General features: G+C 68.6%; 48 protein-coding genes (2 of these 48 only partly in view). 19 read left to right on the top strand and 29 right to left on the bottom strand.

From position 1 onward, the window contains the following. Together AC1DYN_RS01670 and AC1DYN_RS01675 are read right to left on the bottom strand one after the other, a co-directional pair. On the bottom strand, positions 1 to 115 hold the start of the coding sequence (locus AC1DYN_RS01670) for an NmrA/HSCARG family protein (RefSeq protein WP_477957351.1). It extends 755 nt beyond the left edge of the window; 115 of the gene's 870 nt are visible here — the first part of the coding sequence; the start codon lies at positions 113 to 115; its stop codon lies beyond the left edge, outside the window. Positions 116 to 147: 32 nt separating this feature from the next. Next, positions 148 to 1086, bottom strand: coding sequence for an NADP-dependent oxidoreductase (locus tag AC1DYN_RS01675; RefSeq protein WP_477957352.1), 939 nt, complete (start codon positions 1084 to 1086; stop codon positions 148 to 150). A 103-nt stretch (positions 1087 to 1189) separates the two neighbouring features. On the opposite strand from AC1DYN_RS01675, the gene AC1DYN_RS01680 reads away from it, so the two are divergent. The 4 genes from AC1DYN_RS01680 (at position 1190) to AC1DYN_RS01695 (ending at position 5294) form a co-directional block, all read left to right on the top strand. Then, positions 1190 to 2065, top strand: a complete 876-nt coding sequence (locus AC1DYN_RS01680) for a LysR family transcriptional regulator (RefSeq protein ID WP_477957353.1) — start codon at positions 1190 to 1192, stop codon at positions 2063 to 2065. A gap of 449 nt (positions 2066 to 2514) precedes the next feature. Further along, on the top strand, positions 2515 to 3663 hold the full coding sequence (locus tag AC1DYN_RS01685) for a serine hydrolase domain-containing protein (protein ID WP_477957354.1): 1149 nt from the start codon (positions 2515 to 2517) through the stop codon (positions 3661 to 3663). A 550-nt stretch (positions 3664 to 4213) separates the two neighbouring features. Beyond that, entirely contained in the window at positions 4214 to 4813 is a 600-nt protein-coding gene (locus tag AC1DYN_RS01690; RefSeq protein WP_477957355.1) for a dihydrofolate reductase family protein, read from the top strand. Between the two features lie 55 nt (positions 4814 to 4868). Continuing rightward, positions 4869 to 5294 carry a DUF4124 domain-containing protein gene (locus AC1DYN_RS01695; RefSeq protein ID WP_477957356.1) on the top strand — a complete coding sequence of 142 codons (426 nt, stop codon included), beginning with the start codon at positions 4869 to 4871 and terminating at the stop codon, positions 5292 to 5294. Between the two features lie 77 nt (positions 5295 to 5371). Here AC1DYN_RS01695 and AC1DYN_RS01700 read toward each other — a convergent pair whose 3' ends face one another. The 3 genes from AC1DYN_RS01700 to AC1DYN_RS01710 are packed head-to-tail and all read right to left on the bottom strand — an operon-like array spanning position 5372 to position 7584. After that, positions 5372 to 6601: an MFS transporter gene (locus tag AC1DYN_RS01700; protein WP_477957357.1), complete on the bottom strand. Its 1230-nt coding sequence runs from the start codon at positions 6599 to 6601 to the stop codon at positions 5372 to 5374. Then, positions 6598 to 6981, bottom strand: a complete 384-nt coding sequence (locus tag AC1DYN_RS01705; protein WP_477957358.1) for a hypothetical protein — start codon at positions 6979 to 6981, stop codon at positions 6598 to 6600. Before AC1DYN_RS01705 ends, AC1DYN_RS01700 begins: the two co-directional genes overlap by 4 nt. Positions 6982 to 6993: 12 nt before the next feature. Next, the gene (locus tag AC1DYN_RS01710) at positions 6994 to 7584 is read right to left on the bottom strand and encodes an RNA polymerase sigma factor (RefSeq protein WP_477957359.1); all 591 of its coding nucleotides are present in this window, start codon (positions 7582 to 7584) and stop codon (positions 6994 to 6996) included. Positions 7585 to 7816: 232 nt separating this feature from the next. Between AC1DYN_RS01710 and AC1DYN_RS01715 the strand changes: the two genes are divergently transcribed. Further along, entirely contained in the window at positions 7817 to 8116 is a 300-nt protein-coding gene (locus AC1DYN_RS01715) for a hypothetical protein (protein WP_477957360.1), read from the top strand. Between the two features lie 328 nt (positions 8117 to 8444). After that, a complete protein-coding gene (locus tag AC1DYN_RS01720; RefSeq protein WP_477957361.1) occupies positions 8445 to 8585 on the top strand; it encodes a hypothetical protein in 141 nt (46 codons plus the stop codon). Here AC1DYN_RS01720 and AC1DYN_RS01725 read toward each other — a convergent pair. The 6 genes from AC1DYN_RS01725 to AC1DYN_RS01750 form a co-directional block, all read right to left on the bottom strand. Continuing rightward, a complete protein-coding gene (locus AC1DYN_RS01725; protein ID WP_477957362.1) occupies positions 8582 to 9445 on the bottom strand; it encodes a PEP-CTERM sorting domain-containing protein in 864 nt (287 codons plus the stop codon). The two genes, AC1DYN_RS01720 and AC1DYN_RS01725, sit on opposite strands and share 4 nt — an antisense overlap. A gap of 266 nt (positions 9446 to 9711) precedes the next feature. Next, positions 9712 to 10053 carry a DUF4148 domain-containing protein gene (locus tag AC1DYN_RS01730; protein WP_477957363.1) on the bottom strand — a complete coding sequence of 114 codons (342 nt, stop codon included), beginning with the start codon at positions 10051 to 10053 and terminating at the stop codon, positions 9712 to 9714. A gap of 96 nt (positions 10054 to 10149) precedes the next feature. Then, a complete protein-coding gene (locus tag AC1DYN_RS01735) occupies positions 10150 to 11514 on the bottom strand; it encodes a heavy metal sensor histidine kinase (RefSeq protein ID WP_477957364.1) in 1365 nt (454 codons plus the stop codon). A 3-nt stretch (positions 11515 to 11517) separates the two neighbouring features. Continuing rightward, a complete protein-coding gene (locus AC1DYN_RS01740) occupies positions 11518 to 12201 on the bottom strand; it encodes a heavy metal response regulator transcription factor (protein ID WP_477957365.1) in 684 nt (227 codons plus the stop codon). Positions 12202 to 12284: 83 nt separating this feature from the next. After that, a complete protein-coding gene (locus AC1DYN_RS01745) occupies positions 12285 to 13469 on the bottom strand; it encodes a DUF5666 domain-containing protein (protein ID WP_477957366.1) in 1185 nt (394 codons plus the stop codon). After that, entirely contained in the window at positions 13466 to 14329 is an 864-nt protein-coding gene (locus AC1DYN_RS01750; protein ID WP_477957367.1) for a DUF6502 family protein, read from the bottom strand. Before AC1DYN_RS01750 ends, AC1DYN_RS01745 begins: the two co-directional genes overlap by 4 nt. Before the next feature lie 138 nt (positions 14330 to 14467). Between AC1DYN_RS01750 and AC1DYN_RS01755 the strand changes: the two genes are divergently transcribed. Then, on the top strand, positions 14468 to 15760 hold the full coding sequence (locus AC1DYN_RS01755; protein ID WP_477957368.1) for a DUF4397 domain-containing protein: 1293 nt from the start codon (positions 14468 to 14470) through the stop codon (positions 15758 to 15760). On the opposite strand, the gene AC1DYN_RS01760 is transcribed toward AC1DYN_RS01755, so the two are convergent. Then, the gene (locus AC1DYN_RS01760; RefSeq protein ID WP_477957369.1) at positions 15708 to 16547 is read right to left on the bottom strand and encodes a hypothetical protein; all 840 of its coding nucleotides are present in this window, start codon (positions 16545 to 16547) and stop codon (positions 15708 to 15710) included. The two genes, AC1DYN_RS01755 and AC1DYN_RS01760, sit on opposite strands and share 53 nt — an antisense overlap. Next, the gene (locus AC1DYN_RS01765) at positions 16544 to 17353 is read right to left on the bottom strand and encodes a hypothetical protein (protein WP_477957370.1); all 810 of its coding nucleotides are present in this window, start codon (positions 17351 to 17353) and stop codon (positions 16544 to 16546) included. Before AC1DYN_RS01765 ends, AC1DYN_RS01760 begins: the two co-directional genes overlap by 4 nt. Positions 17354 to 17654: 301 nt before the next feature. Here AC1DYN_RS01765 and AC1DYN_RS01770 point away from each other — a divergent pair, with 301 nt between their 5' ends. Together AC1DYN_RS01770 and mdoH are read left to right on the top strand one after the other, a co-directional pair. Further along, a complete protein-coding gene (locus AC1DYN_RS01770) occupies positions 17655 to 19244 on the top strand; it encodes a glucan biosynthesis protein G (RefSeq protein WP_477957371.1) in 1590 nt (529 codons plus the stop codon). A gap of 59 nt (positions 19245 to 19303) precedes the next feature. Further along, positions 19304 to 21463 carry a glucans biosynthesis glucosyltransferase MdoH gene (gene mdoH / locus AC1DYN_RS01775; protein WP_477957372.1) on the top strand — a complete coding sequence of 720 codons (2160 nt, stop codon included), beginning with the start codon at positions 19304 to 19306 and terminating at the stop codon, positions 21461 to 21463. A 27-nt stretch (positions 21464 to 21490) separates the two neighbouring features. On the opposite strand, the gene AC1DYN_RS01780 is transcribed toward mdoH, so the two are convergent. Beyond that, positions 21491 to 22516 carry a GlxA family transcriptional regulator gene (locus AC1DYN_RS01780; RefSeq protein WP_477957373.1) on the bottom strand — a complete coding sequence of 342 codons (1026 nt, stop codon included), beginning with the start codon at positions 22514 to 22516 and terminating at the stop codon, positions 21491 to 21493. Continuing rightward, positions 22513 to 22821 (bottom strand): DUF1272 domain-containing protein, encoded by a 309-nt coding sequence (locus tag AC1DYN_RS01785; RefSeq protein WP_477957374.1) that lies wholly within the window; start codon positions 22819 to 22821, stop codon positions 22513 to 22515. Before AC1DYN_RS01785 ends, AC1DYN_RS01780 begins: the two co-directional genes overlap by 4 nt. A 150-nt stretch (positions 22822 to 22971) precedes the next feature. On the opposite strand from AC1DYN_RS01785, the gene AC1DYN_RS01790 reads away from it, so the two are divergent. Further along, on the top strand, positions 22972 to 24993 hold the full coding sequence (locus AC1DYN_RS01790; RefSeq protein WP_477957375.1) for a hypothetical protein: 2022 nt from the start codon (positions 22972 to 22974) through the stop codon (positions 24991 to 24993). Positions 24994 to 25011: 18 nt separating this feature from the next. Here the strand turns inward: AC1DYN_RS01790 and AC1DYN_RS01795 are convergent, their stop codons facing one another. From AC1DYN_RS01795 to AC1DYN_RS01810, 4 genes are all read right to left on the bottom strand, one after another. Next, positions 25012 to 26103, bottom strand: coding sequence for a M14 family metallopeptidase (locus AC1DYN_RS01795; protein WP_477957376.1), 1092 nt, complete (start codon positions 26101 to 26103; stop codon positions 25012 to 25014). A 6-nt stretch (positions 26104 to 26109) separates the two neighbouring features. Then, complete coding sequence (locus tag AC1DYN_RS01800; RefSeq protein ID WP_477957377.1) at positions 26110 to 27312, bottom strand: M20 aminoacylase family protein; 1203 nt, start codon at positions 27310 to 27312, stop codon at positions 26110 to 26112. 80 nt (positions 27313 to 27392) lie between these two features. Beyond that, positions 27393 to 28490 carry an ABC transporter substrate-binding protein gene (locus tag AC1DYN_RS01805; protein WP_477957415.1) on the bottom strand — a complete coding sequence of 366 codons (1098 nt, stop codon included), beginning with the start codon at positions 28488 to 28490 and terminating at the stop codon, positions 27393 to 27395. A gap of 125 nt (positions 28491 to 28615) precedes the next feature. Next, entirely contained in the window at positions 28616 to 29743 is a 1128-nt protein-coding gene (locus AC1DYN_RS01810; protein ID WP_477957378.1) for an ABC transporter substrate-binding protein, read from the bottom strand. Positions 29744 to 29953: 210 nt separating this feature from the next. Between AC1DYN_RS01810 and AC1DYN_RS01815 the strand changes: the two genes are divergently transcribed. The 4 genes from AC1DYN_RS01815 (at position 29954) to AC1DYN_RS01830 (ending at position 34745) form a co-directional block, all read left to right on the top strand. Continuing rightward, complete coding sequence (locus AC1DYN_RS01815) at positions 29954 to 31921, top strand: molybdopterin-containing oxidoreductase family protein (protein ID WP_477957379.1); 1968 nt, start codon at positions 29954 to 29956, stop codon at positions 31919 to 31921. Positions 31922 to 32117: 196 nt separating this feature from the next. After that, on the top strand, positions 32118 to 33272 hold the full coding sequence (locus AC1DYN_RS01820; protein ID WP_477957380.1) for an ABC transporter substrate-binding protein: 1155 nt from the start codon (positions 32118 to 32120) through the stop codon (positions 33270 to 33272). A gap of 28 nt (positions 33273 to 33300) precedes the next feature. After that, the gene (locus AC1DYN_RS01825) at positions 33301 to 34392 is read left to right on the top strand and encodes an aminopeptidase (RefSeq protein WP_477957381.1); all 1092 of its coding nucleotides are present in this window, start codon (positions 33301 to 33303) and stop codon (positions 34390 to 34392) included. Between the two features lie 17 nt (positions 34393 to 34409). Next, positions 34410 to 34745 (top strand): polyhydroxyalkanoic acid system family protein, encoded by a 336-nt coding sequence (locus tag AC1DYN_RS01830; protein ID WP_477957382.1) that lies wholly within the window; start codon positions 34410 to 34412, stop codon positions 34743 to 34745. Between the two features lie 169 nt (positions 34746 to 34914). Here AC1DYN_RS01830 and AC1DYN_RS01835 read toward each other — a convergent pair whose 3' ends face one another. Then, a complete protein-coding gene (locus tag AC1DYN_RS01835) occupies positions 34915 to 35172 on the bottom strand; it encodes an acyl-CoA-binding protein (RefSeq protein ID WP_477957383.1) in 258 nt (85 codons plus the stop codon). Positions 35173 to 35271: 99 nt separating this feature from the next. Here AC1DYN_RS01835 and AC1DYN_RS01840 point away from each other — a divergent pair, with 99 nt between their 5' ends. The 3 genes from AC1DYN_RS01840 (at position 35272) to AC1DYN_RS01850 (ending at position 38641) form a co-directional block, all read left to right on the top strand. Continuing rightward, positions 35272 to 36711: a wax ester/triacylglycerol synthase family O-acyltransferase gene (locus tag AC1DYN_RS01840; RefSeq protein WP_477957384.1), complete on the top strand. Its 1440-nt coding sequence runs from the start codon at positions 35272 to 35274 to the stop codon at positions 36709 to 36711. An 83-nt stretch (positions 36712 to 36794) separates the two neighbouring features. Then, positions 36795 to 37850, top strand: a complete 1056-nt coding sequence (locus tag AC1DYN_RS01845) for an SAM-dependent methyltransferase (protein WP_477957385.1) — start codon at positions 36795 to 36797, stop codon at positions 37848 to 37850. Continuing rightward, positions 37850 to 38641 carry a DUF1295 domain-containing protein gene (locus AC1DYN_RS01850; protein ID WP_477957386.1) on the top strand — a complete coding sequence of 264 codons (792 nt, stop codon included), beginning with the start codon at positions 37850 to 37852 and terminating at the stop codon, positions 38639 to 38641. The genes AC1DYN_RS01845 and AC1DYN_RS01850 overlap by 1 nt, the downstream gene beginning before the upstream one ends. Here the strand turns inward: AC1DYN_RS01850 and AC1DYN_RS01855 are convergent. From AC1DYN_RS01855 to AC1DYN_RS01865, 3 genes are all read right to left on the bottom strand, one after another. Beyond that, positions 38631 to 39752, bottom strand: a complete 1122-nt coding sequence (locus AC1DYN_RS01855) for an ABC transporter substrate-binding protein (RefSeq protein ID WP_477957387.1) — start codon at positions 39750 to 39752, stop codon at positions 38631 to 38633. The two genes, AC1DYN_RS01850 and AC1DYN_RS01855, sit on opposite strands and share 11 nt — an antisense overlap. 140 nt (positions 39753 to 39892) lie before the next feature. Continuing rightward, positions 39893 to 40996 (bottom strand): ABC transporter substrate-binding protein, encoded by a 1104-nt coding sequence (locus AC1DYN_RS01860; RefSeq protein ID WP_477957388.1) that lies wholly within the window; start codon positions 40994 to 40996, stop codon positions 39893 to 39895. A gap of 116 nt (positions 40997 to 41112) precedes the next feature. Then, complete coding sequence (locus AC1DYN_RS01865) at positions 41113 to 43035, bottom strand: ATP-binding protein (protein ID WP_477957389.1); 1923 nt, start codon at positions 43033 to 43035, stop codon at positions 41113 to 41115. A gap of 155 nt (positions 43036 to 43190) precedes the next feature. Here AC1DYN_RS01865 and uvrA point away from each other — a divergent pair, with 155 nt between their 5' ends. Further along, on the top strand, positions 43191 to 48905 hold the full coding sequence (uvrA, locus tag AC1DYN_RS01870; protein ID WP_477957390.1) for an excinuclease ABC subunit UvrA: 5715 nt from the start codon (positions 43191 to 43193) through the stop codon (positions 48903 to 48905). 27 nt (positions 48906 to 48932) lie between these two features. On the opposite strand, the gene AC1DYN_RS01875 is transcribed toward uvrA, so the two are convergent. The 6 genes from AC1DYN_RS01875 to AC1DYN_RS01900 form a co-directional block, all read right to left on the bottom strand. Next, positions 48933 to 50636 (bottom strand): GGDEF domain-containing protein, encoded by a 1704-nt coding sequence (locus tag AC1DYN_RS01875; RefSeq protein WP_477957391.1) that lies wholly within the window; start codon positions 50634 to 50636, stop codon positions 48933 to 48935. A gap of 57 nt (positions 50637 to 50693) precedes the next feature. Then, positions 50694 to 51368: a protein-methionine-sulfoxide reductase heme-binding subunit MsrQ gene (gene msrQ / locus AC1DYN_RS01880; RefSeq protein ID WP_477957392.1), complete on the bottom strand. Its 675-nt coding sequence runs from the start codon at positions 51366 to 51368 to the stop codon at positions 50694 to 50696. A gap of 11 nt (positions 51369 to 51379) precedes the next feature. Further along, positions 51380 to 52372 (bottom strand): protein-methionine-sulfoxide reductase catalytic subunit MsrP, encoded by a 993-nt coding sequence (msrP, locus tag AC1DYN_RS01885; protein WP_477957393.1) that lies wholly within the window; start codon positions 52370 to 52372, stop codon positions 51380 to 51382. A gap of 80 nt (positions 52373 to 52452) precedes the next feature. Further along, positions 52453 to 52812 carry a hypothetical protein gene (locus AC1DYN_RS01890; protein ID WP_477957394.1) on the bottom strand — a complete coding sequence of 120 codons (360 nt, stop codon included), beginning with the start codon at positions 52810 to 52812 and terminating at the stop codon, positions 52453 to 52455. A gap of 101 nt (positions 52813 to 52913) precedes the next feature. After that, positions 52914 to 54119, bottom strand: coding sequence for a hypothetical protein (locus AC1DYN_RS01895; protein ID WP_477957395.1), 1206 nt, complete (start codon positions 54117 to 54119; stop codon positions 52914 to 52916). Positions 54120 to 54143: 24 nt separating this feature from the next. Further along, on the bottom strand, positions 54144 to 55148 hold the full coding sequence (locus tag AC1DYN_RS01900; protein ID WP_477957396.1) for a porin: 1005 nt from the start codon (positions 55146 to 55148) through the stop codon (positions 54144 to 54146). A gap of 332 nt (positions 55149 to 55480) precedes the next feature. Between AC1DYN_RS01900 and AC1DYN_RS01905 the strand changes: the two genes are divergently transcribed. Further along, positions 55481 to 55951: the 5' portion of a FadR/GntR family transcriptional regulator gene (locus tag AC1DYN_RS01905; RefSeq protein WP_477957397.1), read on the top strand. It continues 279 nt past the right edge of the window; 471 of the gene's 750 nt are visible here — the first part of the coding sequence; its start codon is at positions 55481 to 55483; its stop codon lies off the right edge, out of view.

Genomic DNA, 55951 nt, shown 5'->3' on the forward strand with positions numbered 1-55951 from the left:
CGCTGCGCTTGCCCTGCTGGCGAACGAGGGCCTTGACGCTGGCGCCGGCGTCGGCCAGGCGTTGAACGATGAGGGAACCGATGGTGCCGGTGGCACCGGTGACGAGGATGCTCATGTGAATCTCCAGGGAGTGATGAATCAGCGGGATCAGCGGGAGAAGTCCGCGACGACCTTGCCGGTGCGCGAGGCGGTGCGATTGCGTTCGATGGCCGCAGGGAGGTCGTTGAAGCCGACCACCTCGCTGACCGGCGACTGCAACTTGCCGGCGGCGACATCGGCCGCCAGCGTTTCCAGAAGCGCGGCGTCCGGCTTGTTCATGAACCACAGGCCGCGGCGGCCCGCCGGCGTGCGCGCCAGGATGTCGGGGGACGAGGTGCCGACGATGGCGCCGTTCTCCGCCAGGACCTGCCATGAGCGATCGAGGACGTCACCTCCGACGTAGTCGAGCACCAGGTCGATGTCCCGGGCGATGTCCTCGAAGCGCTGGGTCTGGTGGTCGATGACGTGGTCCGCCCCGAGACCGCGCACGTACTCGACGTGGGCGGTGGCGGCGGTCGCGAAGACCTCGGCCCCCGCCCGTTTCGCGTACTGCACGGCGTGGCCGCCGAGCCCTCCTGCCGCGCCGTGGATCAGGATCCGCTTGCCGGGGTGGATCGGACCCGCGTGATGCAGGCTCTGCCAGGCCGCCACGGCTGCCACGGGAATGGCGGCCGCCTGGACGTCGTCGAGGCCTTCAGGCGTGCGCGCCAGGTTGCCTTCGTCGACCGCCACGACATCGGCGTACGCGCCGAGCCTGCCCAGCGCTCCCATGACGCGATCGCCGACACGGAAGCGGGAGGCGCCGGGGCCGACGGCCTCGACAACGCCCGCCAGTTCGATGCCCAGCACGGCCGGCAGTTGAAGCGGGAAGGCGTCCCGGACGTAACCCTCGCGAACCTTCCAGTCGATGCCATTCACGCCGGCGGCCCGTACCCGGACCAGGACCTCGCCGCGTCCGGCTTGCGGCCTGGCGATCTCGGCCACCTCGGCGGCGCTGGCGCCTCCATAGGCCCGGATCAGAACAGCGCGTTGTTGAGTGGTGCTCATTTGAAGTTCCTCGTATCAAGTTGCGATGACGAGAAGATAGGCTGTTGCACTGATAAAACGAAGACGCCAAAATGTAGATACACCGTTTCAAATATGGAACATCATGGATCTGAACGCAGTGGCCGACTTCGCGCTCGTCGCGACGAACGGGGGGTTGGGCAAGGCGAGTCGCGCCAGCGGCAAATCGAAGGCGACCTTGTCCCGGCGCATCTCGGAGCTGGAGGAGCAACTCGGCGTGCGGCTCATCGAGCGCAGCGCCCGTGGGCTGAAGCTCACCGAAGCCGGCGAGCTGTTGATGGCTCGAACCGAAGGGCCGATCCACGAGGTGGCCGAAGCCATGACCGCGGCCCGGGAGGGGGTGGCCGTGCCGCGCGGACGCCTGCGTGTCGCCTCGCCCGTGCTGTTCTCGCAACTGGCGATGGGGCGGATCAGCGCGGAGTTCTGCGCGGCCTACCCGGAGGTCACATGCGAGGTGGTGGCCGAGGACCGCCTGGTCGACCTGGTCGAGGAGCAGTTCGATGTCGCCATTCGCATCAACCCGAGCCCGGACAGCAGCCTGGTGGGGCGCTGCTTCGCGAAGGACCGGCTGGTCGTCGTGGCCGCGCCCTCGGTGCCGATGCCCGGCCCGGGTGCGGTCCGAGCCGTTCCCGGCATCGTGTCCTCAAGCTACCAACCGACCCATTGGAAGCTCGACGACGGACGGCTGGTCCTGGACCCCATCCCGAAGCTGAGGCTGTCCTCGTTCCTGATGGTCCGCGACGCGGCCGTCGCCGGCGCCGGCGCAGCCCTCATCCCGCAGTCCATCGCATGGAACCAGCTGACTCGCGGGGAGCTGGTTCAGTGGGGGGCGGTCTCGGGCGTGGAGGTCGCGCTGTGGGTCCTGCACACATCGAGGCGCCTGCCTGCGCCGAAGGTCCGGGCGTTCGTGGAGTTCATGTGCAACCGATACCCAGAGGAATCGCTGGTGCTGATGGGATAGAAGCTCGCGCGGAACTTGGCTGCACTTGTTCGGCGGCAGATTCAGAAAGGAAAGCCGATGTCCTGGCATGAACGCCCAAGCGGTTGAGTTGGTCACTGCCGGTATCGAGCGTGCGCTGGGACTCCCGAGGTCTGCCTAGTTTCCCGCGAGTGCACGCTGGTGTTCAACATGGCTCTATTCTTGACTCGACGAGGGCTTGGAGCTGGAGGACAACGGCACTCTCCACGAGCCACCCACATATCGAGTTCTCCTCGGAAGTTGAACCTCGTCGAAGTGACGAGTGCTCGAGTGAGAGACCGTAATCGGCCAGACCCGGCCTCTCGTGATAGGCGGCTTTCGAGCAGCTTGCCTCCATCAATACGGCGGCCTCGCGCTGAATGAGCGGGCCGCTTGCAAACTGGGGCATGCGCGAGCCACCTCGGCCCCGTGCCCGCAGACAAATTCCAGAAATGAATGCCAAGTACGATTTTCCGTACCACCCCATCGCATTGGCTGCCATGCTTCATCGTCCGCGGTCTCCGGCCATCGCTCATTGGTTCTGTCTGCTGGTCCTGGCCACGGCGTTCGCGGGCTGTGCGTCGACACCGCCCGCCACCGATGACACGATGCCTGCATCGACTCGGTGGCGCGACGAGCGCGCGCAAACTGTGGCCTGCCGCGCAACGCTCGATGCGCTGCGCGACGATCTGGGCCGCTCGCCGACGACCTCGGTGATGGCTGTGCGTGGCCGCGACGTCGTTTTCCGTTTCGGGCCGGTAGACCACGCGACGGCAATCAACTCGGGTCGCAAGAGCCTGCTCGCGATGCTCTACGGCACGCCTGTCGAACAAGGCACGATTCGTCTCGATGACACGCTCACGACCCTCGGCGTCGACGACCTTGGCGGCTTGCTGCCGATCGAGCGCGAGGCGCGCGTTCGCGACCTGCTCGCCGCGCGCTCCGGCGTCTACCATGCCGCCGCAAACCCCGGCGATGACAGCGCTGCGGCGCCACCTCGTGGCTCGCAACGACCGGGCAGCTACTTCTTGTACAACAACTGGGACTTCAACGCCGCGGGAGACATCTACGAGCAACTCACCCACCGCGACATCTATCGGGCCTTCGCCGAGGACATTGCCGCCCCGCTCGGGCTGGAGGATTTCCGCGTCGAGCGGGAGCACCGCAGCGGTGACGCCACCCGGTCAATCCACCTCGCGTACCACTTCCACCTGTCGGCGCGGGACATGGCGCGCATCGGCGAACTGATGCTGGCCCACGGTGCCTGGAATGGCCGGCAACTCGTCCCGGCCGACTGGACGAAGACAATCACCACGCCAGTGACACGCGCCGCCGAGATGCACCCTCCCCACGTCGCTCGCAAAGGCATCGACTACGGCTACTTGTGGTGGATTCCAGAGGAGCCGCAGGACTCGCCACTGGCCGGCTCGTACTTTGCCTGGGGTTACTTCGGCCAGTTCATCCTTGTCATTCCGAAGCGCGACATGGTGGTCGTCCACAAGTACGAGACGCGTGCGGCGCCGGGAGACAGGATCCCCCGGCTCGACGCACCTCAGTTCCTTGCACTGGCGCGACGCATTCTGGACGCGCCCTGCCCCTGATGATCCGACCGGGCGAAGGGCGCTTGTTGGTTGGCTGCTCGCCCAGCAAGGTTGATGGCTTCATGACATGGACACGAAAGACAATTCCGCCAACCCTCGCGATGCTCAACCCTTCGCTCGAGCGAAACTCCGCCGGCATGGCCCCGCGAGCCGTTGTGGTTCATCATCCGTCTCGCGGGCCACACCGGTGGCAGCCGCTCAGCTCAGACGTCAGGCCTCGCAAGAACCATCTGACGCCTACTTGGCGCAACTGCTCTCGAGCGGTGCATTCGTTGCCATCGCCGCATTCGACAGGTCGAATTTGATCGGTGGCATCGCCGCCTACGTTCCTCCAAAAGGTGGCTGCCGCGCGAGGGATCTACGTCATCTTTGTCCATGCAGGCTATGGTGATGAGCCTGCTATCGCGCTCTACACAAAGCTTGGAGTCCGAGAAGATGTGCTTCACTTTGACATTCAGCCGCCCGGCGGCGACGCCTAACCTTTCCATCGGGAGGGCGCTCTCCGGCCGACGGCCGCAAAGCACCTCTCATGTCAAACGGTAGGCGGCCGGTGGAAACAGTCAATTCACAGGAGGTCGAAGTGCCTGCATCAGTGCTCTACATGTCGATGTCACTCGACGGGTATATCGCAGGTCCGAACGACGAAGTGGGCAACCCCGGCGGCGACGAGTTCATGCGGTTGCACGAGTGGTACGGGGACTTCTCCCGGCCGTCGGGGCCGACCGGGGAGCTGTGGGACGAATGGAACGCTCCCGGCGCAATACTGGCGGGTCGACGTACCGTGGAGCAGGTCGATCACTGGGGCGGTGACAATCACGGAGTGCGGATCTTCGTGCCCAGCCACCGGCCGCCCGGTCCGACCGTCGCGAACTATCCGTTGGTGACGTACGTGACCGATGGGATCGAGAGCGCGATGGCGCAGGCGAAGTCCGCCGCCGGGAAACGCGACGTGCTGATGCTGGGCGCATACACGGCGCAACGGGCGCTCGAGGCCGGTGTGCTGGACGAATTGCAAGTTCACCAGATCCCGGTACTGTTCGGTGGTGGCCGTCGGCTGTTCGAGGTGTTGCCGTCGCGCATCGAGCTGGAGATCGTTCGGGTGATCGACACGCCGGAGGCCACACACATCCGCTACCGCGTCCGTCGCTGAGCCGGAGCGTTAGCCGCTGCAATTGCATTCAATGCCGATTGAGAAGATCTACGCCATGAAAACGCTGTTCGGTTTACTGCTGTTGACTACGATTTGGTTTCCTTGCCATGCAATGGATGTCTACAGATGGACTGACGCAAAAGGGCAAGTCCACTACGGCGACGCCGTCCCGGAGGGAATGGCAAGTTCGGCTAAAAGTGTCTCGGTGAAAGGTGGCCCCGTCTCGGAGGCCGACAGGAAGGCTGCGACAGTGCGCCTTGCCAAGTACAGAGAAGATCTGGCGCGGGCCAGCCCCGAAGCTGCAGCCGCGCCAGCCGCGACAACGCCAAGGCCAAGGAAAACGCCTTGCGAAGAGGCTTGGGACGCCTACAACGAAAGCTATGCATGCTTTGATCCATACCGTATGGGCCATGGAACCATCCGGCTGGAGGCTTTCCAAAGCTGCAAGGAGGTCAACCGGCCGCCCGACGCGTGCAGATAGCAGCGCCCAACCATTCCCCTGTTGAGCGCGGTGCCTTCGCCCACATCCGCGGCCCGATTTGATGTGCGTTCGCTTGTTCAGACGCTCCGCTGCAAGCGCCACAACAGGATGAACGACATCACCGATGCCGCCACCACGACGTGCCCGATCCAGCCGAAATGCTGCAGCCGGCCGTCGGCTCCCAGCGTGACGATGTGGCCTGCGATCACCGACGCGACGCCTCCGGACAACTGCTGCACCGATGCGCTGATCGCGTTGAACGCACCGCGCTGCGCCGGCGACGGCACGCCGGCCACGATGGCCTGGAACGGGATCATCCGCGAGAAGATCCCGACGAACAGCACCGCGTTCACCGCAATCAACACGGGTAGGGGCACCGGGCCGAGGTGCGTGTAGACCTGCACCATCGTCATCGACAGCAGCGTTCCCACCGTGAACACGCGGAACTTGCCGAACTTGTCGGCGGCCCGGCCGATCAGCGGCCCGAACACGATGGTGCACAGCCCCGTCACCAGGTAGATCGTCGGCAGGCTGTGCAGGTCGACGCCGAGGTTGTTGACGGTGAAGGCACTGCTGAATGGCATCAGCATGAAGCCGCCCGTGGTCAGCAGCGCGGTCGTCGCGAACGCCAGCAGGTGGCGCGGCACGGCCACCGTGTGCAGCAAGTGGCTGAAGGCACCGCGCTCCTGCGGCAGCTTCAGATGCGCATCCACCGGCTGCAGCCGCTCGGCCACCACCAGTCCGCCCACCAGCCCGAGCGCGGCCATCGCGAAGAAAGGCATGTGCCAATCCCAGTGGCTCGACAGATACAGCCCGGCCGGCAGGCCCAGCACCTGGCTCGCCGCGAACGCGGTCTGAATCAACCCCATCACGCGGCCGCGCATCGAGGCCGGGAACAGGTCGGTGGCAATCGCGAACACGATCGAGCCGATCACGCCGCCGAACAGGCCGGTGACGATGCGCGCCGCGAGCAGGCTTTCGAAAGTGGGTGACAGCCCGCACCACAGCGTGCCCAGCACGAAACCGGCATAGAAGAACAGCAGCAGCTTCTTGCGGTCGAAGCGGTCAGCAAAGCCGGCCGTCAGCAGCCCGGCCGCACCTGCGCTGAACGCATAGGCCGAGACGACGAGCCCGAACTGCTTCGGGCTGATCGACAGCGCCGGCATGATCAGTGCGCCGAGCGGCGCCATCAGCATGAAATCGAGGATGACCGCGAATTGCAGGAACGCGAGCAACCCCAGCACCACCTTCTGGTAAGGCGAGAACGCCTGGGACGTTGCGGGCGTCGCGACAGAAGGGGTGCTCATTCAGGGGCTCCGGGCCGGACGTCGGCGTGCGGGGGGGGTGGATGGAGGTCGGATCGATTGTCCGGGCGGATGCCGCGGCGGAACTGCTCTCGCTCCTCGGGCGTCATGGCGTGCCAGTCGGGGCCGAAGCGGTGACCCCAACGATGGCCGAAGCGCGGCCCGAACCGGTGAGCATGCCAGCCACCATGCCCGCGGAAGCCGCCGAACAGGATCCGGCACAGCAGCAGCAGGCCCAGCGCGTGCGGGTAGTCGATGGCCTGGGCGCCGGTCAACAGGCCGGGGATCACCGCATTCCACAGGCCCATCACCACGCCGCCCAGCGCGGCGATCGCGAGCAGGCCCAGCCCGAGGCGGCCGAAGAACGCTGCCTTGAATCTCATCATCTTTCTCCTTCAGTTTTCCAGTTCGTCATAGATCGGTTGCAGCTGCGAACGCAGGTAGAGCACTGCGTAGCGTTTGCGGGCCAGCAGGGTGTTGACCGAAACGCCCGTCTCTGCGGCCATCGTCTTGAAGCTGCGCCCGTCGAGTTCATGCGCGATGAACACCTCGCGCTGGTTCGCGGGCAGCTCGTCGAGCGCCCGCTGCAGCGTGCCCAGCAGCATCGATCGCGCATAGGCCGCCTCCGGTCCGCCGTCGGGCGACGGCAAAGCCAGGGCCAGGCGCGTGTCCTCGTCGTCCGGGTCGCCGCTGTCGTCCAGCGGCTCTTCGCGCTTCTTGCGAAAGCGGTCGACGATGCGGTTGCGCGCCACCTGGAACAGCCATGCGCTCACCTGCTCGATCGCGGACGGCAGCCGGTACGCCTCGACGAACGCTTCGAGCACGTCTCGCAGGATGTCTTCCGCATCGGTGGGGTCGGGCACGCGGCGCCGGATGAAATCACCAAGCCGGCTGGACTCGCGGCGGACGGTGGCGGCGATCTCCTGCTCGGGGTCGTGATCGGGGTGGGGTGCGGTCACGAGAGCACGGGGCGTTGGCGGATCCATACCAGGGAAGACGTTCCAGGCGCCGGAATATTGTGTTGTGCCGCCCCTGTGGGAGTCGCAAGCCACCGCATTCGGATCGGCGCCGAGGACCGAGATTGATTTCTCGTCTGGATGTCGTGCTCACGCGATTCTGTCTACGATGCTGGGGAGGCAGCTCCGATGTCATGCAGCAGTGGCCGTCTCCCACAACACGTTGGACGCCATAGACCGACTTGAAGCAAACAGGGCCCTCATGAACGCACTGCGTAGCAGAACCTTCGTCGTGCTCGTCGCGGCCGCACCACTGCTCTTCATCTTCGCTGCCATGAACCTTGATTGGTCAATGTTCGTGGCTGTACCGGTCATGATTTGCACCAGCTTCTGCATCTCGGCGTACCTGGTCTTCGTCGGCAGGCGAGTCGGCATCCGATGGCTGGTCCTGTGGACGGTCGTGTTCGTCATCTTGATTCCGTACGCGAACATCGTCTTTGTCCTCGCGCACCTGAAGCGACTGACAAGCTTGCATGTGTCGAGTTCCATCGAAGGCCGCTGAAGCAGGTGAGTGACCATCGAAAGGCGCCTAGACGGCCGGAGGCGCTCCTCTTTTTGCCGCTCGTTTCGCCACCGCCTGCAGCTTCCCGTGTCGCTCATCCACGCGATCCGCGGCCAGATCCTCCTGCGTCATGCCCAGTTCCAGGCGCCGCTCCTTCAGAACGGCGCCCAGGGCTTGGACGAGGAGGTCATTTCGGCTGGGGCGCATCGCCCCGCGACTTTGTCGATTCTGTTGTCTGAAGACACGTGTCAGTTGATAACATTCGCAAGCAGCCGCCGGTTGGCAGTCTGGCGATCGGCCTGGATCAACTGTGAGCACACGGGCACCCATGACCGAACTCCAGATCAACTTCATCACCCTCCACCCCGCCACCCACCCCTCCCACCGTGCCATCACCCACGTCGGCATGTGCTTCGTCCCGGACGGCCCGCCGATGCGGTGTCTGCCGGTCGCCGCCGTCACCTGCTAGTTCACCCGTCGCCGCACCCGCCAACCCAGCCCCAGCAACCCCAGCGCCATCATCCCCACCGTGGCCGGCTCCGGCACCGGCGCGGCCGTGGTCGCAAACATGCCGAAGCTGCCGAAGATCGCCTGGTCGGTGTGGTTGTGCATCGTCAGCGACAGGTGGCCGAACGAGTCGGTGCTGTACTCGAAGTCGCCCGCGCTGGCGGGGAAGGGCGGCAGCGTCGGGTGCTGCGGGTCGCTCGGGTCGTAGTTCAGGATCTGGCCGATCAGCGTGACGCCGTTGAACCAGTCCGCCTCGTGCTTCAGCGAGGCCTCGTGCCCGATGTCGTAGGACAGGTTGGGCCGGTCTTCGTATGTCGACGTCGGCGTGGGCGGCGGCCCCATCACGTCCAGCGTGGCCAGGCCCGACAGCGTGATCGACGAGTTCGCATTCAGCGTGAACGCACGCTGCCACTGGATGGACGCGGCGGCAAAGTCGGTCAGGTCACCGCGCCGCCAGCCGGCATGCAGGTCGTTCTGGCCCAGGTGCACCTGCGTCGACAGCGTGGGTCGCCCGTCCAGCGGAGGCAGGGTGTGGTCGTAGTGGCCGAAGGCCTGGCCCGCCGAGGCCGAAGGGTCCAGCTTCGATGAATCCGCAAACGCTTCGCGCTGCGCCGGAAAATCGTAGACGCCTCGGTACACCGTCTCGTTGGTGAAGAAGACGCTGGGCGTCAGCCAGTGGCCGGCCGAGCCGTCGTCCAGCCCGGTGATCGGGTTCAGCGTGAAGTCGGTGAAGCCGTTGAAGCCACCGGCGTCGGCGGATGCGGCGCCGTGCAGGCTGCAGAGGCTGGCTGCCAGGTTCAGCAGTGCGAGCGTCTTTCTCATGGCCATCTCCCTGCGCGGCAAGTTGGGCGGCGCAGGGAGATTGGATGCAGGGCTCAGGGCATTGGCAAGGGGTGGCCCTGTCGGGATCCCCGGGAAAACTTGCCGATCGTTGGCCTGCGAGGGGCTTCGACAAGCTCAGCCCGAACGGTGTCGTGCAAGCGCCGGCGTGAACAGTCCCATCACGAGATGGCCGCCATCAACAGGCGGGCCACGACAAAGGATGCACGGTTGTCGAAGGCGGTCATCACGATCTCCCGCTCACGCGATCAGTTCGTGGTCGACTGGCCGGCACGTGCCTGCGCCGTCATCGAGCGGTTCTGCAGCCGCGCCAGTTCGGTGCGGTATTCCGAGCCGGCACGCCATTGCTGGTATTGCGCAATGCGCGCCGCGGTGTTCGGGTTGGTCGGGTCGAAGCTGTCCAGCGCGGCCAGTTCTTCCAGGCCGGCACGGCGCCACAGGGCCAGGTCGGCTTGCACTTCGGCACGGGTCAGCGTCGACGGCGCGCTGTAGCTGGGGATCGCCGAGGTGTCGGTGTCGGCAAACGCGGCTTGCGTCGCCAGCGTGGCGAAACCAAGAACGGCGGAACCGAGGATCAGGGAGGCTTTCATGGAGAGGTCCTTCAAAGTGGTTGACAGTGAAGGCATCGTAGAAAACGCCCCGGTGCAGGACGCTGTCGTGCAGATGACGTTTTTGTCAGCCGCCGCTCATGTGGCCGTCAGTGTGAAACCGAAGGTGTTGCGCCCCGCCTCCGAACGCGCGAACACCGAGCCGCGGTGCATCAGCGCGATCGCCTTCACGATGGCCAGCCCCAGCCCGTGGTTGCCGCCCTCGTTGCGCCGCGCCGAGTCGACGCGGTAGAAGCGGTCGAACACGTGCGCCAGGTGCTTGCCCTCGATCGGTCTGCCGGGGTTGCTCACCGCCACCTGGATCCGCTCGCCATCGCGCGACACCTGCACCAGGATCTCGTCGCCCTGCGTCGAATGCTGGATCGCGTTTTGCAGCAGGTTGCCCAGCGCACGCCGCAGCAGCGCCGTCTCGACGCAGCCGCGCTCGTCACCATCCACCCGGATGCGCACGCCGCGGTCGTCCATCAGCATCTCCAGGTACTCGGCCACCTTGTGCACCTCGGCGGCGATCGACGTGTCGGCATGCCGCGATGCCGCCGCGCCCTGGTCGGCCCGTGCCAGGAAGAGCATGTCGTTGACGATCTGCTTCAGCCGCTCCATCTCTTCCAGGTTGGAGCGCAACACGTCTTCCAGCTCGGCCGCGCCGCGCTGGCGCGTCAGCGTCACCTGGGTCTGCCCGATCAGGTTGGTCAGCGGCGTGCGCAGCTCGTGCGCCACGTCGGCGTTGAAGGCCTCCAGCTGCTGGTAGGCCGTCTCCAGCCGCGCCAGCGCGCCGTTGAACGAGGCGGTCAGGTTGTCCAGCTCGGCGGGCATCGGCGTCAGCGCCAGCCGCTGGTCCTGGTGGCTCGGGTCCAGCGCCCGGGCCTGGCGGCTCAGGCGTTCCAGCGGGCGCAAGCCCACCCGCGCGATGCCGTAGCCCAGCAACGCCACCACCAGCACGGCCACCGCGCCCAGGCCGAGCAGGGCATCGCCGAAGGTGTCCAAGGTCTCCACGAAGCGCAGCGGGTCCTTCACCAGCACCAACGTCACCGCCGGCCGGTCGCCGTCCGCGGGCAGGTGCTTGGTCCAGGTCATCAGAGCGCACGGGTGGCCCCGTTCCACCAGCTGGCCGAATCCCTGGGTCTGGGCCAGCCCCTCGATCTCGAGGCTGGACGGGCCGTAGCGGAAGGCCGGCGAGTCGCTGACGATCCACAGCCGCACGTCGCTGCGCTCCATCTCGGCCGCGTTGAACTTGGGGGTCAGCCAAAGCCGCCACTGGGCTTCGTTCTGCACGCGCAGCACCATCGACTCGGCCCAGCCGGCCCGCAGCCGCATCTCGTTGCGCACCTGCTGCATGAAACCGTCCTGCAGCGTGCGGTACAGCGCATAGCCGCCGATCAGGAACACCAGCGCCGCACAGGCCGCGAACATCGCGGTCAGGCGCACGGACAAGTGCCGGGTCATGTCTCAGGCTTCCAGTTCGTCGCGCGGTTCCAGCACGTAGCCCATGCCGCGCATCGTGTGCAGCAGCTTGCGCGGGTAGGGGCCGTCCAGCTTGGCGCGCAGCCGCTTGATGGCCACCTCGACCACGTTGGTGTTGCTGTCGAAATGGATGTCCCACACCAGCTCGGCGATCTCGGTGCGCGACAGCACCTGGCCCGGCCGGCGTGCCAGCGTGGTGAGCAGCGAGAACTCCTTGGCGGTCAGGTCGATGCGGTCGCCGCTGCGCTGCACCTTGCGGCCCAGCAGGTCGAGCACCATGTCGCCGATGGTGATGGTGGTGGGCTCCTGCTGCCGGCTGCGGCGCGACAGCGCATGCAGCCGCGCGCTGAGCTCGAGGAAGGAAAAGGGCTTGACCAGGTAGTCGTCGGCGCCGTCCTGCAGGCCGCGCACGCGGTCTTCGATGCCGTCGCGGGCGGTCAGCATGATGATGGCCACCTGCTTCACGCGGCGCACGTCGCGCAGGATCTCGAAACCGTCGACGCCGGGCAGCATCGCGTCGAGCACGATCACGTCGTGGCGGCCCTCCAGCGCGGCGTGGCGGCCGTCGATGCCGTTGTGCTCCACGTCGACCACGTGGCCTTGCTCGGTCAGGCCGCGGCGCAGGTAGTCCGCGGTCTTGGGTTCGTCTTCGATGATCAGGACGCGCATTCCCCAGAGTTTAGTGACCGGGGCCGGGGCAGGGGGCTGACCGGGAGATGACAGATTTGTCATTTCCCGGGCGGGCAGCCGGGCTACTGCTGGAATTGCACCCGGGTCGCGACGATCCGCGTGCCGTCGACCGAGGGCACGCCGCTCACCACCACCACCCGCGCGTTTGCCAGATCCGTCACGCTACCGGCCTCGAACACCGTGCCGTCGTCATACACCACCGGCGTGTTGCGGATCCGGAAGGCCTTGCCTGCGGCGTCGAGATCGGTCACCGCGCCGATCAGCGCAAAGCTCTGGATCGCCGGCACGCTGTCGTCGTGCACCGCCACCACGCTCGCCACCAGCGTGCCGCCCAGCGTGCTGCCCTGCACGCCGACGCGCGCGCCCAGCACCACCTTGGACTCGTCGCCGTCGAAGTGCGCCGTCGCGGCATCCACCGCGATGCCGTTCACCTTGAAGCTGCGCGAGCTCAGGATCTCGGTCACCGTGCCCTCCACCCGCGCCACCGCGTGGTCGGCCAGCATCAGGTCGGCCGAGCGCACCGAGGTCGCCGACAGCACGCCCCCCGTCCCGTCGAGCAGCCGCACGCTCAGGAAATCGCCGATGTCCACCGGCGGCACCGCGTTGCCGGCGACGCCGCCCACGCCCACCACCTCGCTGCCGAAGGTCAGGCTCGGCGCCGACGGGTCGCGCGCCGCCACCACTCCGCGGATCTTGAAGAAGCCGGCATCCGGCAACTGCTCCACCCGCGTCGCCGCGTACTGCCGCGTCAGCGGGTCGTACTGCGAATACACCTGCACCACCATGCCCTCCACCAGCCCGCCGAAGCCGCCGGTCAGGCTCCCGTCGAACAGCGTGCGCGCGCCGACGATCACCGTCTGCCCCAGCACCACGAAGCTGCCGGTCGTCGGGTCGACCGACGACACCGGACCGATCAGGTCGCTGACGACGCGGATCACCTGCGCGGTCGACGTGGCCTGCGTGCCGCTGGTTGCGATGCTGTCGCCTTCCACCACCACCGTCATGCCCAGCTTCAGCTGGTCGCGCGTCAGCAGCACGCCCTGCTCGTCGCGGATCTCGGCGCTGTCGTCGTTGAAGCGCACGTCGTTGACGAAGATCGAACCCAGCCCGGTGATCGGACCGGACGCGATGATGCCGGTGCCGCCACTGTCCACGCCGCCGCCGCAGCCGGCCAGTTGGGCGACCAGCAACGCGGCGGCCAGGAGCGCCACATGGATGCGGCGGATGGTCGGGGGGCGGGTGTTCACGATGGGTCTTGCTCGTCTGAAGAGGGGGGCGCCGCCGCAACGGGTGCGTCGGCGTTGAAGGTGTACAGCCCGATCCGCACGCGCCGCAGCCGTGCCCCGGGGTCGCGCTCGTCGGCTTCGATCATGGCTTCGAGCCGCGGCACCAAGGCGGCCATCAGCGCCCGCCATTGCTCGGTCACCAGCCCGCGCAGCTGGGCCACCGACTGCTGCGACAGCCCGTCGGCAAACACCGCCTGCTCGAAATGCGGCGGCGTGTCGCCCGCCGCACCCGCGGCCAGGTTGGCCGCCGCCGCCGCCAGGTGATCGCCGACGTTGCTGCCGACGAAGCCGAGCAGGCGCGACAGGTCGGCGCTCGGCACGAAGGAATCGCGCTGCAGCGTCACGGTGTCGCTCACCGGATCGAAACTGACCAGGCCGAGCCGGCACAACTCTTCGAGCAGGCTGCGCGGGTGCACGTCGCGCGTCACCGAGCGCGCCAGCTCCTCGAAGCTCGGCGCCTTGCCCTGGCGCGGCAGGGCTTTCGGGTGGCCGTCCTTGTCCTGCAGGCGCCGGCTGCCCATCCATCGGGTGAACACCTGCGTCGCCGGCGAACTGCGCGGCGCCGCGTCGGCGGCCGGCGTCTGGGTGATGCGCGTCACCTCGCGCCGCGTCAGCCCGGTGGTGGTGGCGACGCGGCTCACGTCGCGGCTCGCCTGCGCGCCCGAATGCGCCTCGCGCGCGGCGGCCACCAGTGCGCGCTTCATCGCCTCGGCCAGCGTCTGGAACCCGTGGCCGCGCTCCAGGCACATCTGCGCCAGCGGCAGCAACAACTGCTCGAGCGCCCGCTGGAATGCGGCTTCGGTGTCGTTGGGGCTGGTCATGGAGGTAATGTGCAACATACACATTTAACCACGGCTCGGCAATCCAGGAATTCCCGGGGCTTGTCATGGCATGTCATCAAAACTACAGTGAATGTGCAAATCACACATTCAACGATCGCATTCGATGGAAGCTCGCCGATGAACAAGCTCAAGACCCTTCGATGGCTGCTGCCTGCGCTCGCGGCCGCCCTGCTGGCAGCCGGTTGCGGCGGCGGCGGCTCGGACGATGACGACTCGGGCGGCCAGCTGCGCCTGGTCAACGGCACCACCGACTACGCCAGCCTCGACCTGTATGCCGGCGACACGCTGAAGTCGCAGGACACGGCGTCGTTCGCCGCCGGGGGTTACGTGAAGCTGGATGCCGCCACGTACGTGATGGCGCTGAAGCGCAACGGCTCGACGACCACGGCCTCGTCGTCCAGCCGCACGGTGTCCGCGGGCGGCACCTACACGCTGCTGGCCTACAGCACCGAGTCGTCGCTGCGCATGGCGTACCTGTCCGATGGCGAAGCGGCGCCGGCCGCGGGCAAGGCCAAGTTGCGGGTGTTGAACGCCGCGGTCGAGGCCGGCGTGCTGGACACCTACATCTTCCAGACCGATGGCGTGCTGGCCGACCAGACGCCGTCGGTGTCCAACCTGGCGACCGAATCGCTGAGCGGCTACAAGGAGTACGCAAAGGGCAACTACCGCGTGGTCGTCACCGCGCAGGGCAGCAAGACCGACGTGCGGCTCGACCTGCCGACCATCGCGCTGTCCGACCAGCAGATCGTCACGCTGGTGGTCACCGCCACGCCGGGCGGCGTGCTGGTGCACGGGATGCTGATGAACCAGCGCGGCGAGGTGGTGGCGCAGAAGAACGCGTCGGCGCGCCTGCGGCTGGTGGCCGGCACGACGGCGAACGGCACGGTGTCGGCCAAGGCCAACGGCGTCACGCTGTCGGCCGGGCTTGCGTCGCCGGCCATCGTGCCGTATGCGCTGGTGCCGGCCGGCGCGCTGACCGGCGAGGTGCGGGTGAACGGCGGTGCCGCCATGCCGCTGCCCGCCTTCACCGCGCAGCCGGGTGCCGACCTGACGCTGCTGGTGGCGGGCACGCCGGTGGCACCGGCGTCGTACGTGCTGCAGGACAACAACAAGCCTGCGTCCAACGGCAATGCCAAGCTGCGCGTGGCGCACGGCGTGAACGGGCTGGCCGGCAACCTGGCGCTGACGGCGGACTACGGCATGGTGGCGAGCGACATCCCGTTCGGCTCGGTGTCGGTGGCAGGCAGCCTGGCGACGGGCAATGCCTACCGTCTGGAGGTGACCTCGCCGGCCGCGGCTTCGCGGCTGTACCTCAACACCGAGGCCAGCCTGCAGTCATCGCGCATCTACACGGTGTTCATGCTCGGCGACGCGGCGGCGCCGGTCGGGACGCTGGTGCGCGACCGCTGATGCGGCCCTGGCGCGGGGCCCACGCGGCCTGCGCGATGCGCAGCAGCGTGACCCCCGCCAGCGCGATCCACAGCGCGACCAGGAACAGCACGAATGTCGCGAGGAAGACCGCGTGGTAGGCGGCCTCCCCATCGGGGCCGTTGCGATCGAGCAGCAACCCGGTGGCGACCCAGTACACCGACAGCAAGGTGAACGGCGTCAGCAGCGGCATCACGGCAGCGGCGGTCCACAGCGCGCCGGCCAGCGGGCGTCGGGCGAAGGTCTGGTGGCTGGCGCCCGACACCTTGTACAGGAACATCACGCAGGGGATCCATGCCAGGCCCCACAGCGACCAGCGCGCCAGCCGCAACTCCAGCGGCTGCAGCCGTGCCGCCAGCCATGGCGACTGCAGAAGCTCCAGCACCTGGCGAGCGTTCAACAGCGGGCGGTAGTCCCACGCCGGCGACGGCGGCACGAAGGCTTCGTACAGGCCGACGCCGCTCGCCAGCACGACCAGGAACAGGCTGCCGCGCAACAGCCGCCTGCACGCCGCGGCGTACCAGGCTTCGTTGTCGCGCGTGTCGAAGTGATCGATGAACTTCAGCGCCGCGATCGCCACCCACAGCGTCACGCCGGCGGCCAGCAGCACCGCGGCGCGGCCTTCGTAGTGCAGCGGCACGCCGACGAAGGCCACCATGTGCCCGGACAGCAAGCCGAGTGCGCACCATGCGGTCCACAGGCCCGCCAGCCACAGGTAGAAGAGCCGCAGGCCGATCGGCACGACCTTGGGGATGTGCCGCGTCGTCATGGCCTGCGTTTCAGCTTGTAGCCTGCGCGCAGCGCCAGGCCCACCCACGCGGCGCCGCACACCAGCAGCACCGACGCTTCGAACGCGTAATCGGCGGCCAGCTCCCAGTTGACGAGGTTGCGCGGGCTGATGGCGTCGGATGCGAACTGCAGCATGAGCCACAGCAGGCCGAACGTGAAGGCCGGCAGCAGCGCCGCACTGGCCAGCGCATCGAACCAGCGCGCCGCACGCCCCTTGTTCTGCGCCTGCAGGCCCTTGAGCACGCCCCAGGCCAGCACACCGATGAACAGCGCGCCGCCACCGCCCTTGACCAGCAGCACCTGGTGCGGCTCCAGCCACGCAGTGACGAACTCGGACTTGAACAGCGTGCGCAGCCGCTGTGCGTGGATCAGCCCGGCGAACTGCCGCTGCGCATCGGCCACCACCAGGGGGGCGACGATGTTGCAAACGAAGGCCGCCACTTCCAGCAGCAGTCCGGTGCGGAACAGCCACCAGTAGACGGTGTTGTAGGTGGCCTCGTTGTCGCGCCGGTCATGGTGGTCGACGATGATCAGCGCGCACAACATGGAGGCCAGCAGCGCGCCCACGGCCCCCAGCCCCGCCGCCCAGCCGTCGAGATGCAGCATCACGCCCAGCGGCAGTTCGTCGACGTGCAGGGGCAGGCCGATCATCACGAACATGTGGCCACTCAGCATGCCGATCAGGCTCCACAGGCCCCACACGGCGGCCAGCCAGCCCAGCAGCAGCCGGCTGCCCGGCGAGATCCGGTTCGGCACATGCACCCGCGGCACACGAGGCTTCGCCACGCTTCCTCCCTCTCGTTCGTGTTGTTTGTCGCGCCGATTGTGCCGCGTGTCGCTCGCTGGTGACAGCCGGAAATCCCTGCGCCGACAAGCACTTGCAGCCATCCCACAGCATCGCTGTCGCTGTGCGGCGACAAAAACGGCCTCCAGACGCCGTGAAATATGCCCAGCCGCCGGGGTACCCCTGGTTACACGGCCCAAGCTGTTGATTTCAAACGAATTTTCCTGAGTGGCACAGGCGTTGCGCTGGTGAGGTATCGAGGCCGCGATCCCGGGCCTCTTCCACCTTGCCAGGACACGCGTTTTGCCCTTTGCACTCCGTTTTGCCGCCGATTCCGTCACCGCCGTTCGCCGATCCGCGACACGGCTCGCGGCCGCGCTGATCCTCGTCGGCGTCGCCGGCCACGCCGCTGCCTTCGGCTTCGACGACGTCGCCGAGCGCGCCCGCCAGATGGCCGGCCGGCCCCATGCCCCGGCCACCGTCCAGTTGCCCGACGAGCTGAAGAACCTCGACTACGACCAGTACCGCGACATCCGCTTCAACCCGCAGAAGTCGCTGTGGCGCAGCGAGAACCTGCCGTTCGAGCTGGCCTTCTTCCACCTCGGCAAGTTCCAGACGCAGCCGGTCTCGATCAACGAGATCGCGCCGGACGGCCAGGTCCGTCACATCGCGTTCGACCGCAAGGATTTCGACTACGGCAAGAACAAGCTGACGCAGAAGGGCTGGGGCGACCTCGGCTTCGCCGGCTTCCGCGTGCACTACGCGCTGAACAACCCGGCCTACAAGGACGAGCTGATCGTCTTTCTCGGGGCCAGCTACATGCGCGCGCTGGGCAAGGGCCAGCACTACGGCATGTCGGCGCGCGGCCTGGGCATCGACACCGTGGGCGGCAGCGGCGAGGAATTCCCGCGCTTCAGCGAGTTCTGGATCGAGCGTCCCACGCCGCAGGCCACCACGCTGGTGATCCATGCGCTGCTCGATTCGCCGCGCGCCACCGGTGCGTACCGCTTCACGCTGCGCCCCGCGGATGACAAGAATTCGGAGACCGCCATCGACGTGCAGGCGCGCCTGTTCCTGCGCGCCGGCGTCGCGACCCTGGGCCTGACGCCGCTGACCAGCATGTTCGCGCACGGCGAGAACCAGCCGAAGCCGGGCGACTTCCGGCCCGAGGTGCACGATTCGGACGGCCTGATGATCGCCACCGGCGACGGCAAGGGCGGCGGCGAATGGCTGTGGCGCCCGCTGCTCAACCCGAAGAGCACGCTGGTCACGTCGTTCTCGATGGCCGAGCTGAAGGGCTTCGGGCTGATGCAGCGCGACCGCTCGTACGCCAGCTACGAAGACACCGAGGCGCAATACCAGAACCGCCCGAGCGTCTGGATCACGCCGCAGGGCCACTGGGGCCCGGGCCGGGTCGAGCTGCTGCAGCTGCACACGCCCGACGAGACCGACGACAACATCGTCGCGTACTGGGTGCCCGCCCAGGTGCCGGCGCCCAACGAACCGATCGACTTCTCGTACCGCATGCAGTGGCAGGGCGAGCGCCAGCAGCGCCCACCGGCCGGCTGGACGGTGCAGACCCGGCGCGGCCACGGCTTCGTGAACCGCAAGACCACCCTCGATCCGCGCGAAGTGCAGTACGTCGTCGACTTCGACGGCCCGGCGCTGCGTGCGCTGAAGGACGACGCGCCGGTGAAGGCCGTCGTCAGCACCGGCAGCAATGCCCGCATCGTCGAAAGCAACGCCTATCGCAACCCTGCGACCGGCACCTGGCGCATGACCGTGCGCGTCAACCGCCTCCAGCCCGCGCAACCCGCCGAGCTGCGAGCCTTCCTCCAAACCGGCGACAACGCCCTGACCGAAACATGGACCACGATCATTCAACCCGAGTGAGCGCCGAGCAATCCGCTGCTGTCGGTGCCGTGTCGTCCCCGGCCCTGCCGGGCCCCAGCATGCCGCGCATGAACCGCGGCTCGATGGTGGCGCAGCCGTGGCGCGGTTTCACCCGCAGCCTGGGTGACCTGCTGATGGGCACGCTGGTCGGCCTGGGCCGGCTGGTGCAGCCGGGGGCGCGCGCAGCCGCCGCGGCGATTGCAGCGAAGGCCCCGCAGGCCGCGTGGGAGATCGCCGCGACGCGCCGCCGCCGCGTGCTGCTGGGCCTGGTCGCGCTGTCGGCCGCCGGGGCCACCGCGCTGCTCGCCAGCGTGCTGCCGCCGAGCGACAGCGCCTGGCTGCGCAACCTGCAGATCGGGCTCTATGCGCTGCTGTTCGCTTGGGTCTCGGCCGGCTTCTTCACCGCGATGATGGGCTTCTGGGTGCTGTGGCGTGGCGACCGGCATGCGATGTCGGCGGCGTCGGTCGGCCACGAGCCGATCCACCAGGGCGCGCGCACCGCGATCATCATGCCGATCTGCAACGAGCAGGTCGCCACCGTCTTCGCCGGATTGCGCGCCACGGTCGAATCGCTGGCCGCCACCGGCGCGTCGCGGCTGTTCGACGTGTTCGTGCTGTCGGACACCAACGACCCCGAGATCCGCGCCGCCGAGCTGGCCGCGTGGGCCGAACTGCGCAACGAATCGGGCATGGCCGAGCGCATCCACTACCGCTGGCGCACCATCCGCACCAAGCGCAAGGCCGGCAACGTGGCCGACTTCTGCCGCCGCTTCGGGCGCGACTACCGCTACATGGTGGTGCTGGACGCCGACAGCGTGATGAGCGGCGATTGCCTGGTGAAGCTGGTGCGGCTGATGGAAGCCAACCCGACGGCCGGCATCCTGCAGACCGCGCCGCAGGCCTGCGGGCTGGACACGGTGCATGCGCGCTCGCAGCAGTTCTCGGGCCGCGTCGCGGGCCGGTTGTTCACCGCCGGCATGCAGTACTGGCAGCTGGGCGAATCTCACTACTGGGGCCACAACGCGATCATCCGCGTCGAGCCGTTCATGAAGCATTGCGGGCTCGCGCCGCTGAAGGGCCGCGGCGGCCTGTCGGGCGAGATCCTGTCGCACGATTTTGTCGAAGCCGCGCTGATGCGCCGTGCCGGCTACCACGTGTGGCTGGTGCACGACCTGCATGGCAGCTACGAGCAGCAGCCGCCCAACCTGCTGGAAGAGCTGCAGCGCGACCGCCGCTGGTGCCAGGGCAACCTGCAGAACGCGCGCCTGGTGGCCGAGCCCGGCCTGCACGGCGTGCACCGCGCGATGCTGGTGACCGGCGCGCTGGCCTACCTGTCGGCGCCGCTGTGGCTGGCCTTCGTGCTGCTCGGCGCGGGGCTGTGGATGTTCGGCGGCCACCCGGTGTTCGGCTCGGCGCGCGAGCTGCCGGTGGAGATGACGCTGCTGTGGCTGGCCACGGCGGTGATGCTGGCGATGCCGCGCGTGATGGGCGTGGCCGCGATCGTGATGACCAAACAGCAGCGCCGCTATGGCGGCACGGCCGCGCTGGTGAAGGGCGCGCTGCTGGAAGGTGGCTTGTCGGTGCTGCAGGCGCCGGTGCGCATGATGGCGCACACGCTGTTCGTGGTGGTCGCGCTGACCGGCCTGAAGCTGGACTGGAAGTCGCCGCCGCGGGAAGCCAGCGACATCGGCTGGGCCGATGCCGGCCGGCGTTTCGCCTACATCAGCGGCGGCGTGGCGCTGCTGGCGGCCGTGGTGCTGTGGGTGCAGCCGCAGGCTTCGCTGTGGCTGATGCCGATGGCGCTGCCGCTGCTGCTGGCGGTGCCGCTGGTGGTGATGACGAGCCGCTCGGGCCTGGGCCAGCGCTTGCTGGCGAGCAAGCTGCTGATGACGCCGGAAGAGCATTCGGCACCGACGGTGCTGCGCCGCGCCTGGGCGCATGCGCGCCGCGCTGCGCCGGCACGGCAGTTCCGCGATGCGCTGAGCGACCCGTGGCTGTTCGACGTGGTGCGCTCGGCGATGGGCCCGCGCAACACCAGCTGGGGCAGCCGCGGCAAGGCGCGGCGGTTGCTGGTCAAGGGCCTGCTGGCCGACCAGGACACCGAGCGCCTGAGCAAGGCCGACCGGATGCGGCTGCTGAGCGAGCCGCAGACCATCGTGCGTTTGCGGGACCAGCTGGCGGCCAACGCGAGCCTGTTGCGCAACGAGCGGCGCGCGTGACCTGGGATCCCCGGATTGGCATCCGGGCTACGGGTCGGTATTCGCAGCCCGGATGCCAATCCGGGGATCCATTCCCATGCGGGCCGTGCGTGGCGTGCCGTCCAGATGCCGGGCCCAGGCCCGGCGCAACTGCAGGTCCGACGCGAACCCAGCCTGCTCCGCCGCGCGAGTGACGCTGGCGCCGCCTGACAGGGCCTGGCGCGCCCGCTCCAGGCGGATCTTCTCCACATAGGTCATCGGCGACACCGCCGCGTGCTCGGCGAACAGCCGCAGCAGGTGGCGCGTCGTCACGTGCGCTTCGTCCGCCAGCGACGACAGCGTCCAGTCCTCGCCCGGCCGCTCGCACACCGCGTCCTGCGCGCGGTGCAGCGCGTCGTGCAGGTGATGGCGGTGCGCCAGCATCGGCGACAGCTCCGGATCGTTCGGCGTGCGCCGCAGGTACACCACCAGGTCCTTCGCGACGCGGGCCGCGAGCGGCTCGCCGCAGGCCAGCGCGATCAGGTGCAGCGCGAGGTCGATGCCGGCGGTGACGCCGGCGCTGGTGGCCAGGCCGCCATCCAGCACGAACACGCGGTTGTCCACCACCTGGGCCTGCGGCGCGAGCCGGCGCAACGTGTCGATGAACGCATGGTGCGTCGTGCAGCGTCGCGTGCCCAGCAGGCCCGCGCGTGCCAGCAGCAGCGTGCCGGTGCAGACGCCCACCAGCCGATGGTCCGCACTGGTTTTCAGCAATGCGCCCACGTCGCGGCGCAGCCAGTCGATGGTCTCGTGGGTCGCCGCATCGGGCTGGCGCAGCGCGGCAGAGGGCTGGCCGACCACCATCAGCCAGGTGGGCGCATCGAAGCGCGTGGGCAAGGCTTCGAGGTTCGCCACCTGCAGCCCGACCGAGCTGGCCGCCTGCGCCTGCGGCCCGACGAAGCGCAAGCGGAAGCGCTCGGGCCGGCCCTGTTCGGCCAGGTGGGTGTCGGCCAGCCGGAAGGCCTCGGCCGGCCCGGCGACGTCGAGCAGCAGCGTGCGCGGTGGCACGGCGATGGCGACGTCGACGCGGTTCATCGGTCCTCGGGCGCGATGCCGCTGAGCCGGCCGCGCAAGGCCTGCTGCGCGACGGGGTCGACCGGCCGGTGCTTCACCGTCGTGCTGGCCGCGTACTGGCCCAGGTAGTTCTCGCCCTTCCAATCTCGCCGGGGCCGCACCGGGCGGGCGGTGAAGCCTCCGCCACAGTTCGGACAGACGTTGCCGAGCACCGACTCCACGCAGTGGGCGCAGAAGGTGCACTCGAAGCTGCAGATCCGGGCATCGATCGATTCCGGCAGCAGCGCGGTGTTGCAGTGTTCGCAGGTGGGGCGCAGGTCGAGCATGGCGGGCTTTCGAGGGAGGAGGGTCTCACGATAGCGCGGGCAGCATACGCCGTCGCGGCAGGGACCGACCAGAAACGATCACTTCAGGACCGGTGGAACGCCCGCATCGGTTCGGTCACACATGGGCAACCGCGGCTTCCGGATGCATCCATGAACGTCAGCCCTGCGCGCACAAGCGGATCTCGGATCCTGCCAGCCGGCGACAACCCACTCGCCGAGAAACTTGCGAGGCTGGGAATATTCCGCGAACGCTTGGGGAGCAGCGACGTGGGCGAACGCGTCGAGAAGGCATTGTCGGAATGCCCGGAGATGATCGAGCGTGCCTTGGAAGGACAGGCCGTTGCTCCGGACGCCCCCCTCGCTGACGGGTCGCACTGCGCTGAAGAACTGGGCATCGTCGCGCAGCTTCTCGAGGAGGCGGGCCATCCGGGCAAGGCGGTGGGCCTGCTGGCCCACGCGCTGGGGACAGGGGCAGCTTCGCCGCCCGAGATGGAAGCCTTTCTCGTCTCTCTGTGCTGCCGCATGCTGGAAGAGAACCCCCTCTCCATGCCCGCACAAGTGGCGTTGGAGCTGCAGCAGGTCGTCGACACCCTGGGCACGTATGGCGTGATCGATGTCGCATGCGTGGACCGGTTCCACGCAGCGATCGAGCCTTACCTGGGGCCCCGCTTGCAGCGGTTGCCGCTCAGCGATTCGACGCGTGCGGTGTGCCGGGCGATTCGCAGCCTTGCGCTGTGCCTGGATCCCTGCGGAAGGCATTCGATCGCGCCAAGGCAGGCGGCCACAGGATTGGTGCAAGTGTTCAGAGCCAGTCGCACGTTCTCCCAACAAGAGCTCGCAAGCGAATGCTTGCATCGGCTGAATGAATGGAAAGAAGTGCAGGCGATGGCAAAGGTCGCACTCATGGTGTGCGACCAACCTTCGAAGGCGGTGCCGATATCCGCATCGGCAGGCCCTGCTCGTGCATGGATGGAGGCGAATGGCTGGAAGCTTGTGGGGCGGCACGGTCGTGGTGGAGGCGAATGGACGCTGATCGCAACACAGTGTCCAGCCGCCGAGGGCGGCCCGGTGCTCGATTTCATGGTGGCTTGCGCGCAGCAGCAATCGAACACCGCCTTGTGCGGCCCGCTGGAGATGCTGATGGGGCTGTTTCTGAGCGACTTGCTGAGTGCGAAGCCTGCTCGTGCGCCATGGAGCTTCCAGTCGTTGGAGATCGACCGCGCGTCGTGGGTGCTCGGTGTCGCGCGCTGCCAGGTACTGCTGCCGTGCCTGCCGAATTCGGTGGACAGCGTGTCCATGCTGTTCCTTCTGGCCTTGATGACCGGTTCCTCGTTCACGGCCGCTGCATTGGTGGCGCTGTCGCTGCTCTACACGGAAGAGGCCCAATGGCCAGGCGACTTGCTGCCGAAAGTGCTTGCCGAACTGCTGTGTCGCGAGCGAAGGCGGGATCCGGACTTCGCCTTTCCGCCCATGCTGCAATTGCTGGCCATGTGCTTGCCGGAGCGAGTGAATGCAATTCGGGCGTGCTCGCTTGTCGTCGAGCGCCTGCATCCGGAGCTGCCGATCCTCGTGCTGAAGGAGCTGCTTGCGGTTCTCCATCCCGACCGACGGAAGCGTTCGTTCCCTGTGCCACCAGACGCATGGCGGGTCTTGAGGCAACAGCTCGAGGGGACGGAGCGCAGCTGGGAATTCGTCTACGCATCGCTGGGGCAGCACGACGGCTCTTTGATGTCGTCGAGCACGAGCTGGAATCGCCGCCTTGGCCTCGCCGCCATCGCCATCCTCGCGCTGATCGCAAAGGGGATGACCGCCTGGACATCCACTTCGGTGGAAGAGCTTCAGGCACTGATCGAGACCGTCGACGCTTGGCATGAAGACCAGGATTTTCGTCCGGTCCTCAGGGCCTTGGCGCTGGTGGAAGTGCTGTCGCACTGCCCAATGTCGAAGGCTTCAATTCGAGAACGGCTTGCTGCTGATGCCCTGGCAGCCCTTGCCGCGGTACGCAAGCGCTACGTCCTCGGTCGGAATCCATGGATAGAGGCGGTGGAAAAGAAACTGGCACAAGAGGGGTTCGCCGCGGCCCCTTGCGGCGACGATGGACCTGGTTCCACGAGCCGACCCATTTCCATCGACCTTGTCACCAAGCACGAATGGCGCTGGCTCAGTCGATGACCATTCCGTTCCGATCGATCAGCCGCCAGCCAACCCCCGCACCGCCCCCGCCACCGCATCCCGCGCCTGCTCCAGCACCCGCTGCTTCCACGCCGGCGTGTCGATGTAGAACGCATCCCGCGTCTGCCGCTTGATCTGCGCGCGCTGCTCGGCCGGCGCCTCGGGGTGGTTCTCGAGCCACTGGTCGGCGCGCAGCGCCTCGATCATCTGCATGATCGGCAGCGTGCCGTATTCGAGTGCGATGCCGGTGTACTCGGCCTGCGGGCATTCCTCGTAGATGGCGCTCCACATCAGCCCGGTCAGCATCGCCGAGCTGGAGCTGCCGTCGTAGATCGACGTTACCTCGTCGCCCCACCACGCGCGTGCCCGCGCCAGCGCCTTCGCATCGTCGCGGCACGCGAAGATGCGCTCGCCCACGCCCATCGGCCCGAGGCCGGTGTGCAGGTCGATCCAGCCCAGCCTCGCGGCGCGCTGCCCGTGCTGCTGCAGCACGTGGCGCAGCGTCACGTGGCTCCAGGTCGGGTTGCGCCCGCCGTAGAACAGGCCTTCGGGGTGGTCGTACTGCCCGCCCGACACGGCCGCTTGCAACGATTCCATCCCGCGCTGCTGCACGAACTGGCCGATGCGCATCATCACGTCCTGCGACGGTGGCCAGGTCGGCGGCACCAGCAGCGCCGCCAGCTCGTCGTAGCCCGCGTTCGCCGGCAGCGGCAGGTTGAAGTCGTGGAAGTTGCGGTTCAGGTCGACGTTCTCGTGCGTCGTGCGGCGCCACCACGAGAAGCCGTACGGGTTCAGCGCGTGGATGTACAGCACCGCCACGCCGGCCGCATGCGCCGACGCGCGCCACGCCGCATCCTTCAGCAGGTCGACCTGGATGCCCGAGCCGCAGAAACCCTCGACGCCATGGCAGGCGCTGCTGACGATCAGCAGCTTCGCGGCATCGGCCGAGCCGTCGCGCACCACGTCCATCGCCAGCGTCTCGCCGTCGCGGCCGAGCAGCGGGTGGGTGTGGGTCTCGACGTCCAGCTCGGCCGCCTCGGCCGCCGCCAAAAACTTGTCACGCGCTTCGGCGTAGGTCTGGGCGAAGCTCGCCAGGGCATCGGTGCTCATGGTGGTTCAGCCGCGCGGTTGCGCCAGCCACTGCTCGGCCAGCCGCACCCACAGAGTGGCACCCAGCGGGATCAGGTCGTCGTTGAAGTCGTAGCTCGGGTTGTGCAGCATGCACGGGCCCATGCCGTGGCCGCCGATGCGGTGGCTGCCGTCGCCGTTGCCGATCAGGAAATAGCAGCCCGGCTTCTCGAGCAGGAAGTAGCTGAAGTCCTCGGCGCCCATCGTCGGCTCGAACTCCTGCACGTTCTCGGGCCCGACCACGTCGGCCATCACGCCGCGCACGAACTCGGTCTCGGCGGGGTGGTTGATGGTGGGCGGGTAGTTGCGCGTGAACTCGAACTCGCAGTTCGCGTCGAAGGCGGCGCAGATGTTCTCGGCCACCTCCTGCATGCGCTTCTGGATCAGGTCCAGCACCTCCAGCGTGAAGGTGCGCACCGTGCCCTGGATCTCGACGCTGTCGGGCACCACGTTGGTGGCCTCGCCGGCATGGATCATCGTCACCGAGATCACGCCGGCATCGATCGGCCGCTTGTTGCGCGTGATGATGGTCTGGAAACCCTGCACCATCTGGCAGGCGATGGGCACCGGGTCGATGCCGTTGTGCGGCATCGCCGCATGCGAACCCTTGCCGCGGATGACGATGCGGAACTCGTTGCTCGACGCGAAGCAGGGGCCGTTCTTCAGCGCGAACTGGCCGACCTTCATGCCGGGCCAGTTGTGCGCGCCGAACACCGCTTCCATCGGGAACTGCTCGAAGATGCCGTCCTTGATCATCTCGCGCGCGCCGCCTCCGCCTTCTTCGGCCGGCTGGAAGATCAGGTAGACGGTGCCGTCGAAGTTGCGCTGCTTCGACAGGTGCTTGGCGGCCGCCAGCAGCATCGCGGTGTGGCCGTCGTGGCCGCAGGCGTGCATCTTGCCGGGGTGCTGGCTGGCGTGCGCGAAGCTGTTCTTCTCGGTCATCGGCAGCGCGTCGATGTCGGCGCGCAGGCCGACGGCCCGGGGACTGTTGCCGCCCGTGCCCTTGACGATGCCGACGACGCCGGTGGTGCCCAGCCCGCGGTGGATCGGAATGCCCCAGTCGGTCAGGGCTTTCGCGATGACGTCGGCGGTGCGCTTTTCCTCGAAGCACAGTTCGGGATGGGCATGGATGTCACGTCGGATCGCCGTGACGGCCGCGGCGTCGGCCAGGATGGATTCGATCAACTGCATGAGGCGCTCCTGGAGGGGGAGCGGCCCAGTTTACAGGCGCATCCGTGGCTCGGATGCCCATCCGGGAGAGCCCGACGGGATCAGTGGCGAACCTTGCCCTCGGCCGTCAGGATCGTCATGTCGACATATTTCGATCCCGCATGCGAGCGATCGGTGAAATCGACGAAGAAGCCGCCCAGGTTCAGCTCGCGCATGTTCTCGAGCGACGTGATCAGCGTTTCCGGCGTCGGGTTGTTGCCCGCCTGGCGCAGCCCCTCGATCAGCGTGCGCGCCGCGACGAAACCCTCGATGCCGCCGTAGTTGGGCTCGAACTTCGCCCCCAGCGCCTTGCCGGCCGACAGGTAGTCCGCCGAGACCGGCACCGTGGCGCTGAACGGCAGCGGCATCACCTGGCTGATCGCCACGCCGCGCGCGTCCGCGCCCAGTTCGGCGGCCAGGGCCTGCGTGCCGACGAAGGACACGTTGTAGAAGCTGCCGTTGAAGCCGGCCTTGCGCGCCTCGCGGATGAAGGCCGCGCACGACTTGTAGGCGCTGATCTGCACGATGGCGTCCGGCTTCTCGGCCAGGATGGCCTTCACGGCGGCGTCCACGTTCACCGTGTTGCGCTCCACCGTGCCCAGGCCGGTGGCGCTCAGGCCGTGCGCCTTCAGCGCGATCGTCATGCCGTCCAGGCCGGTCTTGCCGTAGCTGTCGTTCTGGTAGAAGACGCCGATGCGCTTCATGCCGATCGACGTGATCTGCTTGACGATCTCGGCGGTCTCGTCGAAGTACGACGCGCGCACGTGGAACACGTGGCGGTTGAACGGCGCGCGCAGCGCCTCGGCGCCGCTGAACGGCGCGAAGAACGGCACGCGGGCGGCGGTGGCCAGCGGCAGCGCGACCAGGCTGGTCGGCGTGCCGACGTAGCCGAACAGCGTGAACACGTCGTCCTTCAGCAGCTTCTGCGTGTTCTCGGCGCAGCGCTCCGGCTCGTAGCCGTCGTCCACGCTGCGCAGCTCGATGTTGCGGCCATTGATGCCGCCGCGCGCATTGACGCGGTCGAAGGCCAGCAGCGCGCCTTCCTTGAACCGCTCGCCCAGCGCACTGGCCGGGCCGGAGAACGCGGCCGACTGGCCGAGCACGATCTTGTTCGAGGCGGCGGTCGCCAGCTTCGGAAAAGCCAGGGCAACCGGTGCCATCGCGCCCAGGCGCAGCAATTGACGACGCTTCACAGTAACTCCAATCGATTGAAACCAGAACTCGGCGCAACGCGCCCGAGCCCGTCAAGCGGACGCGCGCAGCGCCTGCGGGGGTGGGGCACCCTCTAGCGGCGGACTTTGCCGTCTTCCGTCAGCATGGAGACGTCGACGAAGCTCGACGCCACGTGGTCCTTGGCACCGAAGTGCACGTTGAAACCGCCGAAGTTCGCGTTCTGGATCGACTCCAGCCCGGCAATCAGCGCCTCGCGGCTCGGGCCGCGTCCGGCGCGCTTCAGGCCTTCGGCGAAGACCTTGGCGGCCAGGTAGCCTTCCATGCTCGAGTAGTTGGGCGTTGCGTCGCCACCGGCCTTGGCCACCGCGTCGAGGTACTCGCGCGAGATCGGCGTGGTGGTCGAGAACGGGAACGGCATCACCTGGCTGATCATCACGCCGCGGCCTTCCTTGCCCAGCTCGTCGGCCAGCGCCTGCGTGCCGACGAAGGACACGTTGTAGAAGGTGCCGCCGTAGCCGGCCTTGCGCGCCTCGCGGATGAACGCGGCGCACGACTTGTACGCGCTGACCATCACCACCGCATCCGGCAGCTTGGCCACGATGTCCTTCACGGCCTGCGACACCGCGACGGTGTTGCGCTCCACCGTGCCCAGGGCCACCGGCGCCAGGTTCAGCGGCTTCAGCGCGCGCGTCACGCCTTCCAGGCCGGCCTTGCCGTAGGCATCGTTCTGGTAGAACACCGCGACCTTGTTCAGGCCCAGCGAGGTCAGGTTCTTCACGATCAGCGCCGTCTCGTCGTAGTACGAGGCGCGCACGTGGAACACCGACTTGCTGAACGGATCGCGCAGCGCCTCGGCGCCGGTGAACGGGCCGAAGAACGGCGTCTTGTTCTCGTTCACGGCCGGCAGCGCGGCCAGGCAGGTCGGCGTGCCGACGTAGCCGAACAGCGCGAACACCTCTTCCTTGATGAAGCGATCGGTGTTGGCCTTGCAGCGGTCCGGCTCGTAGCCGTCGTCCAGCGTCTTCAGCTCGATCGTGTGGCCGTTGACGCCGCCGGAGGCATTCAGCGCATCGAAGAAGATGCGCGCGCCGCGGTTCATCTGGATGCCCAGCTGGGCCGCCGGGCCGGTGAAGGCAGCCGACTGCCCGAGCACGAGGCGGCGGTCGCTTTGCGCCAGCGCCGGGAAGGCCAGGACGGCGCTGCCGGCGGCCACGCTCTTCATAAGGTCACGACGATTCATTGGGGGTACTTCCCTTGACAAAGCTGTTTCAATTCGTTACGCCTCTGCAGGACGTTTGCAGGCGCGTAAGGATAAACGTGCATATCGGTTCAAAACATGCGTGGCATGACCGAGTGGACGCCTACACACCGAAGCCTGTGCAATAGTGCCGCGATGAGTTCACGAACTGTTGCGGCTGCGTGCCCGCATGACTGCCCGGACACCTGCGCGATGCGGGTCACGGTCGAAGACGGCAAGGCGATTCGCGTCCAGGGCGATCCGGATCACCCGACCACGCACGGTGCTTTGTGTACAAAGGTATCCCGATACACCGAACGCACCTATAGCCCCGACCGGATACTTCACCCGCTGAAGCGGGTCGGGCCCAAGGGCAGCGGGCAGTTCGAGCGTGTCGGGTGGGACGAGGCGCTGTCCGACATCGCCGCCCGCCTGGGCGAGATCGCGTCGCGCGCGCCCGAGGCCATCCTGCCGTACAGCTACGCCGGCACGATGGGGCTGCTGCAGGGCGAGAGCATGGACCGGCGCTTCTTCCACAAGCTGGGTGCTTCGCTGCTCGACCGTACCATCTGCGCCTCGGCCGGCGCCGAAGCCTTGACCGCGACTTACGGCGGCAAGGTCGGCATGCACGTCGAGCACTTCACCGAAAGCCGGCTGATCCTCATCTGGGGCAGCAACTCGATCGCGTCGAACCTGCATTTCTGGACCTTCGCGCAGGCGGCCAAGCGCAATGGCGCGAAGCTCGTCTGCATCGACCCGCGCAAGACCGAGACGGCCGACAAGTGCCACCAGCACATCGCGCTGCTGCCCGGCACCGACGGCGCGCTGGCGCTGGGGATGATGCGCGAGCTGGTCGTCAACGACTGGCTGGACCACGACTACATCGAGCGCCACACCGAAGGCTGGCCGGCGCTGCGCGAGCGTGCGCTGGCCTGGACGCCCGAGCGCACCGCCGAGACCTGCGGCATCCGTGCCGACGAGGTGCGCGGCCTGGCGCGCGACTACGCCACCACGAAGCCGGCCGCGATCCGGCTCAACTACGGCATGCAGCGCGTGCGCGGCGGCGGCAACGCGGTGCGGCTGATCGCGATCCTGCCGTGCCTGGTGGGCGCGTGGCGGCACCGCGCCGGCGGGCTGCTGCTGTCGTCGTCGGGCTGGTTCCGCGCCGACAAGGCCGCGCTGCAGCAGCCGCAGCTGCTGGCCGGGCGCCGGCCGCGCACCATCAACATGAGCACCATCGGCGACGACCTGCTGCGCGAGAGTTCGCCGGCGTTCGGGCCGCGCATCGAGGCGGTGGTGGTCTACAACAGCAACCCGGTGGCGGTGGCGCCCGAATCGCCGAAGGTGGTGAAGGGCTTCGAGCGCGAGGATCTCTTCACCGTGGTGCTCGAGCACTTCATGACCGACACCGCCGACCATGCCGACTACGTGCTGCCGGCCACCACGCAGCTGGAGCACCTGGACGTGCACACCAGCTACGGCCACACCTACGTGCTGATCAACGAGGCGGCGATCGCGCCGGTGGGCGATGCCAAGCCGAACACGCAGATCTTCCGCGAGCTGGCAGCGCGCATGGGCTTCGACGAGCCGTGCTTCCACGACAGCGACGAGGCGATCGCGCGCCAGGCGTTTGGCACGGGGCTGGATTTCGACCGGCTGCGCGAGCAGCACTGGGTCAAGCTGCCGCTGCCGGACGCACCGTTCGCCAACGGCGGCTTCCCGAGCGCGAGCGGGCGCTGCACGATCGACGCGCCGGGCTTCGGCGTGCCGGACCATGTGCCGAACTACGAGTCGGCGCTGTCGACGCCCGAGCTGGCGCAGCGCTTCCCGCTGGCGATGATCTCGCCGCCGGCGCGCAACTTCCTGAACTCGACCTTCGTCAACGTGCAGAGCCTGCGCAGCATCGAGGGCGAACCGGTGCTGGAGATCCATGCCGACGACGCGCAGCGGCGCGGCATCGAAGGCGGCGAGCTGGTGCGCGTGTTCAACGAGCGTGGCGAGTACTGGTGCAAGGCGGTGGTCAGCAAGCGCGCCCGGCCCGGCGTCGTCAACGGCCTGGGCATCTGGTGGCGCAAGCTGGGCGCGCGCGGCAGCAACGTCAACGAGCTGACGCACCAGCGGCTCACCGACCTGGGAAGGGCCCCGAGCTTCTACGACTGCCTGGTGGAAGTGGAGAAATAGTCCCCGCAGTCGCTGCGCGCTCCTGCCCCCAAGGGGCGCCGCCTGGCGGCCCGGCAAAGCCGGTTCCGCGGGCGTGGCTCGATGGACACGGGCATGCCTCACGTTTTCCCGCGCAATGTTCGGCGGTGTCGCGCCCGGGACAGTCTCTGCGCGGCCGCGCAGCGAGAGTGACGGCTTTTCGCATGGAGTTGCAGCGATGAAGCGTCGGTTGTTCTTGCGTTCGTGTGTCGGCAGCGTGACGGCCAGCGGTGCCGGGTGGGTCTCCCTGGCGCGGGCCGCCGACGAGGGCCTGAGCGGCAGCCACGTGACGCTCGGGAGTTCGGCCGCGCTCACCGGCATCCTGGCCGGTGCCGGCCTCGACCAGAACACCGGCATCTCGGCGGCGTTCGCGGCCATCAACAAGGCGGGCGGCATCCACGGCCGCGAGCTGCGGCTGGTGATGAAGGACGACGGCTACGTGCCGGCGCGCACGGTCGAGAACGTCAAGCAGATGATCGAGGGCAACACCGCCTTCGCGCTGATGTCGTGCATCGGCACGCCGAACAACGCGGCCATCATCCCGGCCATCGAACAGGCCGGCATCCCGTACGTCGGCCCGATCACCGGCGCGTCGTCGCTGCGCCAGCCGGGGCAGCGCAACGTCTTCCACGTGCGCGCGAGCTACACCGACGAGGTCACGCGCGTCACGCAGCAGCTGGTCGCGATGGGGCTGAAGGACATCGCGGTGGTCTACCTCGACAACGCGTTCGGCAAGGAGGTCGCGAAGGACGCGGCCGCTGCGCTGCAGGCCGCGGGGCTGCAGGCGGTGGCGACCGTGCCGGTGGCGGTGGACGGCAAGAACGCCGCGCAGGTGGTGGACCAGGTGTTGGCGGCCAAGCCGAGCGTCGTGTTCTTCGGCACCACCGGCACCACCAGCACCGCGCTGATGCTGCAGCTGCGCACGCGCATGGCGGGGCTGCCGCTGGTCGGGCTGTCGGTGTCGGTGATCTCGTCGGAGCTGTCGAAGCTGGGCGCGGTGTCGCAGGGCATCGCGCTGTCGCAGGTGTTCCCGGACGCGCTGTCGCCGAAGCTCGAATCGGTGCGCGGCTACCAGGCTGCGATGCGGGCCATCGGCCGCGAGGACTACGGCAACACCAGCTTCGAGGGCTATGTGAACGCGATGGTGGTGGCCGAGGGCCTGCGCCGTGCCGGCCGCGAGCTGACGCGCGACAAGCTGCGCCAGGCGCTGGCGGGGCTGAAGCAGCTGAACCTGGGCGAGCTGTCGCTCGGCTTCGGCGGGGCGGCACCGTACGTGGCCTCGCGCTACGTCGGCCTGGCGGTGCTCGGGGCCAATGGGCGGCGTGTGAGCTGAGGCCCGGGGGCTCGCCTAGACTCGCGTGATGCGAGTCAAAGTGGCGAGACGATGGTGGATCGGATTGGGCGTGGTCGCACTGCTGGGCTCGCTCAGCGGCTGCGGCTCGGTGCGCTACCTCGCGCAATCGGTCGGCGGCCACCTGAGCCTGCTGAACCAGGCCAAGCCGGTCGGCGACTGGGTGGCCGACCCGGCGACGCCCCAGCCGGTGCGCGAGCGGCTGCTCTTGAGCCAGCGCATGCGCGACTACGCGGTCAGCGAGCTGAAGCTGCCCGACAACGCCAGCTACCGCCGCTATGCCGACCTGCACCGCAACGCCGCGGTGTGGAACGTGGTGGCGGCGCCCGAGCTGAGCCTGGCGCTGAAGACCTGGTGCTACCCGGTGACCGGCTGCGTCGGCTACCGCGGCTACTTCGACCAGGCGGATGCCAATGCGCAGGGCGATGAGCTGCGCGGCGAGGGGCTGGAGGTCAGCGTCTACGCGGTGCCGGCGTACTCGACGCTGGGCAAGCTGCCGGGCGGCTTCTTCAGCGACCCGTTGCTGAACACCTTCATCCGCTGGCCGGAAGGCGAGCTGGCGCGGCTGATCTTCCATGAGCTGGCGCACCAGGTGGCCTACGCGAAGGACGACACGATGTTCAACGAATCGTTCGCGACCGCGGTGGAGCGCATCGGCGGCACGCGCTGGCTGGCCGAGAAGTCGACGCCGCAGGCGCGCGACGAGTACGAGCGCTACGACAAGCGGCGCCAGGAGTTCCGCGCGCTGACGATGCAGGCGCGCAGCGACCTCGATGCGGTGTTCCACAGCGCGGCGAGCGATGCCGACAAGCGTGCCGCGAAGGCCGAACGCATGGCGAAGCTGCGTGCCGACTACGCCGCCTTGAAGGCCGGGGCGTGGCAGGGCTATGCCGGCTACGACGGCTGGTTCGACCGTGCCAACAATGCGTCGCTGGGGGTGCTGGCGGCCTACAACGAGCTGGTGCCGCAGTTCGAGCGCCTGTTCGAGCGCGAGGGCCGCGACTTCGACCGCTTCTATGCCGAGGTGAAGCGCATCGCCGCCTTGCCGCGCGACGAGCGGCGCGCGACACTCAAATCCGCCGAGACGACGGCGATCCAATAAGACCCGAGGAGACCGACATGCCCGACATCCGCATCCACCGCGACCACGACCTGGGCCTGGCCCGCGCACGCGAGATCGCGTGGGAGTGGGCCGAGGAGGTCGAGAAGAAGTTCGAGATGGAATGCACCGTGATCGAGGGCGAGACCAGCGACACGGTGGAGTTCAAGCGCTCGGGCGTCAGCGGCGAGCTGATCGTCGCGGCCGATCACTTCGACCTGCAGGCGAAGCTGGGCTTCCTGATGGGCGCTTTCGCCGGGACGATCCAGGGCGAGATCGAGAAGAACCTGGATGCGTTGCTGGCGAAGGGCAAGCCGGCGGCGAAGAAGGCGGCCGGGAAGAAGAGCAAAGGCTGAGCCGTAGCCCGGATGCCAATCCGGGATTCCCTCGACGGCCAATCCCCGGATTGGCATCCGGGCTACGGCCTTGTTGAACGCGCGGGCCGAGCGCCGGGCCGCCCCAAGCCTGTCCGGAGTTTGTCGAAGGGCCGGCCCGCATCCCCTCGGGCGAGGGGTTGTCATTCACTCATTCCTTCAGCGACTCGATCAGGTCCACGTACTCCTGCATCGCCTCGTCGCTCGACTTGCCCTTGACGGCATCCCACGCATCCCACTTGGCGCGGCCGACCATGTCGGTGAAGCCGGGGCGCTTGCCGTCGACGTCGCCGCTGCTCGCCTGCTTGTACAGCGCGTAGATCTTCAGCAGCGTCATGTTGTCGGGCTTCTCGGGCAGGTTCTTCGAATCGGCCACGGCGGCTTCGAACAGGGCTTTGAGGTCGGCCATCGGTTGTCTCCTGGAGGCTTGGGTGAAAGTCGGCATTGACGCCGCGAATGTTACCCATCATCGTCGCCTCCCAGAACAACACCCGTGGAGGCTTTCCCGATGCCCGCTGCCCCTCGCCAGGCCGCACAGCGCATGTCGCGCGTCGACACCGCCTGGCTGCGCATGGACAACGACGTCAACCTGATGATGATCGTCGGCGTCTGGCTGCTGCAGCCGGGCATCACCCACGCTGCGCTGTGCCAGCGCGTCGAAGACAAGCTGCTCAAGTACCACCGCTTCCGCCAGAAGGTGGTGGAGGACGCGATGGGCGCGAGCTGGGTCGACGACGACGCCTTCGACCTGCGGCAGCAGGTGCTGCACGAGCCGCTGCACCGCAAACGCGGGCAAAGCCCGCGCCAGGCGCTGCAGGAGCGCGTCGCCGAGCTGAGCTCGACGCCGCTCGACCGCGGCCGCCCGCTGTGGCAGTTCCACCTGATCGACGACTACGACGGCGGCAGCGCGCTGATCGCCCGCGTGCACCACTGCATCGCCGACGGCATCGCGCTGATCTCGGTGATGCTGTCGATCACCGACGGCGGGGCCGATCCTCCGCCTCGCAAACCGCGCGGCAAGGCCGAAGACGACGACGGCGATGCCGACTGGCTGTCCGACGCGGTCGTCAAGCCGCTGACCGACCTGACCGTCAAGGCCATCGGCATGTACGGCGGCGGCGTCGCCAAGTCGATGGAGATGCTGGCCCACCCGCAGCAGCCGCTGCTGGGCTCGCTCGACATGGCGCGCACCGGCTACCAGGTGCTCAGCGACGTCGCCGCGCTGGCGCTGATGCCCGACGACTCGCCGACCTCGCTGAAGGGCACGCCGATCGGTCGCAAGCACGTCGCCTGGGGCGAGCCGATCGCGCTCGACCAGGTCAAGGCCATCGGCAAGGCACTCAACTGCTCGGTCAACGACGTGCTGCTCGCCTGCGTGGCCGGTGCGATCGGCGGCTACCTGCGCGGGCGCGGCGAAGACCCGGCCGGCCAGGAGATCCGCGCGATGGTGCCGGTGAACCTGCGCCCGCTCGAGCAGGCCCACCAGCTCGGCAACCGCTTCGGCCTGGTGCCGCTGGTGCTGCCGATCGGCATCGAGAACCCGATCGAGCGCGTCTACGCGGTGCGCGCGCGCATGAACGAGCTGAAAGGCAGCTACCAGCCGCTGCTGGCCTTCGCGGTGCTGTCGGTGGCGGGGTTGCTGATCAAGCCGGTGCAGGACGCGCTGCTGAACATGTTCGCGAAGAAGGCCACCGCGGTGATGACCAACGTGCCGGGGCCGGCGGTGCCGCTGAAGTTCTGCGGTTCGACGCTGCGCCAGACCATGTTCTGGGTGCCGCAGTCCGGCCACATCGGGGTCGGCGTCAGCATCCTCAGCTACGGTGGCGGCGTGCAGTTCGGGCTCGTCACCGACGACGCGCTGTGCCGGGAGCCGCAGGCCATCGTCGACCGGTTCGAGCCGGAGTTCGAGAAGATGCTGATGGTCACGTTGATGCTGCCCTGGGAGTGATTTGGATGCGGAGCGTCCCGGATCGGCATCCGGGCTGCGGGTGGCTGCGTATTGGAGGTCATCCGTAGCCGAGGAGCGTCCGCATGCCTGCCTCTTCCTCCACCGCCCGCGTCGTCAACTGGGTCGAGCAGGGCCTGGTGCCCGACCGCGTCGTGCGGCTGGGCATCCGCCGGCTGCTGAAGGAGCGGCTGCACGAGATCCGCGCCGATGACGCCGAGGCCGCCGCCGCGCTGACGGCCGGCTTCATCGCCCACATGCGCAGCGCGCCGCTGGCCCTGGTGCCGGACAAGGCCAACGAGCAGCACTACGAAGTGCCGGCCGACTTCTTTGCCGGCGTGCTGGGCACCCACCGCAAGTACAGCAGCTGCTGGTGGGGCGACCCGACCATCACGACACTGGACGAGGCGGAGGCCGCCGCGCTGGACATCACCTGCGAGCGCGCCGGCCTGGCCGACGGCCAGGACGTGCTGGAACTCGGCTGCGGCTGGGGCTCGCTGTCGCTGTGGATGGCCGAGCGCTTCCCACGCAGCCGCATCGTCGCGGTGTCCAACTCGCACTCGCAGCGCGCCCACATCGAAGCGCAGGCGCTGCGGCGCGGCCTGTCGAACCTGCGCGTGGTCACGCAGGACATCAACGACCTGCAGCTCGACGAGCGCTTCGACCGCGTCGTGTCGGTCGAGATGTTCGAACACCTGCGCAACTGGCCCGAGGCCTTCCGCCGCGTCGCCGGCTGGCTGCGGCCGGGCGGGCGCTTCTTCATGCACGTGTTCGCGCACCGCAGCACGCCCTACGCCTTCGTCGCGCGCGATGCCAGCGACTGGATGAGCGAGCACTTCTTCGCAGGCGGCATGATGCCGAGCGACGAGCTGGCGCTGCATTTCCAGGACGACCTGCGCCTGCTGCAGCGCTGGCGCTGGGACGGCACCCACTACCAGCGCACCGCCGAGGCCTGGCTGCAGAACATGGACGCGCGGCGCGCCACGCTGCTGCCGGTGTTCGAGGGCTGCTACGGCGTCGACCAGGCGGCACTGTGGTGGACGCGCTGGCGGCTGTTCTTCATGTCCTGCGCCGAGCTGTTCGGCTTCGACGCCGGCCAGCAGTGGTGGGTCAGCCACGGCCTGTTCGAGCGGCGCGGCTGATGGCCGGCGCCGCTGCCTGGGGCCTGGCCGCCAGCGCGCTGCTGGCCTTCGTCGCGTGGCTCGGCAGCCTGGCCCGGCACGATGCGAGCCTGGTCGACCGCTTCTGGGCCGGCCTGGTCGGTGCCGCGGCACTCGGCTTCGCGTGCGCGCTGCCGGCCGGCGGCCCGCGCGCGCCGTGGATGGGGATGCTGGTGGCGGCGTGGGCGCTGCGGCTCACCGTCTACATCACGCGGCGCAACTGGGGCCATGGCGAAGACCGCCGCTACCAGGCGATCCGCGCGCGCAACCAGCCGAACTTCGGCCTCAAGAGCCTGGTCCTGGTGTTCGGGCTGCAGGCGCTGGTCGCCTGGATCGTCGCGATGCCGTTGCTGGCCGGTTTCGCCGGCGGGCAGCCGCTCGGCCCGCTCGACCTGGCCGGCGTACTGCTCGCCGCCTCCGGCATCGCGTTCGAGGCGGCGGCCGATGCGCAGATGGCGCACTTCAAGGCCGACCCGGCCCAGGCCGGCCAGGTGATGGACCGCGGCCTGTGGCGCTGGTCGCGCCATCCCAACTACTTCGGCGAGGCCTGCACCTGGTGGGGGTTGTGGTTGATGGCCGCCGCGGCGGGCGGCGGCTGGACGGTCTTCTCGCCGGCGCTGATGACGCTGCTGCTGCTGAAGGTGTCCGGCGTCGTGCTGCTCGAGAAGGACATCGCCGAGCGCCGCCCCGCCTACCGCGACTACATCGCGCGCACCAGCCGCTTCGTCCCGTGGCCGCCGAAGCGGCGCCGCGGCGACGGCTTCAGCGCGTGAAGCGGCCGTTGGGCCCGATGATCGACAGATCGGCGAAGTCGAGGCCGGTGTGGTCGTTCGGGCTGTAGCTCATCTCCATGCCGCCGAGGTCGTACTTGTTCAGGCCGTTCAGCGCCGCCACCAGCCGTTCGCGCGTCGGGTTCGGGCCGGCGCGCCGCAGCCCCTCGACCAGCACCTTGGCCGCCGCGAAGCCTTCCATCATCGCCGGCGTCACGTCCAGCTTCTTCGCGCGGGCCAGGTCCTGCGCCTCGCGGACCAGCCCGGTCGCGATCGAACGCTCGGACGGGAACACCTGCGACACGATGGTGCCGCGGCCGTTCGCGCCCATCTGCTTGATGAAGCCGCCCGAGGCGTTGTTCGACAGCGTCACGATCTGCGCGTTCGAGCCGGCCTGGCGCAGGGCCTGCGTGCCCTCGGCCACCGCGGTGGCCGAACCGATGAACATGACGGCCTGCGGATTCGCTGCCGCGACCTTGCGCGACAGCGCGCCGAAATCGGGCTTGCTGCGGTCGAATGCCGCCAGCAGCGCCGGCTGCCGGCCGATGGCCTGGAAGCCGCTCATCGCGCCGATCAGCGCATCGGCACCGAAGCTGTCGTCGACGTGCAGCACCGCGATGCGCTCGACGCTGACCAGGCTCAGGTGCCGGATCGCGCGCTCGGCCTCGCGCTGGTAGGTGGCGCGCACGTTGAAGATGTAGGGGTGGACCGGCTTGTGCAGCGCCATCGCACCGGTCGACGGGGCCACCATCGGCACCCGGAACTCGTTGAGCAGCGGCGCGACGGCCTGTGCATGCGGCGTGCCGCGGCCGAGGAACAGCGCCAGCACGTTCTTGTCGACGATCAGCCGGCGCGCGTTCGCGGCGGCGACCGTCGGCTCGAAGCGGTCATCGGTGGAGATCAGCTCGACCAGCTGGCCGTGGATGCCGCCCTGGGCGTTGACCCAGTCGAAGTAGAGGCGTGCGCCATCGGTGTTCTCCTTCACGCCGGCCGCGGCCGGGCCGCTGAAGCCCGAGGTCTGCCCGATCAGGAGTTGTGCCGAGGCCGGCAGCGCCGGGAGGAGGGTGAGGGCCAGGCAGGCCACCAGGGCCCGCGTGCCGACGTACTGCTTCATCGCGTGTCTCCGCTCTGTCCGAGAACTCATGGCACCGCGCGGAAGTGCGCGGCGAAAGCCATGGTTTCACGGGCGAAGTGCGCGTGCCTGCGTGAAGTACGTCTGTCTGGAGGCCCGCTGCCGCGGGCGTGACGGGATGCTCAGCGGCGGAACTTGCCGTCCGCGCCAATGATGGAGAGATCTGCAAAATCAAGCCCGCTGTGGTCGGTCGAGCTGAAGCTGACCTCCATGCCGCCGATGTCGTACTTGTGCAGTCCGTTCAGCGAGGCCAGCAGCTTCTCGCGCGTCGGGTTCGGGCCGGCGCGGCGCAGCGCCTCGACCAGCACCTTGGCACCGGCATAGCCTTCCATCATCGCGGGCGACACCGCGTCCAGGCCCTTGCCCTTGGCCAGCTCGACCGCTTCCTTGACGATCGGCGATGCGATCGAGCGCTCGTACGGGAACACCTGCGTGACGATGGTGCCGCGCGCGTACTCGCCCATCTGCGTGATGAAGCCGCCGGCGGCGTTGTTCGACAGTGTGACGATCTGCGCGCTGGAGCCCGCCGTGCGCAGCGCCTTCACGCCGTCGGCCACCACCGCGCCTGCCGCGATGAACAGCACCGCCTGCGTGTTGGCCTTGGCCAGCGCCGGTGCGATGGTGCTGAAGTCGGGCTTGCTGCGGTCGAACTTCTCGACCGCCGACGGCTGCTTGCCGACCGCGGTGAAGCCGGCCATCGCACCCACCACGGCATCGGCGCCGAAGCTGTCGTCCACGTGCAGGACCGCGATGCGCTCGATGCCGATCAGGCTCAGGTGGCGGATGGCGCGCTCGGCTTCGCGCTGGTAGGTGGCGCGCACGTTGAAGATGAAGGGGTTGACCGGCTTGTGCAGCGCCATCGCGCCGGTCGACGGCGCCACCAGCGGCACGCGGAACTCGGCCAGCACCGGCGCGATCGCCTGCGTGTGCGGCGTGCCGCGCACCAGGAACAGCGCGACGATGTTCTTCTCGGTGATCAGCTTGCGCGCGTTCTCGGCCGCCAGCTTGGGTTCGAACTTGTCGTCCAGCGACACCAGCTCGAGGCTCTGGCCGTTGATGCCGCCGCGGGCATTGACCGAATCGAAGTACAGCTTGGCACCGTCGGTGGTCTCCTTGACGCCGGCGGCCACCGGGCCGCTGAAGCCGGCCGTCTGGCCGATCACGATCTGGGCCGCGGCACTCGCGACCAGGCTGGACAGGGCCAGCACGCAAAGAAGCTGCTTCATGGGGGTCTCCAACGCTTGTTTTGGGATTCGCCTGACGGGCGCGATGGTTCCACAAGCCGGTGTCGCGTGCCTGCGTCAAGAGACCACAGTGCCCATTCAATCGGGAAGATCGCGAACTAGTTCGCGGACGGCTCGTCTTCCTCGTCGTCGTCGAGCTGCAGGTCATCGGGACGCCATTGGTCCAGCACCGTGCGCAAGGTATCGAACTGCATCGGCTTGGTCAGGTGCTCGTCCATGCCGGCGTCGAGGCTGGACTGCCGGTCGGAGGCGAGCGCATGCGCCGTCAGCGCGACGATCGGGAACGGCCGCAGCCGGCCCTCGGCCTGCAGCGCGCGCAGCCGGCGCGTCGTCTCGACGCCGTCCATGCCGGGCATCTGGATGTCCATCAGCACCAGGTCGGGCGCCTCGCGCAGGCAGTGCGCCAGCGCCTCTTCGCCGCTGTTGGCGACGCTGACCTTCATGCCCAGCACCATCAGCATCTCGCGCGCGATCAGCTGGTTCAGCGCGTTGTCCTCGACCACCAGCACGTGCATGCCCGGGTGCATCGGCATGGCCGCCGGCGCCGCGGCCGGCACCGGGCGGGGTGCGGCGCTGGCCAGCGTGCGCAGGTCGGCCGGCGTCAGCGGCATCAGCAGCACCGCCATGTCGCACTGCGCAGCGCGCGCGAGCAGCGGCTGCACCTGGAAATCCGGGCGCAGCAGCAGCGTCACGCGGGTGCCGGCCGGCAGCGCGCGGCGCAGCGCGTCGAGGTCGCTGTGCGCGTCGAGCGCGTCCTCGATCAGCACCACGCTGTCGAGGCGGCGTCCGGGCTGCAGCGCGCGCTGCGCGGCGGATTGCGTGGCGGCTTCGAGGTCGGGCAGCAGCTCGGTGGTCCAGCCCAGCCGCTCGAGGCGGCGCTGCAGCCAGCGCGCCAGCGTCGCGCTGCGGCACACCACGCCGGCGTGGCCGGGCTGCAGCGGCGGCAAGGGCTCTTGCTCGGCCGGTGCGAGTTGCAGCCTGGCGGTGAACACCGAGCCCTGGCCCGGCACGCTGGTGACGCTGACGCGCCCGCCCATCAGCATCGCCAGCTTGCGCGCGATCGACAGCCCGAGGCCGGCGCCGCCGTGCTGGCGCCGCGTGCTGTTGTCGCCCTGCTCGAAGGGCTCGAAGACGCGCGAGCGCGTCGCCTCGTCCATGCCGGCGCCGCTGTCCTGCACCTGGATGCGCAACACGCTCGGGCCGGTGGCTTGCGGCAGCACCTGCGTGACCAGCGCGACGTGGCCGCGCGCGGTGAACTTGACGGCGTTCGCCAGCAGCTGCGTGACGATCTGGCGCACGCGCGCCGGGTCGCCCTGGAAACGCGTGTGCTCCCCGAGGTAGTCGAACATCATCGCGAGCTGGCGTTCGCGCACCTGCGGCATGAAGCCGCGGAAGGTCTCGGCCAGCAGCTGGGCCAGGTCGAAGGTCTCGAGCCGCAGCGTCAGCTCGCCGGCCTCGGCGCGCGCATAGTCGATCACGTCGTCCAGCAGGCGCAGCAGCGCCTGGCCGGATTGCTGCGCCAGCTCGAGGTAGCCGCGCTGTTCGTTCTGCACCGCCAGGCGCTGCGCCAGCTCGGTCATGCCGAGCACCGCGTTCAGCGGCGTGCGCAGCTCGTGGCTCATGTGGGCGAGGAAGGTGGCACGCGCCGGGTCGGCGTCCGTCTCGCGCAGGCTGCCGCACAGCCAGCCGGCCTCGCTGCGCAGCCGCAGCTGGAACCAGCGCACGCCGTCGTCGCGGGCGCGCAGCCGCAGCCGGGCCTCGACGCTGCCCGCCGAGCGCGTTGCGGCACGCACCATCGCGTCGTAGCGCGGCAGGTCGGCCGGCTGGACGCGGCTGCGGATGGCGGACGCCTCGTCGCGCAGGTCGTCGCCCAGCAGCTCGCGGCAGCGCGCCGAATGCCAGGCGCGCGTGCCGGTGAGTTCGTGCTCCCACACGCCCTCGGCGACGACCGACCACAGCCGGGCCTGGCGGCCGGCGCTCGTGTCGTCTGGCGAGGAGGGGGGTACTGCAGGGGCATTCATGGCGCAGGGCACGCGAGAAGCGTCGCGCATGGTAGCCGCAGCCCCTGCCGGGAGCAATCGTCCCTTGCTGACAGATGCTGACCAATGGCCCGCGAACATGCTCACCCATTCGCGCTCCCTAGAATCTTCCGCTTCGCCTTTCGAAAGCCCTCCCCATGTCCGGTGTCATCCGCATCCGCGGCGCACGTCAGCACAACCTGAAGAACCTGGATCTCGACATCCGCACCGGCGAGATGACGGTGGTGACCGGGCCCTCGGGCTCGGGCAAGTCCAGCCTGGTGTTCGACACGCTGTATGCCGAGGGGCAGCGGCGCTACGTCGAGACCTTCAGCGCCTACGCGCGGCAGTTCCTCGACCGCATGGACCGCCCGGCGGTCGACCGCGTCGACGGCGTGCCGCCGGCGATCGCGATCGACCAGACCAACCCGGTGCGCACCTCGCGCTCGACGGTGGGCACGATGACCGAGCTGAACGACCACCTGAAGCTCTTGTACGCGCGGGCGGCCGAGCTGTTCGACAAGCAGACGGCGCAGGCGGTGCGGCATGACTCGCCGGAGACGATCTACGCCGAATTGATGAGCCGGACGGTTCAGGGCGATCCGCGGCTGGTGGTGACCTTCCCGGTCGAGCTGCCGGCCCAGACCACGCCCGAGGAGATCGAGCAGTGGCTGGCCGCTGCCGGCTTCACGCGCGTGCAGGCCGAGCGCGAGGTGGCGACGCCCACCGGGCCGCGCAAGGTGCTGGACGTGGTGGCCGACCGCTTCCGGCTGCAGGGCACGGAGAAGGTGCGCGCGGTCGAGGCGATCGAGACGGCGCTCAAGCGCGGCAGCGGGCGGGTGAATGTCTACGTGCTGGCGGAAGAGGGCGAGCCGCAGCTGTGGCGTTTCTCCACCGGCCTGCACTGCCCCGACAGCGACCTGCGCTACAGCGAGCCGCAGCCGGCGCTGTTCTCGTTCAACTCCGCGATGGGCGCCTGCGAGACCTGCCGCGGCTTCGGCCGCGTGATCGGCGTCGACTGGGGCCTGGTGATCCCGGACCACCGCAAGACGCTGCGTTCCGGCGCGATCAAGACCATCCAGACCCCGGCCTGGAAGGATTCGCAGGACGACCTGCTGAAGTACGCCGCCGAGGCCGGCATCCCGCGCGATGCCGCGTGGTCGCAGCTGAGCGAGGCGCAGCGCGACTGGGTCCTCAACGGGTCGCCGCACTGGAACGGCAACTGGAACAAGCAGTGGTACGGCATCAAGCGCTTCTTCGAGTACCTGGAGAGCAAGTCGTACAAGATGCACATCCGCGTGCTGCTGTCGAAGTACCGCAGCTACACGCCCTGCACCACCTGCGGCGGTGCGCGCCTGAAGACCGAGGCCCTGCTGTGGCGCCTGGGCAGCCGGCCCGATGCCGATGCGGTGCTGCCGTCCGGCAAGCGCTTCCTGCCGCAGGGCACCGCGTGGACGCGCGCCCGGCTCGAGGCGCTGCCCGGCCTGACGGTGCATGACCTGATGCTGATGCCGATCGAGCGCATCCGCCGCTTCTTCGACGGCCTGACGCTGCCGAGCACCATGCTCGACGACGCGCTGAAGCTGCTGCTGGACGAGATCCGCACCCGGCTGAAGTACCTGTGCGACGTGGGCCTGGGCTACCTGACGCTGGACCGCCAGAGCCGCACGCTGAGCGGCGGCGAGGTGCAGCGCATCAACCTGACGACGGCGCTCGGCACCTCGCTGGTGAACACGATGTTCGTGCTCGACGAGCCCAGCATCGGCCTGCACCCGCGCGACATGAACCGCATCGTCGAGGCCATGCACCGGCTGCGCGACGCCGGTAACACGCTGGTCGTCGTCGAGCACGACCCGGCCGTGATGCTGGCCGCCGACCGCCTGATCGACATGGGCCCGGGCCCGGGCGAACGCGGCGGCAACATCGTGTTCGACGGCACGCCCGAAGAGATCCGCCGCGCCGACACGCTGACCGGCGCCTACCTGGGCGCGCGCAAGCAGGTCGGCATGGGCGGCCTGAAGCGGCTGGTGACCGAGGCCACGCCGAAGCTGATCGTCGAAGGTGCGCGCGACCACAACCTGAAGAACCTGACGGTCGAGTTCCCGCTGCAGCACCTGGTGTGCGTGACCGGCGTCTCCGGCTCGGGCAAGAGCACGCTGATGCAGGACGTGCTGTTCCCGGCGCTGGCGCGCCACTTCGGCAAGGCCACCGAGACCCCCGGCGAGCACGACCGCCTGCTCGGCGCCGACTGGCTGACCGACGCGGTGTTCGTCGACCAGTCGCCGATCGGCAAGACCGCGCGTTCCAACCCCGCCAGCTACGTGGGCGCGTTCGACGAGATCCGCAAGCTGTTCGCGCAGTCGCCGCTGGCCGGGCAGCGCGGCTACAGCGCCAGCATGTTCAGCTTCAACGCCGGCGACGGCCGCTGCCCGACCTGCGGCGGCTCGGGCTTCGAGCACGTGGAGATGCAGTTCCTGTCGGACGTGTACCTGCGCTGCCCGGATTGCGATGGGCGCCGCTACCGCGCCGAGATCCTGGACGTGAAGATCGAGCGCCGACTGCCGGGCGAGGTTGCGCGCGAGCTGAGCGTGGCCGACGTGCTGGAGCTCACCGTCAGCGAGGCGGTGCAGATGTTCGCGCAGGACCGCGAGGTGCTGCGCGTGCTGCAGCCCATCGTCGACGTGGGCTTGGAGTACGTGAAGCTGGGCCAGCCGGTGCCGACGCTGTCGGGCGGCGAGGCGCAGCGCCTGAAGCTGGCCGGCTTCCTGGCCGAGGCGGCGCAGACCACCAGCGCGAGCCGCCAGCCGCTGGCGAAGAAGGGCACGCTGTTCATGTTCGACGAGCCGACCACCGGCCTGCACTTCGACGACATCGCGAAGCTGATGCGGGCCTTCCGCAAGCTGCTCGACGCCGGCCATTCGCTGGTGGTGATCGAGCACAACCTGGACGTGATCCGCGCCGCCGACTGGCTGATCGACCTCGGCCCCGAAGGCGGCGAGGCCGGCGGCCTGGTGGTGTGCACCGGCACGCCGGAGGACGTGAAGCTGCACCCGACCTCGCACACCGGCCGCGCGCTGGCCGAGTACGACGTCTCGATGCGGCTGGGCGAGCACAAGGTGGAAGAGGGCGTGCCGCTGCAGTACGTCGTCAAGCGCCTGCGCGACGAGAAGCGCGACGAATCGATCCGCATCGTCAACGCGCGCGAGCACAACCTGAAGTCGCTGGACGTCAGCATCCCGCGCGGCAAGTTCAGCGTGGTCACCGGCGTGTCGGGCTCGGGCAAGAGCACGCTGGCGTTCGACATCCTGTTCAACGAGGGCCAGCGGCGCTACCTCGAATCGCTGAACGCCTATGCCCGCAGCATCGTGCAGCCGGCCGGGCGGCCCGAGGTCGATGCGGTGTACGGCATCCCGCCGACGGTGGCGATCGAGCAGCGGCTGAGCCGCGGCGGGCGCAAGAGCACGGTGGCGACGACCACCGAGGTCTGGCACTTCCTGCGCCTGCTGTACGTGAAGCTGGGCATCCAGCACTGCGTCAACGACGGCGCGCCGGTGCGCCCGCAAAGCGTCGAGAGCATCGCCGCGCAGCTGCTGCGCGACCACAAGGGCGAGCACGTCGGGCTGCTGGCGCCGCTGGTGGTCAACCGCAAGGGCGTCTACACGGATCTCGCCAAGTGGGCCAAGGCGCGCGGCCACACCCACCTGCGCGTCGACGGCGACTTCCTGAGCGTCGACCCATGGCCGCGCCTGGACCGCTTCAAGGAGCACACCGTCGAGCTGCCGGTGGGCGACCTGGTGATCGGCCCCGACAACGAGGCCGAGCTGCGCGCGCTGCTGGCCCAGGCGCTGGAGCTGGGCAAGGGCGTGATGCACCTGCTGACGCCGCTGAAGGGCCTGCGCGGCGCGATGCTGGCCGGCACGCCGACGCGCAAGGTCGGCGAGGTGAAGGTGTTCTCGACCAAGCGCGCCTGCCCGGTCTGCGCCACCAGCTACCCCGAGCTGGACCCGCGCATGTTCAGCTACAACAGCAAGCACGGCTGGTGCACCACCTGCGTCGGCACTGGCCTCGCGCTGACGCGCGAGCAGCGCAAGGCCTACGACGATTCGGTGCGCGACGACGACAACAAGGGCCGCGAGCAGAGCTTCCCGTCGGAGGAGATGGAGGTCGAGGGCGTGATCGACGAGCCGTGCCCGACCTGCAGCGGCACGCGGCTGAACCCGGTGTCGCGCGGCGTCACGTTCGACGGGCATTCGATCGCCTGGATCGCGCAGTGGTCGGTGGCGGACGCGCGCAAGTGGGTGCAGGCGCTGAAGCTGGCAGGGCGCGATGCCGAGATCGCGCGCGACGTCGTCAGCGAGATCGCGAGCCGGCTCGAGTTCCTGGAGGAAGTCGGCCTCGGCTACCTGACGCTGGACCGGGCCGCGCCGACGCTGTCGGGCGGCGAGGCGCAGCGCATCCGGCTGGCGGCGCAGCTGGGCAGCAACCTGCAGGGCGTGTGCTACGTGCTGGACGAGCCCACCATCGGCCTGCACCCGCGCGACAACCAGATCCTGCTCGATGCGCTGCACAAGCTGGGCGACAAGGGCAACACGCTGGTGGTGGTGGAGCACGACGAGGACACGATCCGCCGCGCCGACCACATCATCGACATCGGGCCCGGCGCGGGCAAGCGCGGCGGCCGGCTGGTGGCCGAGGGCACGGCCGCCGACCTGGCGAAGAACGGCGAGTCGGTGACCGGCCGCTTCCTCGCGAAGCCGCTGCTGCACCCGCTGAAGGCGCGGCGCGAGGTGGATGCCTTCCTGGCGTCGGTGGCGCAGCACTCGGCCAAGGAGGGCGAGACCAACCGGCTGCTGACGATCCACGGCGCGTCGCTGCACAACCTGCAGCAGGTGACGGTGGACCTGCCGCTGAAGCGGCTGGTGGCCGTCACCGGCGTTAGCGGATCCGGCAAGTCGACGCTGGCGCGCGACGTGCTGCTGGCCAACCTGCAGTTCATCAACCTGCGCGGCGGCAAGCCGAACTGGCAGGGCTGCGACAAGATCGACGGCTGGGGCTTCATCGACCGCGTGCTCGAGGTCGACCAGACGCCGATCGGCAAGACGCCGCGTTCATGCCCGGCCACCTACATCGGCTTCTGGGACACCATCCGCAAGCTGTTCGCCGACACGCTGGAATCGCGTGCGCGCGGCTACCAGCCGGCGCGCTTCAGCTTCAACACCGGCGACGGCCGCTGCCCGGCCTGCGAGGGGCAGGGCATGCGCACCATCGAGATGAGCTTCCTGCCGGACGTGAAGGTGCCGTGCGACGTGTGCCATGGCCAGCGCTTCAATGCCGAGACGCTGGCGGTGAGCTGGCGCGGCAAGAGCATCGGCGACGTGCTGCAGATGGAGATCGACGAGGCGGTGGAGTTCTTCGCGTCGATGCCGAACATCGCGCACCCGCTGCAGCTGATGAAGGACGTGGGCCTGGGCTACCTGACGCTGGGCCAGCCGTCGCCGACGCTGTCGGGCGGCGAGGCGCAGCGCATCAAGCTCGTCACCGAGCTGACCAAGGTGCGCGACGACGTGACGCGGCGCGGCAACAAGGCGCCGCACACGCTGTACGTGCTGGACGAGCCGACGGTGGGGCTGCACATGGCCGACGTCGAGCGGCTGATCCGCGTGCTGCACCGGCTGGTCGACGGCGGCCACAGCGTGGTGGTGATCGAGCACGACCTGGATGTCATCGCCGAGGCCGACTGGGTCATCGACATGGGGCCGGAAGGGGGCGTTCGCGGCGGCACGGTGGTGGTGAACGGCGTGCCGGAGCTGCTGGTCAAGACGCGGGCCAGCCACACGGGGGCGGCGTTGAAGCCGGTGCTTTCGCGAGTTTGATGCACTGACCCGATTGGCCTCGGGGGATCAGCCTGTGACGAGGCGGTTGCGGCCCAGCCGCTTCGCCTCGTACAGCGCCGCATCGGCGCGCTCGACCAGCTCGAGCGCGTTGTCGGTCGCCTGCGCATGGGTCAGGCCGAGGCTCAGCGTCACCTCCAGCCCCGGCGAGATCCGGCTCCACGGGTAGGCCTGCACCGTGCTGCGCAGCCGCTCGCAGATCTCGAGCGCGGTGTCGGCCGGCGTGTCGACGAAGACCAGCACGAACTCCTCGCCGCCCCAGCGGCCCAGCAGGTCGCGCGCGCGGGTCTTGTCGCCGAACAGCCGCGCGACGGTGCGCAGCACCTCGTCGCCCACCGCATGGCCGTGGCGGTCGTTGACGAGCTTGAAATGGTCCAGGTCGGCCATCGCCAGCGCCAGCGGCTGCAGTTGCCCGCGCGAACGCTCGATCAGCAGCGGCAGCGTGGCGTCCACGTGCCTGCGGTTGGCCAGGCCGGTCAGCGGGTCTTCCAGCGTCTCGCGGTGCAGCTCGGCCGTGCGCTGTTCCAGCACCTCTTTCTCCGCTTCGAGCTGCTGCGTGCGCAGGCGCTGCAGCTCGGCCTCGAGCCGGGCGCGCTCGCCGTCGATCAGTGCGCGCTCGACGTCGATGCGGTTCACCATCAGCCGCGCCTGCGCCTTGCTCTGCTGCGCGACGCGGCGCATCTCGATCTGGTGGTGCGCTTCGCAATGCAGCAGCGCCGGCTCGAACTGCCGCGTCGCCTTGTAGGCCCGGTGCAGCGCCGAATGCACCCGCATGCGCGTGGTCTCGTGGTCCATCTGCGTCAGCGACTGCAGCGTGGCGGTCAGCTCGGTGATGGCTTCTTCGTTGCGGCCTTCGCGCAGCAGCACCTCGGCGATGTTGTGCCGCATGCGCAGCACCACCGCCCGGAAGCCGTTCTGGACCGCGGTGGCCAACGCCTCGTCGAGCAACTGGCGGGCCTCGGCGTAATCACCGGCCAGCCCGAGGGCCTCGCCCAGGTTGCCCTGCGTGACGCTGACGCGGTAGACGTCGCCATGCCGGCGCGCCAGCGACAGCGCGCGGCCGCCGTACTGGCGCGCCCGCTGCAGCGCCTGCTGGCTGGCGGCTTCGTCGCCGCGCAGCTGGGCCTGGTAGTAGGCGCTGATCGCGGTGGCGGTGAGGTTGTTCAGCGCCAGCATGCGGTCGCCGTGGCCACCGTGCTCGCGCGCCATGCCCAGCGACTGCAGCAGGAAGCTTTCGGCCTGCACCGCGTCGCCCAGCCGGTCGTAGCAGATGCCGATGCGGTTGAGCGCGACGCCCATCGCCAGGCCGCGCCCGTGCTCGCGCGCCAGCTCGAACGACGCGGTGGCGTGCTTCAGCGCTTCTTCCTGCAGCCCGATCTCGCTGAACGAGATGGCCAGCAGGCACAGCGTGTCGCACTGCTCGTCGATGCGGCCGGCCGCACGCCACAACGCCAGCGCCTCGCGCGCCGACTGCACCGAGGGTTCGAACAGCCCGAGCCGCCAGCGGTGGTTGGCCATCAGCGTGTGCACGCGCGCCAGCACCAGCGGCTCGCCGAGGGCGGTGGCGGCGGCCAGCGCCCGTTCGGCGATCGCCAGGCCCTGCTGGTGCTGGCCGGCGTCGTGTGCCGCCTGCGAATCGGCGATCAGCGTGACGACGCGGCGGGCATCGGTGACCTCGCGGGGGGTGGGGGTGGGAGCGGCCTGGGACAGCATGTGTCCCGATTGTGCGTGCCCCGGCGCGAGCGCGCCAGCCACGCACCCGGAACGGCGTCACGGATGGCGCGATCCCGGCCCGGCCGGGCGCCTGCCATGCCAGGCATGCCAGGCGCGCCAGCCCAGCAGCACGGCGATGATCGCGGCGTACACCGCCACCTCGGCGAAGTTGTTCTTCGCCGCCTTCATCCAGAAGAAGTGCAGCAGGCCCAGCAGCACGATTGCGTAGACGCTCTTGTGCAGCGCCTGCCAGCGCTTGGCGCCCAGGGCCTTGATCGCACGGTTGAACGACGTGGCGGCCAGCGGGATCATCAGCAGGAAGGCCAGGAAGCCGACCAGCGCGAACGGGCGCTTCGGGATGTCGCGCGCGATGACCGCCAGGTCCAGGCCCATGTCCAGCCACGCATAGGCCAGGAAGTGCAGCACGACGTAGAAGAACGCGAACAGCCCCAGCATGCGCCGGAAGCGGGCCAGGGCCGGCTGGCCGGCGATGATGCGCAGCGGCGTGACGGCCAGCGTGATGCACAGGAAGCGCAGCGTCCAGTCGCCGGTCGAGCGGATCAGCGCCTCGGCCGGGTTGGCGCCCAGCGTGTTGGCGGCGGCGCCGTAGAACAGCCAGGCGAAGGGCAGCAGGCCCAGCACGAACAGCAGCGGCTTGGCGGCCGGATGCAGCAGCCAGGGCTTGCGGCGCACGGCGGCGGATGGGGCGGGCGACAGCACGGCGGATTCCATGGGGACCCCGCTCAGAACAGCTTCTTCAGGTCCATGCCGGCGTACAGCTGGCCGACCTGGGCTTCGTAGCCGTTGAACAGCAGCGTCGCGCGCTTCTTCGCGAACAGCCCGTCCTCGCCGATGCGCCGCTCGGTGGCCTGGCTCCAGCGCGGGTGGTCGACGTTCGGGTTGACGTTGGAATAGAAGCCGTACTCCTGCGCCGCCGCGTGGTTCCACGACGTGGCCGGCTGCTTGTCGGTGAAGCGGATCTTGACGATCGACTTGCCGCTCTTGAAGCCGTATTTCCACGGCACGGCCAGCCGCACCGGCGCACCGTTCTGGTTCGGCAGCACCTCGCCGTAGAGGCCGAAGGCGAGCAGGGCCAGCGGGTTCATCGCTTCGTCCAGCCGCAGGCCTTCGACGTACGGCCAGGACAGCACGCGCGAGCCGAGGTAGGGCATCTGCTTCGAGTCGGCCAGCGTGACGAACTCGACGTACTTGGCATTGCCGGTCGGCTCGACCCGCTTGATCAATTCGGAAAGCGAATAGCCGACCCACGGAATCACCATGGACCAGCCCTCGACGCAGCGCAGCCGGTAGACGCGCTCTTCCATCGGCGCGAGCTTCAGCAGCTCGTCGAGGTCGTGGACCTTGGGTTTCTTCACCTCGCCTTCGACCGCCACCGTCCAGGGGCGGGTCTTCAGCGAGCCGGCGTTGCGGGCCGGGTCGGCCTTGTCGGTGCCGAACTCGTAGTAGTTGTTGTAGCTGGTGACGTCGTTGTAGGCGGTCAGCTTTTCCATCGTGATCGCGCCTGGCACCGTGCTGCGCGTGCCGGGCAGCGCGCCGAGCTTGTTCGGGCGGGCCGCCTGGGCGAACGCGTCGCGCGCGGCCCAGCCGGACAGCGCCGCGCCACCGGCGCCCAGGGCCATCAGCTTGAGCAGGTCGCGGCGGCGCTCGTAGATGCTGCGTGGGGTGATCTCGGACGGGACCGCGTGGTCGAAGCCGCGGTTCGGGCGGTAATGCATGGAAACTCCTGGGACGCCTGGAGGGCGCGTTGCCGGTCAGTCGCGGTTCGAGCCGGCGACCTTACAGCAGTTCCGCGACCCTAAGGGAGTTCGCCGAAGTTGGTGTCGTCGATGACGGCGCCGAACTGCGTGTCGGAAAACAGCCGCAGCGAGTTGCGCGCGGCCCGTTCGCGGAAGCTCTTGCGGGCGAACAGCTTGGCCTGCGCCTCGCCCGGCAGGTCGGTGATGTTGATCACGTTCTTGACGATCAGCGTGTCGATCACGTCCTCGATCACGCGCACGAAGTCGGCGTCGAGCTTGCCGAAATCGCTGGCCACCGCACCATGGCCGATGAAGGCCATCAATTCGGGATGGCCTTCGGGGACGAACTCCGTGCCTTCCCCGGGGTGCCGGTGCAGGCTGTCGATCTGGCCGTCGGGGCCGCGTCGGATGTAGGGCATGAGGACGATCGCAGTGGCGATCGTTGCACTATAGTCGCGCACCCGGTCCGGCGCCTCCTCAACAAGAGGAACGCCGTCCGGCCGCCGTGCCCATTCCGTGCCTATTTCTTCACGGGCAGCCCGGCCCAGATCTTCGGCGTGCGCTTGCCGGGTGCCACTTCGCCGGACACCAGCAGCAGTTCGCCCTTCCAGCTGACCGGCTGCGTGGTCACGGGGCCGGCCGCGGGCAGGAAACCGCTTTCGGCCCAGGCCCGGGTCTTGGTGTCGTAGACCAGGATGCCCTGGTTGAAGCCGGTGTGGTGATCCTGCATGAAGGTGATGGCGGTGTTGGCCTGCTGCCACTGCGCACTGCCCTTTTCCGCCTTGCCGCGCTCGCCTTCGAGGGCCACGAACATGTTCCAGCGTTCGATGTCGCGGTCGCCGCCCAGCGCCACGAAGTAGCGGTCCTGCACAGCGAAGCCTTCGCCGGCCTGGGCCGGGTAGGGCATGTCCGGCAGCCGCGACCAGCTGCCCGCCTTCGGGTCGAAGGCGTAGGCGTCCTGGTGGACCAGCCAGCTGCCGTCCTTCTTGTGGCGGCCGCTGGCCAGCACGAACTTGCCGTCGACACCGGCCGCGAGCGCCAGGTCGCGCGGTTCGCCCGGCCAGGTCGGCAGCGCCTTCCAGCCGGCATCGGGCGCATCGAGGTCGAGCGCGAGGAAATCGGCGCCGCTCTGCACGAACACCGTGCGGCCGACCAGGGCCGCGGCGGAATAGCTCATGCCGCGCGGCAGGCTCGGGTAGGGCTTGATGTCGAGCCGGTCGCCGGCCGCATCCAGGCTCATCAGGAACACGTCGGCGAACAGCTTCAGCTTGGACTTCGCATTGCCGTTGGGGGCGTCGTGCCCTTCGCCGCCGATCACCAGCACGCCTTCGGGCAGGCTGACCGTCGACGCGTAGGCCAGCGCGCGCGGCAGCTTGAAGCGCTTGTCGAGCCAGGTCTTGCCGGCGAGGTCCATCACGAACACCTCGTCCCAGTAGACCTTGCCGAGCGTGTTGGCGCGCGTCGCGGTCTGCCCCGGCTCGGGGAAGTTGGCGCCGCCGCCGACCAGCAGCCGGTCGCGGTGCACGCCGGTGATCGGCCCGGCCAGCCCGATCTGCCGCCACCAGGCCGCCTTGACCGGGATCGCCTCCGACCAGTCGGCGCGGTTGGCGGGGATCGAGGGCAGCTCGCGCCAGGTGAAGCCGAGCGGCTGGCTGAGGACGGGGGCGGCGAACCCGAGTGTTCCCAGGGCGAGGGCGGCGAGGCCGATGAGTTTGCGGTGTGGCATGGTGTCTCCTCGAACGCGGCGGCGTCAGAACGTGTGGGCGATGCCCAGGTCGACCTCGGTCAGCGAGGTGCTGCTCGTCAACGGGTTGCTGCGCGCCACGTCGGTGTACACCGAGGTGCGCTTGCTGAAGGCGTACAGCAGGCCGGCGCCGGCTTTCTTCGAGGTGACGGTGCCGGTTGCATTCGACTTGGCCTGCGCAATGGCGGCGCGCAGGGTGAAGGGGCCGCCCAGCGGAACGTGCGGGCCGATGCCCCAGGCGGTGATCTTCAGGTCGCCTTCGGGGTCGTTGATGGCGTACGAGCCGATCAGCTTGGCCACGCCGAAGTCGTAGACGCCGCCCATCTGGATGAACCGGGTGTCGCGGTTGTTGCGCTCGTAGCCGAGCATCGCGAACGCCGGCCCGCTTTCGTAGGTGACCGAGGCGCTGAAGGGCTTGGTGAATTCGGAGTGCTCGGCCTGCATCGCGAAGCGGGCGACCACGCCGCCCAGGTTCGGCGTGTCGTAGAACACCGCGTTGTCCCAGCGCGCTTCGCCGCCGGCGAGTGCGGGCGAGACGCCGGCCGCGCTGAGCGACTTGCTCACGTCGTCGACCGACTTGTAGTAGGCCGTGATCCAGTCCTGCGTGTTGGCCACCGTCGTGACGCCGAACACCTCGATGCGGCCGTTCGGGTCCTGCACCGGCGTCAGCCCGCGCCCGAGGCGCAGCCAGCCCAGCCGGTCGCTGCGCAAGCCGACGCGGCTTTCGCCTTGCCAGAACGGGCGCACGGTGCTTTCGGTCGTCCCGGTGTCGGGATCGAAGCGGTGCTGCAGCGCCGCCGTGGCGGACAGGCCGCCGCCCAGGTCTTCGGTGGCGCGAAAGATCAAGCGGTTGTTGTTGCCGCGGGCCACCTTCCAGTGCGCGGCGTTCGCGGTGTTGTCGTTGTGGGTGACGCCGACGTCGATCAGGCCGGAAATGGTGACCGACGACTGCGCCATGGCGCCGCCGGCGCCCATCACGAAGGCGGCAGCAGCCGCGAGAGATTTGTTCATGCCGGGGACTCCTCAGGGGAAGAAAAAAGGGGGGATATTCCTGCGTTGGAATCCTCGGCGCGGGTATGTGGAATGAACCGTCCGGCCAAGCGATCCCGTCCGAAAATTCTGAGGCAGAGATCTGAGGAGTGGAATATTGATATATGAACTGGATACGTATGTACTGGTGATTTATGTGCCTTAGTTTGTGGCCACTGTCGGCGAATATGGTGGCCGGCAAGGGAATCCATGAAGTTGCATCATTGGATACCTGACATTTGTACCGCTTTGACATCAGAGGACCTCGGGCGTAGTCTGCCTCCCATTGCACGAATCCGCTTCAGCGGCCCAGTATGTCTGTGACCAAGGTCCCGGTTTATCGCCAAGCCCAGATCGATATCAAGGAATATATCGAGCGGCATGGCTTGAAGCCCGGGGACGCGCTGCCGGCCGAAGAGCGATTCGCACAGGAAATCGGCATTGGCCGCCTGGCGCTGCGCGAGGCATTGAAAGCACTCGATTCGCTGGGCATCGTCGAGACGCGTCACGGCGAGGGCGTGTTCGTCAAGGAGTTTTCCTTCGACTCGATCCTCGAGAACCTGCCCTATGCGATGTGCGCCACCCATTCGCAGGTTCAAGGCCTGTTGCAGGTGCGCTCGTACCTCGAATTCGGCGCGGTGCTCGACGTCGTCAACCACATTTCCGCCGATGCCCTGCAGAAGCTGCGCCTGCTGGCCGACCGGATGGCCGCCAAGGCGAAGGCCGGCGAGAACTTCGGCGACGAAGACCGGGCCTTTCATGCCGAGATGTACCGCTGCCTCGGA

This window comes from Rhizobacter sp. P2_D12, assembly GCF_056404395.1.

What these genes read in the sequence shown, in the direction of transcription:
- AC1DYN_RS01710 (WP_477957359.1), bottom strand. Translation starts at nt 7,584, where the DNA reads ATGGATCCGCCAACGCCCCGTGCTCTCGTGACCGCACCCCACCCCGAT.
- AC1DYN_RS01675 (WP_477957352.1), bottom strand. Translation starts at nt 1,086, where the DNA reads ATGAGCACCACTCAACAACGCGCTGTTCTGATCCGGGCCTATGGAGGC.
- AC1DYN_RS01830 (WP_477957382.1), top strand. Translation starts at nt 34,410, where the DNA reads ATGCCCGACATCCGCATCCACCGCGACCACGACCTGGGCCTGGCCCGC.
- AC1DYN_RS01700 (WP_477957357.1), bottom strand. Translation starts at nt 6,601, where the DNA reads ATGAGCACCCCTTCTGTCGCGACGCCCGCAACGTCCCAGGCGTTCTCG.
- AC1DYN_RS01890 (WP_477957394.1), bottom strand. Translation starts at nt 52,812, where the DNA reads ATGCCCTACATCCGACGCGGCCCCGACGGCCAGATCGACAGCCTGCAC.
- mdoH (WP_477957372.1), top strand. Translation starts at nt 19,304, where the DNA reads ATGCCGCGCATGAACCGCGGCTCGATGGTGGCGCAGCCGTGGCGCGGT.
- AC1DYN_RS01865 (WP_477957389.1), bottom strand. Translation starts at nt 43,035, where the DNA reads ATGAATGCCCCTGCAGTACCCCCCTCCTCGCCAGACGACACGAGCGCC.
- AC1DYN_RS01720 (WP_477957361.1), top strand. Translation starts at nt 8,445, where the DNA reads ATGACCGAACTCCAGATCAACTTCATCACCCTCCACCCCGCCACCCAC.
- AC1DYN_RS01810 (WP_477957378.1), bottom strand. Translation starts at nt 29,743, where the DNA reads ATGAATCGTCGTGACCTTATGAAGAGCGTGGCCGCCGGCAGCGCCGTC.
- AC1DYN_RS01705 (WP_477957358.1), bottom strand. Translation starts at nt 6,981, where the DNA reads ATGAGATTCAAGGCAGCGTTCTTCGGCCGCCTCGGGCTGGGCCTGCTC.
- AC1DYN_RS01740 (WP_477957365.1), bottom strand. Translation starts at nt 12,201, where the DNA reads ATGCGCGTCCTGATCATCGAAGACGAACCCAAGACCGCGGACTACCTG.
- AC1DYN_RS01790 (WP_477957375.1), top strand. Translation starts at nt 22,972, where the DNA reads ATGAACGTCAGCCCTGCGCGCACAAGCGGATCTCGGATCCTGCCAGCC.
- AC1DYN_RS01785 (WP_477957374.1), bottom strand. Translation starts at nt 22,821, where the DNA reads ATGCTCGACCTGCGCCCCACCTGCGAACACTGCAACACCGCGCTGCTG.
- AC1DYN_RS01755 (WP_477957368.1), top strand. Translation starts at nt 14,468, where the DNA reads ATGAACAAGCTCAAGACCCTTCGATGGCTGCTGCCTGCGCTCGCGGCC.
- AC1DYN_RS01855 (WP_477957387.1), bottom strand. Translation starts at nt 39,752, where the DNA reads ATGAAGCAGTACGTCGGCACGCGGGCCCTGGTGGCCTGCCTGGCCCTC.
- AC1DYN_RS01680 (WP_477957353.1), top strand. Translation starts at nt 1,190, where the DNA reads ATGGATCTGAACGCAGTGGCCGACTTCGCGCTCGTCGCGACGAACGGG.
- AC1DYN_RS01875 (WP_477957391.1), bottom strand. Translation starts at nt 50,636, where the DNA reads ATGCTGTCCCAGGCCGCTCCCACCCCCACCCCCCGCGAGGTCACCGAT.
- AC1DYN_RS01840 (WP_477957384.1), top strand. Translation starts at nt 35,272, where the DNA reads ATGCCCGCTGCCCCTCGCCAGGCCGCACAGCGCATGTCGCGCGTCGAC.
- AC1DYN_RS01805 (WP_477957415.1), bottom strand. Translation starts at nt 28,490, where the DNA reads ATGGCACCGGTTGCCCTGGCTTTTCCGAAGCTGGCGACCGCCGCCTCG.
- AC1DYN_RS01835 (WP_477957383.1), bottom strand. Translation starts at nt 35,172, where the DNA reads ATGGCCGACCTCAAAGCCCTGTTCGAAGCCGCCGTGGCCGATTCGAAG.
- AC1DYN_RS01815 (WP_477957379.1), top strand. Translation starts at nt 29,954, where the DNA reads ATGCGGGTCACGGTCGAAGACGGCAAGGCGATTCGCGTCCAGGGCGAT.
- AC1DYN_RS01845 (WP_477957385.1), top strand. Translation starts at nt 36,795, where the DNA reads ATGCCTGCCTCTTCCTCCACCGCCCGCGTCGTCAACTGGGTCGAGCAG.
- AC1DYN_RS01795 (WP_477957376.1), bottom strand. Translation starts at nt 26,103, where the DNA reads ATGAGCACCGATGCCCTGGCGAGCTTCGCCCAGACCTACGCCGAAGCG.
- uvrA (WP_477957390.1), top strand. Translation starts at nt 43,191, where the DNA reads ATGTCCGGTGTCATCCGCATCCGCGGCGCACGTCAGCACAACCTGAAG.
- AC1DYN_RS01730 (WP_477957363.1), bottom strand. Translation starts at nt 10,053, where the DNA reads ATGAAAGCCTCCCTGATCCTCGGTTCCGCCGTTCTTGGTTTCGCCACG.
- AC1DYN_RS01695 (WP_477957356.1), top strand. Translation starts at nt 4,869, where the DNA reads ATGAAAACGCTGTTCGGTTTACTGCTGTTGACTACGATTTGGTTTCCT.
- AC1DYN_RS01860 (WP_477957388.1), bottom strand. Translation starts at nt 40,996, where the DNA reads ATGAAGCAGCTTCTTTGCGTGCTGGCCCTGTCCAGCCTGGTCGCGAGT.
- AC1DYN_RS01725 (WP_477957362.1), bottom strand. Translation starts at nt 9,445, where the DNA reads ATGAGAAAGACGCTCGCACTGCTGAACCTGGCAGCCAGCCTCTGCAGC.
- AC1DYN_RS01735 (WP_477957364.1), bottom strand. Translation starts at nt 11,514, where the DNA reads ATGACCCGGCACTTGTCCGTGCGCCTGACCGCGATGTTCGCGGCCTGT.
- AC1DYN_RS01780 (WP_477957373.1), bottom strand. Translation starts at nt 22,516, where the DNA reads ATGAACCGCGTCGACGTCGCCATCGCCGTGCCACCGCGCACGCTGCTG.
- AC1DYN_RS01895 (WP_477957395.1), bottom strand. Translation starts at nt 54,119, where the DNA reads ATGCCACACCGCAAACTCATCGGCCTCGCCGCCCTCGCCCTGGGAACA.
- AC1DYN_RS01685 (WP_477957354.1), top strand. Translation starts at nt 2,515, where the DNA reads ATGAATGCCAAGTACGATTTTCCGTACCACCCCATCGCATTGGCTGCC.
- AC1DYN_RS01715 (WP_477957360.1), top strand. Translation starts at nt 7,817, where the DNA reads ATGAACGCACTGCGTAGCAGAACCTTCGTCGTGCTCGTCGCGGCCGCA.
- AC1DYN_RS01820 (WP_477957380.1), top strand. Translation starts at nt 32,118, where the DNA reads ATGAAGCGTCGGTTGTTCTTGCGTTCGTGTGTCGGCAGCGTGACGGCC.
- AC1DYN_RS01850 (WP_477957386.1), top strand. Translation starts at nt 37,850, where the DNA reads ATGGCCGGCGCCGCTGCCTGGGGCCTGGCCGCCAGCGCGCTGCTGGCC.
- AC1DYN_RS01750 (WP_477957367.1), bottom strand. Translation starts at nt 14,329, where the DNA reads ATGACCAGCCCCAACGACACCGAAGCCGCATTCCAGCGGGCGCTCGAG.
- msrP (WP_477957393.1), bottom strand. Translation starts at nt 52,372, where the DNA reads ATGCATTACCGCCCGAACCGCGGCTTCGACCACGCGGTCCCGTCCGAG.
- AC1DYN_RS01760 (WP_477957369.1), bottom strand. Translation starts at nt 16,547, where the DNA reads ATGACGACGCGGCACATCCCCAAGGTCGTGCCGATCGGCCTGCGGCTC.
- msrQ (WP_477957392.1), bottom strand. Translation starts at nt 51,368, where the DNA reads ATGGAATCCGCCGTGCTGTCGCCCGCCCCATCCGCCGCCGTGCGCCGC.
- AC1DYN_RS01800 (WP_477957377.1), bottom strand. Translation starts at nt 27,312, where the DNA reads ATGCAGTTGATCGAATCCATCCTGGCCGACGCCGCGGCCGTCACGGCG.
- AC1DYN_RS01825 (WP_477957381.1), top strand. Translation starts at nt 33,301, where the DNA reads ATGCGAGTCAAAGTGGCGAGACGATGGTGGATCGGATTGGGCGTGGTC.
- AC1DYN_RS01900 (WP_477957396.1), bottom strand. Translation starts at nt 55,148, where the DNA reads ATGAACAAATCTCTCGCGGCTGCTGCCGCCTTCGTGATGGGCGCCGGC.